Source organism: Sphingomonas sp. ACRSK, from assembly GCF_022346685.1.
Taxonomy (GTDB): Bacteria; Pseudomonadota; Alphaproteobacteria; order Sphingomonadales; family Sphingomonadaceae; genus Sphingomonas; species Sphingomonas molluscorum.
On the sequence record NZ_JAKRNR010000007.1, the window covers coordinates 1 to 57,671 of the forward strand.

At 66.3% G+C, this 57,671-nt stretch carries 43 protein-coding genes and 1 tRNA gene (1 of these 44 running past the window's edge); 28 read left to right on the forward strand and 16 right to left on the reverse strand.

The genetic code is table 11. The features are described from left to right. Window positions 1-350 precede the first annotated feature (350 nt). The 5 genes from MHZ35_RS05390 (at window position 351) to MHZ35_RS05410 (ending at window position 10,731) form a co-directional block, all read left to right on the forward strand. Complete coding sequence (locus tag MHZ35_RS05390) at window positions 351-3,326, forward strand: TonB-dependent receptor (protein ID WP_239434686.1); 2,976 nt, start codon at window positions 351-353, stop codon at window positions 3,324-3,326. A gap of 123 nt (window positions 3,327-3,449) precedes the next feature. Then, complete coding sequence (locus MHZ35_RS05395; RefSeq protein WP_239434687.1) at window positions 3,450-4,514, forward strand: glycoside hydrolase family 43 protein; 1,065 nt, start codon at window positions 3,450-3,452, stop codon at window positions 4,512-4,514. Between the two features lie 58 nt (window positions 4,515-4,572). After that, window positions 4,573-6,936: a GH92 family glycosyl hydrolase gene (locus MHZ35_RS05400; RefSeq protein ID WP_239434688.1), complete on the forward strand. Its 2,364-nt coding sequence runs from the start codon at window positions 4,573-4,575 to the stop codon at window positions 6,934-6,936. A 5-nt stretch (window positions 6,937-6,941) separates the two neighbouring features. Continuing rightward, on the forward strand, window positions 6,942-8,390 hold the full coding sequence (locus MHZ35_RS05405) for a glycoside hydrolase family 125 protein (protein WP_239434689.1): 1,449 nt from the start codon (window positions 6,942-6,944) through the stop codon (window positions 8,388-8,390). 16 nt (window positions 8,391-8,406) lie between these two features. Continuing rightward, entirely contained in the window at window positions 8,407-10,731 is a 2,325-nt protein-coding gene (locus MHZ35_RS05410; RefSeq protein WP_239434690.1) for a GH92 family glycosyl hydrolase, read from the forward strand. A gap of 82 nt (window positions 10,732-10,813) precedes the next feature. Here MHZ35_RS05410 and MHZ35_RS05415 read toward each other — a convergent pair whose 3' ends face one another. Further along, window positions 10,814-13,183 (reverse strand): GH92 family glycosyl hydrolase, encoded by a 2,370-nt coding sequence (locus tag MHZ35_RS05415; protein ID WP_239434691.1) that lies wholly within the window; start codon window positions 13,181-13,183, stop codon window positions 10,814-10,816. Between the two features lie 334 nt (window positions 13,184-13,517). Between MHZ35_RS05415 and MHZ35_RS05420 the strand changes: the two genes are divergently transcribed. The 4 genes from MHZ35_RS05420 to MHZ35_RS05435 all read left to right on the forward strand — a co-directional run bounded on the left by MHZ35_RS05420 (window position 13,518) and on the right by MHZ35_RS05435 (window position 19,005). Beyond that, the gene (locus tag MHZ35_RS05420) at window positions 13,518-15,971 is read left to right on the forward strand and encodes a TonB-dependent receptor plug domain-containing protein (protein WP_239434692.1); all 2,454 of its coding nucleotides are present in this window, start codon (window positions 13,518-13,520) and stop codon (window positions 15,969-15,971) included. Window positions 15,972-16,060: 89 nt separating this feature from the next. Further along, window positions 16,061-16,306, forward strand: a complete 246-nt coding sequence (locus tag MHZ35_RS05425; protein WP_239434693.1) for a DUF6356 family protein — start codon at window positions 16,061-16,063, stop codon at window positions 16,304-16,306. Window positions 16,307-16,310: 4 nt separating this feature from the next. Beyond that, window positions 16,311-17,660 carry an FAD/NAD(P)-binding protein gene (locus MHZ35_RS05430; protein WP_239434694.1) on the forward strand — a complete coding sequence of 450 codons (1,350 nt, stop codon included), beginning with the start codon at window positions 16,311-16,313 and terminating at the stop codon, window positions 17,658-17,660. Between the two features lie 94 nt (window positions 17,661-17,754). Continuing rightward, window positions 17,755-19,005 (forward strand): DUF763 domain-containing protein, encoded by a 1,251-nt coding sequence (locus tag MHZ35_RS05435; protein ID WP_342453501.1) that lies wholly within the window; start codon window positions 17,755-17,757, stop codon window positions 19,003-19,005. On the opposite strand, the gene MHZ35_RS05440 is transcribed toward MHZ35_RS05435, so the two are convergent. Both MHZ35_RS05440 and MHZ35_RS05445 read right to left on the reverse strand, forming a co-directional pair. Then, a complete protein-coding gene (locus MHZ35_RS05440; RefSeq protein WP_239434696.1) occupies window positions 19,002-20,507 on the reverse strand; it encodes an ABC1 kinase family protein in 1,506 nt (501 codons plus the stop codon). The genes MHZ35_RS05435 and MHZ35_RS05440 overlap by 4 nt on opposite strands. 19 nt (window positions 20,508-20,526) lie before the next feature. Then, complete coding sequence (locus MHZ35_RS05445; RefSeq protein ID WP_239434697.1) at window positions 20,527-21,366, reverse strand: endonuclease/exonuclease/phosphatase family protein; 840 nt, start codon at window positions 21,364-21,366, stop codon at window positions 20,527-20,529. A gap of 183 nt (window positions 21,367-21,549) precedes the next feature. On the opposite strand from MHZ35_RS05445, the gene MHZ35_RS05450 reads away from it, so the two are divergent. From MHZ35_RS05450 to MHZ35_RS05475, 6 genes are all read left to right on the forward strand, one after another. Then, on the forward strand, window positions 21,550-22,008 hold the full coding sequence (locus MHZ35_RS05450; protein ID WP_239434698.1) for a MarR family winged helix-turn-helix transcriptional regulator: 459 nt from the start codon (window positions 21,550-21,552) through the stop codon (window positions 22,006-22,008). Further along, window positions 21,981-24,038: an FUSC family protein gene (locus MHZ35_RS05455; RefSeq protein WP_239434699.1), complete on the forward strand. Its 2,058-nt coding sequence runs from the start codon at window positions 21,981-21,983 to the stop codon at window positions 24,036-24,038. Before MHZ35_RS05450 ends, MHZ35_RS05455 begins: the two co-directional genes overlap by 28 nt. Then, a complete protein-coding gene (locus tag MHZ35_RS05460; RefSeq protein ID WP_125959557.1) occupies window positions 24,035-24,259 on the forward strand; it encodes a DUF1656 domain-containing protein in 225 nt (74 codons plus the stop codon). Before MHZ35_RS05455 ends, MHZ35_RS05460 begins: the two co-directional genes overlap by 4 nt. Before the next feature lie 7 nt (window positions 24,260-24,266). Then, window positions 24,267-25,202, forward strand: a complete 936-nt coding sequence (locus MHZ35_RS05465; protein ID WP_239434700.1) for an efflux RND transporter periplasmic adaptor subunit — start codon at window positions 24,267-24,269, stop codon at window positions 25,200-25,202. Continuing rightward, on the forward strand, window positions 25,199-26,647 hold the full coding sequence (locus tag MHZ35_RS05470) for an efflux transporter outer membrane subunit (protein WP_239434701.1): 1,449 nt from the start codon (window positions 25,199-25,201) through the stop codon (window positions 26,645-26,647). The genes MHZ35_RS05465 and MHZ35_RS05470 overlap by 4 nt, the downstream gene beginning before the upstream one ends. Window positions 26,648-26,733: 86 nt before the next feature. Beyond that, on the forward strand, window positions 26,734-28,710 hold the full coding sequence (locus MHZ35_RS05475; RefSeq protein WP_239434702.1) for a glycoside hydrolase family 2 protein: 1,977 nt from the start codon (window positions 26,734-26,736) through the stop codon (window positions 28,708-28,710). A gap of 51 nt (window positions 28,711-28,761) precedes the next feature. Here MHZ35_RS05475 and MHZ35_RS05480 read toward each other — a convergent pair whose 3' ends face one another. Then, window positions 28,762-30,951 (reverse strand): family 1 glycosylhydrolase, encoded by a 2,190-nt coding sequence (locus MHZ35_RS05480; protein ID WP_239434703.1) that lies wholly within the window; start codon window positions 30,949-30,951, stop codon window positions 28,762-28,764. Window positions 30,952-31,234: 283 nt separating this feature from the next. On the opposite strand from MHZ35_RS05480, the gene glf reads away from it, so the two are divergent. Further along, window positions 31,235-33,484 (forward strand): UDP-galactopyranose mutase, encoded by a 2,250-nt coding sequence (glf, locus tag MHZ35_RS05485; RefSeq protein ID WP_239434704.1) that lies wholly within the window; start codon window positions 31,235-31,237, stop codon window positions 33,482-33,484. A 345-nt stretch (window positions 33,485-33,829) separates the two neighbouring features. Continuing rightward, entirely contained in the window at window positions 33,830-35,029 is a 1,200-nt protein-coding gene (locus tag MHZ35_RS05490; protein WP_239434783.1) for a multidrug effflux MFS transporter, read from the forward strand. On the opposite strand, the gene MHZ35_RS05495 is transcribed toward MHZ35_RS05490, so the two are convergent. Continuing rightward, window positions 34,974-36,050, reverse strand: a complete 1,077-nt coding sequence (locus MHZ35_RS05495; RefSeq protein ID WP_239434705.1) for a lactonase family protein — start codon at window positions 36,048-36,050, stop codon at window positions 34,974-34,976. The two genes, MHZ35_RS05490 and MHZ35_RS05495, sit on opposite strands and share 56 nt — an antisense overlap. A gap of 135 nt (window positions 36,051-36,185) precedes the next feature. Between MHZ35_RS05495 and MHZ35_RS05500 the strand changes: the two genes are divergently transcribed. The 6 genes from MHZ35_RS05500 (at window position 36,186) to MHZ35_RS05525 (ending at window position 45,477) form a co-directional block, all read left to right on the forward strand. After that, entirely contained in the window at window positions 36,186-36,791 is a 606-nt protein-coding gene (locus tag MHZ35_RS05500) for a TetR/AcrR family transcriptional regulator (protein ID WP_239434706.1), read from the forward strand. A 301-nt stretch (window positions 36,792-37,092) separates the two neighbouring features. Further along, window positions 37,093-37,491, forward strand: coding sequence for a hypothetical protein (locus MHZ35_RS05505; protein WP_239434707.1), 399 nt, complete (start codon window positions 37,093-37,095; stop codon window positions 37,489-37,491). Further along, window positions 37,488-38,759, forward strand: coding sequence for an efflux RND transporter periplasmic adaptor subunit (locus tag MHZ35_RS05510; RefSeq protein WP_239434708.1), 1,272 nt, complete (start codon window positions 37,488-37,490; stop codon window positions 38,757-38,759). Before MHZ35_RS05505 ends, MHZ35_RS05510 begins: the two co-directional genes overlap by 4 nt. Before the next feature lie 79 nt (window positions 38,760-38,838). Then, entirely contained in the window at window positions 38,839-42,027 is a 3,189-nt protein-coding gene (locus MHZ35_RS05515) for an efflux RND transporter permease subunit (RefSeq protein ID WP_239434709.1), read from the forward strand. Window positions 42,028-42,038: 11 nt separating this feature from the next. Next, complete coding sequence (locus MHZ35_RS05520) at window positions 42,039-43,442, forward strand: efflux transporter outer membrane subunit (protein WP_239434710.1); 1,404 nt, start codon at window positions 42,039-42,041, stop codon at window positions 43,440-43,442. A gap of 127 nt (window positions 43,443-43,569) precedes the next feature. Continuing rightward, window positions 43,570-45,477 (forward strand): hybrid sensor histidine kinase/response regulator, encoded by a 1,908-nt coding sequence (locus MHZ35_RS05525; RefSeq protein ID WP_239434711.1) that lies wholly within the window; start codon window positions 43,570-43,572, stop codon window positions 45,475-45,477. 275 nt (window positions 45,478-45,752) lie between these two features. Here the strand turns inward: MHZ35_RS05525 and MHZ35_RS05530 are convergent. The 5 genes from MHZ35_RS05530 to MHZ35_RS05550 all read right to left on the reverse strand — a co-directional run bounded on the left by MHZ35_RS05530 (window position 45,753) and on the right by MHZ35_RS05550 (window position 48,044). Beyond that, window positions 45,753-45,827 (reverse strand) — tRNA-Glu (locus tag MHZ35_RS05530). A gap of 402 nt (window positions 45,828-46,229) precedes the next feature. Beyond that, window positions 46,230-46,823, reverse strand: a complete 594-nt coding sequence (rplI, locus tag MHZ35_RS05535; RefSeq protein WP_125959569.1) for a 50S ribosomal protein L9 — start codon at window positions 46,821-46,823, stop codon at window positions 46,230-46,232. A gap of 12 nt (window positions 46,824-46,835) precedes the next feature. Then, the gene (gene rpsR, locus MHZ35_RS05540) at window positions 46,836-47,060 is read right to left on the reverse strand and encodes a 30S ribosomal protein S18 (RefSeq protein ID WP_125959570.1); all 225 of its coding nucleotides are present in this window, start codon (window positions 47,058-47,060) and stop codon (window positions 46,836-46,838) included. A 12-nt stretch (window positions 47,061-47,072) separates the two neighbouring features. Further along, window positions 47,073-47,489, reverse strand: a complete 417-nt coding sequence (gene rpsF / locus MHZ35_RS05545) for a 30S ribosomal protein S6 (RefSeq protein ID WP_125959571.1) — start codon at window positions 47,487-47,489, stop codon at window positions 47,073-47,075. A gap of 171 nt (window positions 47,490-47,660) precedes the next feature. Then, entirely contained in the window at window positions 47,661-48,044 is a 384-nt protein-coding gene (locus tag MHZ35_RS05550) for an RcnB family protein (protein WP_239434712.1), read from the reverse strand. Window positions 48,045-48,214: 170 nt separating this feature from the next. On the opposite strand from MHZ35_RS05550, the gene fabD reads away from it, so the two are divergent. From fabD to mltG, 5 genes are all read left to right on the forward strand, one after another. After that, on the forward strand, window positions 48,215-49,174 hold the full coding sequence (fabD, locus tag MHZ35_RS05555; RefSeq protein WP_239434713.1) for an ACP S-malonyltransferase: 960 nt from the start codon (window positions 48,215-48,217) through the stop codon (window positions 49,172-49,174). A 14-nt stretch (window positions 49,175-49,188) separates the two neighbouring features. Further along, window positions 49,189-49,926: a 3-oxoacyl-[acyl-carrier-protein] reductase gene (gene fabG / locus MHZ35_RS05560; protein WP_239434714.1), complete on the forward strand. Its 738-nt coding sequence runs from the start codon at window positions 49,189-49,191 to the stop codon at window positions 49,924-49,926. Between the two features lie 103 nt (window positions 49,927-50,029). Then, window positions 50,030-50,266 carry an acyl carrier protein gene (locus tag MHZ35_RS05565; RefSeq protein WP_125959575.1) on the forward strand — a complete coding sequence of 79 codons (237 nt, stop codon included), beginning with the start codon at window positions 50,030-50,032 and terminating at the stop codon, window positions 50,264-50,266. Between the two features lie 130 nt (window positions 50,267-50,396). After that, on the forward strand, window positions 50,397-51,656 hold the full coding sequence (gene fabF / locus MHZ35_RS05570; protein WP_239434715.1) for a beta-ketoacyl-ACP synthase II: 1,260 nt from the start codon (window positions 50,397-50,399) through the stop codon (window positions 51,654-51,656). Window positions 51,657-51,693: 37 nt separating this feature from the next. Next, window positions 51,694-52,662, forward strand: coding sequence for an endolytic transglycosylase MltG (mltG, locus tag MHZ35_RS05575; RefSeq protein WP_446741016.1), 969 nt, complete (start codon window positions 51,694-51,696; stop codon window positions 52,660-52,662). Window positions 52,663-52,667: 5 nt separating this feature from the next. On the opposite strand, the gene MHZ35_RS05580 is transcribed toward mltG, so the two are convergent. The 6 genes from MHZ35_RS05580 to zwf all read right to left on the reverse strand — a co-directional run. Further along, window positions 52,668-53,216 carry a nucleoside 2-deoxyribosyltransferase domain-containing protein gene (locus MHZ35_RS05580; RefSeq protein ID WP_239434717.1) on the reverse strand — a complete coding sequence of 183 codons (549 nt, stop codon included), beginning with the start codon at window positions 53,214-53,216 and terminating at the stop codon, window positions 52,668-52,670. A gap of 8 nt (window positions 53,217-53,224) precedes the next feature. Continuing rightward, window positions 53,225-53,836, reverse strand: coding sequence for a bifunctional 4-hydroxy-2-oxoglutarate aldolase/2-dehydro-3-deoxy-phosphogluconate aldolase (gene eda, locus MHZ35_RS05585; protein ID WP_239434718.1), 612 nt, complete (start codon window positions 53,834-53,836; stop codon window positions 53,225-53,227). After that, window positions 53,833-54,801 (reverse strand): glucokinase, encoded by a 969-nt coding sequence (locus MHZ35_RS05590; RefSeq protein ID WP_239434719.1) that lies wholly within the window; start codon window positions 54,799-54,801, stop codon window positions 53,833-53,835. The genes eda and MHZ35_RS05590 overlap by 4 nt, the downstream gene beginning before the upstream one ends. A 41-nt stretch (window positions 54,802-54,842) precedes the next feature. Then, window positions 54,843-56,663: a phosphogluconate dehydratase gene (gene edd, locus MHZ35_RS05595; protein WP_239434720.1), complete on the reverse strand. Its 1,821-nt coding sequence runs from the start codon at window positions 56,661-56,663 to the stop codon at window positions 54,843-54,845. Continuing rightward, entirely contained in the window at window positions 56,660-57,367 is a 708-nt protein-coding gene (pgl, locus tag MHZ35_RS05600; RefSeq protein ID WP_239434721.1) for a 6-phosphogluconolactonase, read from the reverse strand. The genes edd and pgl overlap by 4 nt, the downstream gene beginning before the upstream one ends. Window positions 57,368-57,454: 87 nt before the next feature. Further along, a protein-coding gene (gene zwf / locus MHZ35_RS05605; RefSeq protein ID WP_239434722.1) for a glucose-6-phosphate dehydrogenase crosses the window boundary here: on the reverse strand, window positions 57,455-57,671 show its end. 1,241 nt of this gene lie beyond the right edge of the window; only the last 217 of its 1,458 coding nucleotides appear in the window; its start codon lies off the right edge, out of view; it ends in the stop codon at window positions 57,455-57,457.

A 57,671-nucleotide genomic window follows, 5' to 3' on the forward strand; every position in this document is an offset into this window, starting at 1 on the left:
CGCGAACGCGATCTGCTCTTCCGTGTACCTCGACTTCTTCATGTCCCAGCTCCTTGCACACAGGCTTTAAAGGGCCGGAAAACTCTCACTCAGCTTGGATGAAAAAACAGGGAGAACGTCACGCGTTGGATGCTCTTCCGACGCCGCATCACGCGATCCAATTGACAATTTACTTTTTGTATCCTGTTATCTTCCCCGGATCTCAGGCGGAGAGGGGCTTCTTCCCCGCGGACGTCCGCAAAGAAAATAAAAAGTAGCGAGAGGGCGGAGCTGCCCTCGAAACTAGGATGGGGATGGAGATGAACGCTTATAAGCTTTGTCGGGCGACTGCGGCCTCGCGTGCCGGATTGGTGCGCCATCTGCTGGTATCTGCGAGTGTGATCGTCGGCATGGGCGGTATCGCGCATGCGCAGGACACCAGTTCGACCCCGCCGTCGGGACAGCCCGACCGCGACATCAGCGCCTTGCAGGACGAGACCCAGCCGGCAGCGCAGGACGATGCGAGCGCCGGCGGCGAGATCCTGGTCACCGGCTACCGCCGTTCGATCGAGCAGAGCCTGACGCAGAAGCGCGAGGCGAATGCGTTCGTCGACGTAATCACGGCCGAGGATGTCGGCAAGTTCCCCGACAAGAACGTCGCGGACTCCCTGCAGCGCGTGCCAGGCGTGATCATCGATCGCGACGGTGGCGAGGGCAGTCGCGTCAGCATCCGCGGCCTCAGTTCCGACCTGACTCTCACGGAGCTCAACGGCAACTTCATCGCGTCCGCGGACAGCGGCGATCCGTCGCGCTCGTTCAACTACCTGCTGCTCCCCTCCTCGCTGATCGGCAGTGTCGAGGTGTTCAAGTCCCCCGAAGCCCGGCTGGACGAAGGTGGCGTCGGCGGCGTCATCATCAACCACACGCGCGAGCCATTTGATCTGGAGCCCTGGTCGGGCAGCTTCTCGGCGGAAGGCACTTACGCCGATGTCACCGAGAAGGTGGAGCCGAACCTGTCGGGACTGGTGTCCTGGCATAACGAGGACAAGACTCTCGGCTTCCTGGTGGGCGCCACCTATCAGGTGCGGACCAACCGGACGCTAAGCGCTTCTGCCAGCAGCTGGCAGTGGTGGACCGATGACAAGGCCAGCCAGCCTGCGACCGATGTGAACGGGAATGGTTTCGCCAACGACTCCGCCGTTTCCTACTGGAACAGCGGCGCGGACGCCGGAACCACGACGCGCGACGGTACTCACTACAGCGGGTATTGGGCGCCCCAGTCGGTCGGCACCAACATCTTCAATCAGGAGCGCAAGCGGCTTGGCATCCAGGCCACGGCGCAGATGCGGCCGTTCGACAATCTGGAGATCACCGCCAACTACTTCCGGTTCCAGCTCAACGGCGATTACACCAGCAACACGATCAAGATCCCCGAATGGGGCTATGGCAACTTCTTCACCGGCGCCACGTTCGACAGGAGCGGGACGATCCTGACCGGTGCGAAGTTCGAGGTTCCGCCGGAAGGCACCGGCTGCCGCGTTCCCGGCAATCTCTGCACCATGGAGACGCCGGCGCCGCAGAACACCTATGTTCGTGAGAAGAGTGTCTCCAACACCTATGATGCGCGCGGCACCTGGGAACTCGACCGGCTGAAAGTCGACTTCGTGGTCGGCAAGACCAAGGCCAAGGGCGGGCCGTCCTTTCAATTCTATGCACAAGCCAAGCCGCGCAACGGCACCGTCAACGGCAACGAGCTCAGCGCCTGGAATTTCACCGATCAGTCGATCGCGATGCAATTCTCGCCCGATGTGCTCCAGAACATGCTGAACGGGGTCGCGCAGATCGACCTCGGATCGACGGGGTCGGGCTTCACGAACAGCACGATTTCTCAGCGCTACGCCCAAGTCGACGTGACGCGGAAGTTCGATTCGCCGTTCCTGGATTCGCTCCAGGCTGGCGTAAAATGGCGCGACGGCCGTATCCATCGCGAGACCGGCCGCTTCGAATGGTATTCGGACGCCGCGAATACGCTGCGCTTCCAGGACACGCCGGGCGGTGCGCTGGCCTTGCCGGAGTTCTTCTATCCCAACTCGCTGGGGAATATCGCCGGGGGTTTCGAGTCCACCGCATTCCCGGCCCTCAACATCCAACAGTACATCGGCTATCTGAACGAGACCTACAACGGTCCGGTCCGGGTTCCCGAACCGCAGAACCTCTACAACATCGAGGAGAGGATCTGGGCGGGCTATGCCCAGCTGAACTTCAAGACCAGCAACGTGCGCGGCAACATCGGCGTACGCGTCGTGAATACGAAGCAGAGCGGCGTATCGACCGACCAGATCATCTACGAGAACGATTACTGCCAGAATGGTCCGGGCGGTGCGTTCGACCCGAACAAACCGAAGGGTGAGGATGGCAACTGCCTGGTGATCCCGGAGAAGGATCGGCAGGACCGCGTCTTCAGCCCGAACGCCGAAGGCAAGAGCTACACGGACGTCCTGCCCAGCTTCAACATCTCGTGGGACGTGACCCCGGACCTGCTGGTGCGTGCAGCGGCATCGAAGGTGATTTCGCGGCCTGGCTACGGCGATCTCGCTGGGTCTCGCTCCCTCACGTTCAACGCGGATCCGTTCGTGTTCGATCGTGCGGAGTTCGGCGCCCGGCCGGGCTGGTTCGGTAACGGCGGCAATTTTGCGCTGAAGCCGTTCAGCGCGTGGCAGTATGACGTGGGCGTGGAGTGGTATTTCCGGCCGGGTTCGGTGCTGGGCGCAACCCTGTTCCGCAAGGACGTCTCCGACTTCATCGTGCCGGTGGTGATCGACCTCTCGCAGGAGGTCGCCGGCGAGACCGTAACGGTGCAGCAGTATTCCACCCAGGCCAATGGCACGAGTGCGGTGTCGCAGGGGGTGGAAGTCTATGCCCAGCACACGCTCGACTTCGGGCTCGGCGCGCAGGTGAACTTCACGTACAATGACACGTCACAGGCCGCGGTCTCGCTGAACGGCACGGAGGTGGGTGAATCCCCCTTGGTCGGTAGCGCGAAGACACAGGTCAACGCTTCGATCTTCTATGAACGGGGACCGATCCTGCTGCGCGCTTCCTATAATCGCCGCGGTGAAGTGGTGCGCGGGCTGTCTTCTGGCCTGAATGTCTATGACGATCCGTACGAACAGGTAGATCTGAATGCCGCGTTCGAGGTGTTCCAGAACTTGCAGATCACGGCCTCGATCATCAACCTGACCAAATCCGAACAACGGCAGCATCTGGGTAACGACACCAAGGACCGCTTCATCTCGAACGAATATGCGGGACGTCGCGCGTACCTTGGGTTCGCGTACAAGTTCTAAGATGCTGCTTTGCCAATGGGTGGCCCCGGACGGAGCCACCCATCGGCTTCGGATGACACCATAGGGCCGGGGTCCCCTTCCGCCATGTGCAGGGACGCTTCAGCTGAGATGAAGGAGGATCGTTTGCGACGCATCGGCGCGAAATGGCTGCTGACGGGCGCGGCCTTGATGGCAGGCGGGGCCGCGGTGGCGAAAAACCCGATCGTGCCAGGCTGGTACGCCGATCCCGAGGCGCGGGTGTTCGGCAACCGCTACTGGCTTTACCCAACCTATTCCGACGATTGGGGTGAGCCGGACGTGTCGCCGAGCTTCACCCCGCACCAGAAGGAACTGCGAAAGACCAAGACGGTTCGGCCGTCCTACACCCAGCAGACGTTCTTCAACGCTTTTTCGTCCCCCGACCTGGTCCACTGGACCAAGCACAGCCACGTGTTCGACGTCGCGAACGCCGCATGGGCCGGCTACGCGATCTGGGCGCCGTCCGTCATCGAGGCGAACGGGCGCTACTACATGTTCTTCAGCGCCAACGACATCCAGAGCGACGCGGAAGTCGGCGGGATCGGCCTCGCCGTCAGCGACAAGCCGGAAGGACCGTTCAAGGACGCGCTCGGCAAGCCATTGATCGGCGCGTTCCACAACGGCGCGCAGCCTATCGATCCGTTCGCCTTCCGTGACGACGATGGGCAGGTGTATCTGTTCTACGGCGGCTGGAAGCACTGCAACGTGGTGAAGCTCAGCCCCGACCTGGAGTCGCTGGTGCCCTTTGCCGACGGCTCCACCTACAAGGAGATCACGCCCCCCGGCTATGTCGAGGGGTCGTTCATGATCAAGCGCAACGGCGTCTACTATCTGATGTGGTCGGAAGGCGGCTGGACCGGTCCCGACTACAGCGTTGCCTATGCGACCGGGCCTACGGCGACGGGGCCGTTCAAGCCGATGGGCAAGATCCTCGCGCAGGATTTCCGCATCGCACGTGGGGCAGGGCATCATTCGGTGGTGAACGTGCCCGGCACCGACGAGTGGTACATCGTCTATCATCGTCGTCCGCTCGGCGACGACAAGGGCGAGCATCGGCAGGTGGCCATCGAGCGGCTGGTGTTCGAGGCGGACGGCAGCATCCGCCCGGTGGTGATGACCAACGAGGGCGTCCAACCCCGGCCACTGACCGTGCCTGCGGCCAAGAACTGACATCAAGAACTCAGGCCGGCGATCGGACGCCGGCCGTGCGACACCCAGGGGAGAGACCATGACCAACACCATCGCCAAAGCGCTGAGGGGCGCCTCCGCGGCGCTGCTCGCGACGACCGCCCTGGTTCCCGGAGCGATGCCCGGGCCGATGGCGGCCGTGGCGCAGGACCGCGCGCCGTCGATCGAGGCGCTGGTCGACTTGGTCAATCCGCTGATGGGCAGCGATTCCAGCTATGAACTGTCCTACGGCAACACCTATCCGGCGGTGGCCGTGCCGTGGGGCATGAACTTCTGGACGCCCGTCACGGGCAAGATGGGGAGCGGCTGGGGCTACACCTACGCTGCGCACAAGATCAACGGCATCAAGCAGACCCATCAGCCCAGCCCCTGGATGAACGACTATGCCGCCTTCGCGCTGTTCGCGGAGACGGGGCCGCTGAAGGTCAAGGAAGAGGAGCGCGCCTCCTGGTTCAGCCACAAGGCGGAGGACAGCCGGCCGTATCGCTACAAGGTCTATCTGGCCGACTATGACGTGACGGCGGAGGTGACGCCGACCGAGCGCGCGGCGCAATTCCGCTTCACCTTTCCGAAGGCGGACGACGCCCACATCATCCTCGACGCCTACAACGGCGGGTCGATGGTCCAGATCGATCCGGTGAAGCGCCGGATCACGGGGTATGTCCGCAACAACCACGGCGGCGTGCCCGACAACTTCCACAACTACTTCGTGGCCGAATTCGACCATGATTTCACCGTCACCCGCACCTGGGACGACAACGGCCAGGTGACCGCGGATCGCACGCGCGAGGGCGATCATGTCGGGGCGGTGGTGAGCTTCAAGACGCGCGCGGGCGAGCAGGTGGGCGTGAAGGTCGCCTCCTCCTTCATCAGCCCGGAACAGGCGGTGCGCAACTTGGAGCGCGAGATCGGCCGCGACAGCTACGACCAGACCGAGGCCAAGGCGCGGCAGATCTGGGAAAAGGAACTGCGCCGGGTCCAGGTGAGCGACCCGAACATCGACAACCGCCGGACCTTCTATTCCGCGCTTTGGCGGATGCTGCAGTTCCCGCGCATGTTCCACGAGACCGACGCCGCCGGCAAGACGGTCCACTACAGCCCCTATGACGGCAAGGTGCACGACGGCGTGCTCTACACCGACAACGGCTTCTGGGACACGTGGCGCGCCGTCTTCCCGTGGTTCGCGCTGATGTATCCGGAGCGCGACGGCGAGATCATGCAAGGGCTGGTCAACACGTACAAGGAGTCCGGCTGGCTTCCGGAGTGGGCTAGCCCGGGGCACCGCAACGTGATGATCGGGTCCAACTCGGCGAACCTGATTGCCGACGCCTATCTGAACGGCGTCCGCGGCTTCGACGTGGAGACGCTGTACGAGGCGATGGTCAAGAACGCGACCACCTCCGAAGGACGGCCGCGGGACAAGCGCGGGAATGTCGTGAACGCCGTCGGGCGGGAGGGTGTCGAATACTACAACCGCCTCGGCTATGTGCCCTATGACGTGGGCATCAACGAGAATGCTGCGCGGACGCTGGAATATGCGACCGCCGACTTCTCGCTGTCGCGGCTGGCGCAGGCGCTCGGCAAAACCGAGGATGCCAAGAAATACGCGCAGCAGGCGCAGAACTATCGCAAGCTGTTCGACGCACAGAGCGGATGGATGCGCGGCCGCAACCAGGACGGCAGCTGGTCCGCGCCCTTCAACCCGTACAAGTGGGGCGACGCTTTCACCGAAGGGAATTCGGTGCACTACAGCTGGTCGGTGATGCAGGACGTGCAGGGGCTGGTCGACCTGATGGGCGGCGACCAGAAGTTCGTCGACCGGCTCGACTCTGTCTTTGCGACGCCCCCGGTCTTCGACGACAGCTATTACGGCCAGGTGATCCACGAGATCCGCGAGATGCAGATCGTCAACATGGGCCAATATGCCCATGGCAATCAGCCGATCCAGCACATGCCCTATCTCTATGACTGGGCAGGTGCGCCGTGGAAGACGCAGTACCACGTCCGCGACGTGCTCAAGAAGCTCTACTCCTCGGCGCCGGACGGCTATCCCGGGGACGAGGACAATGGCCAGACTTCGGCCTGGTACGTCTTCTCGGCGCTCGGCTTCTACCCAGTAACACCGGCAGTCGGCGAATATGCCATCGGCAGCCCGCTGTTCCGTACGGTCCGGCTGACGATGCCGAACGGCAAGGTGCTGACGATCGAGGCCGTGAACAACAGTGCGGAGAACGTCTACATCCAGTCCGCGACCTTCAACGGCAAGCCGCACGACAAGGCTTGGCTGTCGCGCGAGGCGCTGCAGCAGGGCGGCACCCTGCGCTTCGTGATGGGAGCCAAGCCGAACAAGGCCTGGGCGAGCGGCGAGGCAGCTGCTCCCTTCTCCATGAGCGCGCCGAAATAAGCAGGATGAGCAAGAATATGCAGATGACCCTGGGCCGACGCGACGTGATGATGGCCGCCGGAGCGATGGCACTCGCGGCTGCCGTTCCGGCAGGCGCACAGAGCACGAAGTTCGTGAGCAAGCGGCCGCCACGCGCGCAGCGCCGCTTCGTGAGCACCGCCGTGGAGGCGGAAATCCGCCGGGTGAAGGCGAAGATCGCTGATCCCGAACTCGCTTGGCTGTTCGAGAATTGCTACCCCAACACGCTCGACACTACGGTCCAGACCGGCGCGGTGGATGGCAAGCCCGACACCTTCGTCATCACCGGCGACATCGACGCGATGTGGCTGCGCGACAGCTCCGCACAGCTCCAGACCTATGTGCACCTGGCGCCCAAGGACGCCGGGCTGCGCCGGATGTTCGTAGGGGCCATCCAGCGCCAGGCGCGCTGCATCCTGGTCGATCCCTACGCCAACGCCTTCATGCGCGACACGTCGGCGACGTCGAACCTCGGCGCGCGCGACGACATGACCGAGATGAAGCCGGGTGTCGCGGAGCGGAAGTGGGAGATCGACTCCCTCTGCTACCCGATGCGCTTCGCCCATTCCTATTGGGCGGTTACCCGCGACACGACGCCGTTCGACGACTTCTGGGCGCAAGGGATGATGAAGGCGGTCGCCACGCTCAAGGAGCAGCAGCGGCTCGAAGGACCCGGGCCCTATCGCTTCCAGCGGAACCATCCATCGCCGACCGAGACGCTGATGTTCGACGGCTATGGTGCGCCGACGCGCAAGGTCGGACTGATCCACTCGGGCTTCCGCCCCTCCGACGACGCCTGCGTTTTTCCCTTCCTGATCCCGTCCAACCTGTTCGCGGTGTCTGCGCTGACGATGCTGGCGACGGTGCTGAAGGAGGCGAGAGGGGACGCCGCAGGTGCGGCCGATTGCCTGGCGCTCGCCGCCAGCGTGCGCCAGGCGCTCGACCTGCACGGCAAGATGCCGGACGGCGAAGGGGGCCAGGTCTGGGCCTATGAGGTCAATGGCTTTGGCGACGCGATCTTCATGGACGACGCGAACGTCCCGAGCCTTTCGGCGCTGCCGCTGTTGGGTGCGGCCGATCGCAAGGATCCGCTGTTCCGGCGCACGGCGAAGCTCGCCTGGAGCCCGCGCAATCCGTATTTCTTCGAGGGTACGGCAGCCAAGGGCATCGGCGGTCCGCACATCGGCATGGACATGATCTGGCCGATGTCGATCATCACCCACGCCTTCAACAGCGACGACGACGCCGAGATCCGCCAGTGCCTCACTTGGCTCAAGACGACCCATGGCGGCACGGGCTTCATGCACGAGAGCTTCCACAAGGATAATCCTGCGAAGTTCACGCGCAGCTGGTTCGCCTGGGTCAACGGCTTGTTTGGCGACCTGATCCTGGACCTGGAGCGCCGCAAGCCCGCGCTTCTCGCCAGCCGCTACTGATCCCGAGGACGTTGCAATGATCCTTACCAATCGCCGGAAGATGCTCGCCGGCAGTGGCCTCGCTGCATTGGGCGGCGCCATGCCGGGCGTCGGCTGGGCACAGGCGCCCGCCGCCGGGAAGGCGGATGTGTTCGTCGGCACCGGGGGGCACGGTCACACTTTTCCGGGCGCGTCGCTGCCGTTCGGGATGGCGCAGCTGAGCCCGGACACCGACAACTCCCGCTGGGACGCGTGCTCGGGCTATCACCGGACCGATGGCTCGATCATGGGGTTCAGCCACACGCATCTGTCGGGCACCGGCATCGGCGACATGCTCGACGTCCTGGTGGTGCCGACGCGCGGACCGCTCAAGCTCAAGCCGGGCAAGCTCGGCGATGCGGACCTCGGCTATCGCCAGCGCTTCTCCGACGAATATGCGGAGCCCGGCTATTACCGCGTTCGCCTTGAATCCGGGGTGCTGAGCGAGCTGACGGTGACCGAGCGATGCGGCATCAGCCGCCATCGCTTCCCCGCTGGCCCGGCCCACATCCTCATCGATTTCACGCACATGATCCTCGATGTCTGGGACAAGGGGGTGCTGCTCGAGAATGCCTCGCTCGCCTGGGGTCCCGACGGCGTGCTGACCGGCAGCCGGCAGGTCAATCGCTGGGCCAAGGGGCGCCACATCCACTTCGCGATGCAGCTTTCGCGCAAGCCCGACCGCATCGAGTTCTTCGGAGACGATGACAAGCCTGCGCCTAAGGGTGCGAGCGGCGTCACCGGCGGCAAGCTCAAGGTCGCGCTGTTCTTCGACGATGCGGGCGGCGACCCGATCCTGATCAAGACCGGCCTGTCGGCGGTCGCGCAGGAGGGTGCGCGGGCGGCGCTGACAGCCGAGGTTCCGGGCTGGGACTTCGACGGCATCTCCGCCAAGGCGCGCCAGACTTGGGCGAACGAGCTACAGCGCGTTCGGGTGAAAGGGGGCACCGAGGCGCAACGCACGATCCTGACGAGCGCGCTCTACCATGCGTTTCTGGCACCCACGCTCTTCACGGATCGGGACGGCCGCTATGTCGGCCTCGATCGGCAGGTGCATCAGACCAGCGCAGACTCGCCGGCGTTCAGCACCTACTCGCTCTGGGACACCTATCGCGCGCTGCACCCGCTGATGACGCTGGTTCAGCCGGAACGTGCCGCGATGTTCACCCACGACCTGATCCGACAGACCGCCCAGAGCCCCTATGGTCCCCCCGTATGGCCGCTCCAGGGGGTGGAGACGGGCTGTATGATCGGCTGGCACTCGGTCTCGGTGATGGCCGAAGCCAAGGTCAAGGGGATCGAGGCCGACTATGCGGCCGCCTGGCCGAACATCCGGCGGCGGGCGTTCGATCCCAGCTTCAAGGACAGTGACGCTTCGCTCGGCCGTGAGCATTATTACCAGCTCGGCTACATTCCCGCCGACAAGGTGTGGGAGTCGGTCAGCCGAACGCAGGAATATGCGTACGACGACTGGGCGATGGCGGTTCTCGCCGAGGCAGCGGGTGCGGCCGAGGACGCCAAGGCCCTGCGTGCGCGGAGCCGCAACTACCGCAACGTGCTGGACGCCTCGATCGGCTTTGCTCGGCCGAAGTTCTCCGATGGCACGTGGTGGAAGGCGTATGATCCCGTCCAGATCGGGCACATGCCCAAGCCCTGGTGGCGGGACTATACCGAGGCGAACGGCTGGCAGGCGACCTTCCTGAACCAGCACGACGTCTACGGCTTGATCGAGCACTTCGGCGGGGATGCAGCGTTCGAGAAGAAGCTCGACAGCTTTTTCAACGCGCCTTCGACCCTGCCGGACAATGCGCCGCCCGACATCTCCGGGCTGGTCGGGCAATATGCCCATGGCAATGAGCCTACGCACCACGCGGCCTATCTCTACGCCTTTGCAGGCGCGCCGTGGAAGACCCAGGCGATGGTGCGCCGGCTGCTGATCGAAATGTACAAGGACGATCCGGACGGAGTGATCGGCAACGATGACTGCGGACAGATGAGCGCGTGGTTCGTGTTCAGTGCGCTCGGCTTCTATCCGGTCGACCCGGTGAGTGCCCTCTACGTCTTCGGCGCGCCCCTGTTCGACGAGGCGGAAGTTTCGGTCGGGGACGGCCGCACGCTACGGGTGCGGGCGACCGGCAACGCGCCGGGGAACCCCTACGTCCAGTCGGTGCGCTGGAACGGCAAGCGCTGGACGCGCAACTGGATCTCGCATGCGGACCTGGCGCGGGGCGGCACGCTGGAGTTCGTGATGGGACCCAAGCCCTCCCGCTTCGGGGTCGCAAAGCAAGACCGGCCGCCTTCCTTCGGTCGCAACGCGCTCTAACAAAAAAAGTCCCCGGAAGATGCGGACATCTTCCGGGGCAATGTTGCCGCTGGGCAAGGGGAGGGGGCCAGCGGAACCTCGTTCAGGGAGCCGAACTCATCGACGGGGGCACGTCGGCGGGGCCGCTGCCCCAGTTCGGGTTCGGCCGTGCACCCATGGTGAGGACGAGCGTCGCGCCATTCTTCACATCGGCATGGCGGAACCACGGCTTCGTCCAGGGATGGCCGTTCAGGGTCGCCGACTGGATGTAGAGGTTTGTGGCCGAGTTGTTGCGCGCCACGATCTCCAACGCCTTGCCGTTGCCCATTTGCAGCTTCACCCTGTCGAAGATCGGGCTCGACAGCACGTAGACGTCGCTGGACGGATCGACCGGATAGAAGCCCATCGCCGTCAGCGCATACCAGGAGGATGTCGCGCCCTGGTCGTCCATGCCGGCATAGCCATAGCCTGAGGCGTCGCTGCCGTAGAGGGTGTCGAGGATGCGCCGGGTCAGCGCCTGCGTCTTCCAGGGCTGGCCGCTCCAGGCATAGAGGAACGGGGCGTGCTGGTCCGGCTGGTTGCCGTGGACGTACTGGCCCACCATGCCCGTGCAGTCGCGACAGATCCCCTTCGGCGTGTACGGCGTGCTGAAGAACTGATCGAGCTTGGCGTTGAACGCGTCGCGTCCGCCGAGCAGGGTAGAGAGACCCCGAACGTCATGCGGGACCAGCCACAGCGTCGACCAGCCCGACGCCTCCTTCATCATGAAGTTATAATAGGGCTCCTGCGGGTCGAACGGCGCGATCCATGCGCCGTCGGCGGTGCGGCCGCGCATGAAGCCTGTCTTGCGGTCGAAGACGTTGCGGTAATTGGCGGCACGCGTGCGGAACAGCCGCGCATCTTCCCGATGGCCGAGCATTTCCGCGAATTCGGCCATGGCGTGATCGTCCCACGCATATTCCAGGGTCTTGGCGGTACCCGCCTTGCCGCCCGAATACGGAGGGCTGGGATCCTCGTCCGGCACGACGTCGGAGATCCAGCCGTTCTTCTGATATTCGGCCAGATAGCCGCGTGGGCCCTTGGGGTCCGTGGCGTTGCGGCGGAGGAACTCATAGGCGGCCGCATAGTCGAACGGGATGCCCCGCCGGGCGGCACCCAGGTACAGGAATACGGCATTGTCGCCGTGGAAGGACGTGTTCATGAACCCGCGCTCGCGCGCCATGTCGAGCTCGGACTGCATGATGTCGCGAACGACATCCGGCTCGAGCAGCTCCAGCAGCACGATCTGGTTCCTGCCCGTGTCCCAGAAGGGCACCGGACCATAACGATCGTAGGTGGCCGTCTGCATCCTGCCTTTGCTGTCGGCGAAGTTCTCGCCCTTGCGTGCGACCAGGCGCGGGCTCGCAAAGGACTGGAACAGCGTGGAGTAGAAGAGCATCCGCTGCTTGGGAGTGCCGCCGGTTACCTGGACCTTGTCCAGCAGTCGGGCCCAGGCCTGCCGTGCCTGCGCACGCATGCTGTCGAAGTCCCAGCCGACGCTTTCGGCGCGCAGGCGCCGCTCGGCGTCTGCGTAGCTCGGCCCATGCGCCATTCGCACCAGGATCGGCGCGTCCGCCCGCGTCTTGAAATCAAGGTAGCTGCCGGCGTAGCTGCCGGCGATCCGGCGGGCGTCGGGGACCACCTCCTTGTCGCCGATCCCGTAGCCCCGATTATCGCCTCGGGATTTCCGAAAGGTGCCGAAACGCGAGAAGGGGTGGGAAAACTCCGCGACGAAATAGCGCCCGTCCGGCGCATCGTGATCGCCGCGCCGGGCAGCAACGCCGCGAACCATGCGGTCGCCGACGATCTCCACCTCCCCACCTTGCAAGGGAAGGTTGAGGACGATGTGGGCGCGATCGGTGATCGGAAAGGTGAACCGCATCAAGCTGGTCCACCGGCTGGCGGTCAACTCCGCGCGCGTTCGGAAGCTGTCGAGGTAGACCGAGTAGTAGCCCGGCGCAGCGACTTCCTTCGCCTTGTCATAGTAGGACTGGGTGTAGACCGGCGGAACGGTCCAGTCGCCGACGATCGGCATCAGGATCGGTTGCGCCCCGCCGCCATAGGTGGCGCCGCCGCCGCCGGTGAACCCGATCATGGTGGGGTTCGGATAATAATAGGGGGTCGCCACACCGGTGGGATAGGTCTGTTCGATGTTGACGTTGACCGGCGCCGCCTCGACTGCGCCGTGCGGAAGGCGCGCACCTGGGGAGGTGATCCCAGAATACAGCGGCTCACCGGGGGGCGGAGCGTTGCCGATCAACTCCTTTCGATCCAGCGGCGCAGTGCCGACCAGGGCATTGGCTTCGTCGACCGGCTCGCGCCCGTTCGACTGCGCGATCGCAGACACGTGGCTGCCGATCAGCACCGCGGCGGTCGCAACCAGGCTGCCGCCGACTCTCGTGCGCCAGACGCATGGCGAAGTTTGGATGCGCACAGACACCTCCCCGTCTCAACATTCTCGTGGTCGGGCGGCCGTGTTCGGCTTCGATAGGCCCGACCGGAGGAGGGTCGTTTAAATAAAGCATATTGTCAAATAGCGGGGACCTGCGGTCTGTATCTGAATTCCTCTCCAGGTCATGGGAATTCAAAGAAAAGCTTGCGGGTTCGAAAGCAGGTATCGCGCCACCTCGCGGCTAGATGGGTTTAGGGAAACCATACCGAGCGTCCCCAGACGGAGAGGCGCTCGGCGGGTGCTTATCTCCTCCATGAGAGGCGCCTCCGCATCGTGCCGCCAGCCTGTGTGCGCGGTGATCAACAAAGGGGTTCCCATGGCTCGTCTTCGCGCAGCAGGTCTGCTCACCGTTTCCCTTCTTGCGCTCGCGTCCGTGCCGGCAAGCGCGCAGCAAGCCGCCGCGCCGGGCGAGGAGGCGGAAAACGCACCTGTTGCGGGCGCCTCGACGCCGGTCGACGAAGGGAACGAGATCATCGTGACCGGCACCCGTGCGGAAGGTCGCACGCGGCTCGACAGTGCGTCGCCCGTGGACGTGCTGAGCGCCGCCAGCCTTCAACGCCAGGGGACGACCGAGCTCGGGGCGGCGCTTGCCGCAGTGGCGCCTTCGATCGACTTCCCGCGTCCCGCGGCGAATGACGGAACCGACGCCATCCGCCCGGCGACGCTGCGCGGGCTCTCGCCCGACCAGACCCTGGTGCTGATCAACGGCGTGCGCGGTCATACGTCCGCGCTCCTGAACACCAACGGCACCGTGGGTCGCGGCTCGGCCGCCGTGGATCTCAACACCATCCCGGTCACGGCGCTGGATCGCATCGAAGTGCTGCGCGACGGCGCGTCGGCACAATATGGCTCCGACGCGATTGCGGGCGTCGTCAACCTGCGCCTGCGGGAGGCCCGCGAAGGTGGCGGCGCGTCGGTGACCTACGGCTTCTACAACACCCAGATCGACACCGCCCGCGGCAGCCGCCACACCAATGGCGAGCCGACCGTGACGGCTTCGCTGTGGCAGGGCATCGGCTTTGGCAGCGACGGCTTCCTCACCCTTTCGGGCGAATATACCAAGCGCGAGCCGACCAACCGCGCGGACTATGATCCGCGCGTGACGCCGAGCCGCATCACCGGCCGCTACGGGGATCCCGAGGTGGATCAATATTCCATCTTCGCCAATGCAGGGACCTCACTCGGCGAGACTTTCCAGCTCTACGGCTGGGCCGGCTATCAAAACCGGGAATCCGAAAGCGCGGCCTTTCCGCGACTGCCGGGCGTCACGTCCGGGTACAGCAACGCCGCCTCCATCTATCCCGACGGCTTTCTTCCGCTGATCAACAGCAAGTCGCGCGACCTGAACTCCGCGGTCGGCGTGAAGGGTGACGTCGGGGGCTGGAACCTGGACCTGAACGTCAGCTACGGGCGCAACAAGATCGAGTTCCGCACGCGCAACTCGGCCAATTTCTCCTATGGTGCCGACACCCCGACCGACTTCTACGATGGCGCGCTGGTGTATGATCAGTGGGTCGCCGGGCTCGACGTCGCGCGCAGCTTCGACGTCTTCCAGTCGCTCAACGTCGCCTTCGGCGTCGAGGGGCGCCGCGAGGGCTATAAGATCGAGGCGGGCGAGCTCGCGTCCTACGGCTATCCGACGCCAGATTATGCGGGCGGTGCAGCCCCGGGTGCGCAGGGCTTCGGCGGCTTCTCGCCCCTGAACGAGATCGAGCGCAGCCGCCGCAACGGCAGCATCTATGCCGATGTGGAAGCGCAGGTGACCGACAAGCTGCTGCTTGGCATCGCCGGGCGTGCAGAGAAGTATTCGGATTTCGGCTCGACCGTGAACGGCAAGCTGTCGGCGCGCTATGACGTGGCGGACTGGCTTGCGCTTCGCGGCACCGCTTCGACCGGCTTCCGCGCACCGTCGCTGCAGCAGCAGTATTTCACGCAGATCGCGCAGGTCGTGCAGAACGGCGTGCCGGTGCAGACCGGGACCTATCCGTCGGTGGACCCGGTTGCCCGGGCGCTCGGCGGACTGCCGCTGGACGCGGAGAAGTCGACCAACCTTTCGGCGGGCTTCGTGGTTCGCGCCGGCGGCTTCGACCTGACGGTGGACGCCTATCGCATCCACATCCGCGATCAGATCGGCCTTTCCGAGAACCTGAGCGCCGGGACGCCCGGGACGCCCAGCTACAACCCGGCAGTTGCCGAGCTGCTGCCGAGCGGCGTGCAGGCTGCGCGCTTCTTCATCAACGGTCTGGCGTCGACCACGAAGGGCATCGATGCGGTCGCGCATTATCGCCTGCGGACTGCGACCGCCGGCAGCTTCGACTTCACGCTCGCCGGCAACATCAATGATGTGAAGGTCACGCGCGTACCGACCACCACGTCGACCCTCGACCCGGCACCGACGCTGTTTGCCCGCACCCGCATCTTGTCGCTGGAAGAGGGCACCCCGCGGGAGAAGGTGACCGGCACGATCGACTGGTCGCTCGACCAGCTCGGCGCGCTTGCGCGCGTCACCTATTACGGCGACGTGACCCAGCCGGGCACCACGGAAGCGGCAGACGTCCACACCGGCCGACACGCGATCACCGACCTTGAGCTGCGATACCAGGCGACCAAGGGTGCGCAGTTCGCCCTGGGCGTGAACAACCTGTTCGACGTCTATCCGGATCGCATCATCCCGGCGAACAACAGCACCGGCGTGCTGGGCTTCCCCTACTACTCGCCGTTCGGCTTCAACGGCCGTTATCTCTACGCGCGCGCCGGTTTTAACTGGTGAGGCCCTGCCGGGCCGGGCTGTCCCCCCGGCTTGGCGGAACCGCACAGCCGCCCTATGCGCTTCTCCCATCAACGGAGTGGGAGTAGGTGATGATCGGACGGCTGTTCACGGATCATCCTCGCAGCGTCGGGGAAAGCTATGCCGAACATGCGCGCACGGCGGCGCACTTCGGCTTCGCGATGCTGAAAGGGGGCGCGGCGTGCCTCGTGCATGCCGTGGTTCCCGCATGGTTCACCCGCACCGGGAGCAACACGGTGCGGCAGCTGCACGCTGAGATGACCCGCCGCAACGCCGCGGCGGTGGCCGAGGGATCCGCGCTGGTCTACGAGATCTGAGCGCGTGATCCGTCATGTCGCGATCGTCGGCGCGGGTTTTTCGGGCACGCTGCAGGCGATCAACCTGCTGCGCCACGGGGGGCCCCGCGCGACCCTGATCGAGCGTGCGCCGCGTCCCGGCCTCGGACTGGCCTATGGTGCTGCGCATCCGAGCCATGTCCTCAACGTTCGCGCTTCGAACATGAGCGCTTTTCCGGACGAGCCGGACCATTTCGTGCGCTGGCTGGAGAAGCGCGGGGTACCGGATGCACCCGCTGCATTCGTGCCGCGGCTGACCTATGGCACCTATCTGCGCGAGCTGCTCGACGAGGCGCAGGCACGCGCCGGCGACCGGCTGCGCATCGTTCAGGGCGACGCGCTCGACGTCGTCGAGAACGGAGACGTTCGCGTGCAGCTGGCGGATGGTCCCGAGATCGTTGCCGATGCAGCGGTGCTTGCGGTGGGCAATCTGCCGCCCCATTCGCCGCCCGGCCTCGATCCGGCTGCGATCTCAGCGGAGCGCTACAAGGGCGATCCCTGGGAGCCTGGGGTCGGGGAGGGGCTTTCCGGCGAGGATACCGTCCTGGTCATCGGTACCGGCCTGACCATGGTCGACGTCGTGCTGATGCTCGAGGCGCGCGGTTTCAGGGGCCGCATCGTTGCACTGTCCCGGCGAGGGCTGCTGCCGCGGCGGCACGAAGCTCCCGCCGCGTGGGACAAGATCGTGGAGAAGCCCTCGGAGCCCGGGGCGAGGCTGGTGCACCGCGTACGCGCGCGTGCCCAGGAGATCGGCTGGCGGAACGCCGTCGATGAGCTACGCCCCTACACGCAGGCGCTGTGGGCACAGGCGACGGAGGCGGACCGCACCCGGTTCCTGCGGCACCTGCGTCCGTGGTGGGACGTGCATCGCCACCGGCTTGCTCCAGCGGTCGCCGACCGGCTTGCCGATCTGCAGGCGAGCGGGCGGTTGAACGTCGTCGCTGGGAAGACGCTCGGGTTCGAGGAGGTCGGCGACGGCGTTACCGTCCGCTACCGGCCGCGCGGCGCCGAGGCGGAGCAGCGGCTGCATGTCAATTGGATCATCAACTGCACCGGACCGCAAGGTGACCTGCTTCGCACCAGTGAGCCGCTGCTGCGCAGGCTGGTCGATCGCGGCGCAGTGCGTCCCGACCCGGAGCATCTGGGTCTCGACGTCACGGTCAGCGGCCAGGTGGTGCGGGCGGACGGCTCGGCAAGCGAACGGCTGTTCGCACTCGGCCCCATGACACGCGGCGCTTTCTGGGAGATCGTCGCGGTGCCGGATATCCGCCGCCAGACCTGGGACGTAGCGCGGCGGCTGTCGAACGCGCATTGGGTCGGCGGGGAGGGCCTGTAGCACTCGCGGGAGGCGAGGCTGTTCCGCGTTCGTTCTCGGTGTGCTACGGTGATGTCATGCTCGCTCACGTCTCACCCCTTACGAGCCCCTGCCGGTGACGCGCCGTGCCGGAAGCGCTGATCTGCCGCTGCACGGCGGCAGGGTGCCGGCTTGGCTCGGCCAGCGGATGACGAAGCTTGGTGCGGTCATCGTCGAGGCGATCGTCCACGAATATGGCCGCGACGAGTTGCTCCGGCGGCTGGCGCACCCGTTCTGGTTCCAGTCCTTCGGTGCGGTGATGGGGATGGACTGGCATTCCTCCGGCATCACCACGAGTGTCCTCGGAGCGCTCAAGCGGGGACTGGCACCGCTTTCCGGCGAACTCGGTATCCACGTCTGCGGCGGCCGGGGGCGTCATTCGCGGGCGACGCCGTCGGAACTCGCGGCAGTGGGTGACCGGGTGGGCTTGGATGGCGCGGCGCTTGGCAAGGCCAGCCGGCTCGTCGCGAAGGTCGACAGTGCCGCGGTGCAGGACGGGTTCGACCTCTATCTCCACGGCTTCATCGTCACGGATGACGGGCGCTGGGTGGTCGTGCAGCAGGGGATGAACGGGGATCGCAGGCAGGCCCGCCGTTATCATTGGCTGTCGGAGGGGATCACCAGCTTCGTCGATGCTCCCCACGCCGCCATCGAGGGCCGCGAGCAGGGGATGATCGTCAATCTGGCCGATCGCCGCGCGGCGCCCTCCCGGGAGCGTCAACTGGAGGTGCTGGCGACACTCGGCCCGGACGGAATCGTGCGGGAGTTTGCTCGAATGCAGCCCGTTGAGCCAGCTGCATCGGCACAGGGCCTGCTGCCGCACCTGGTGATGCCGGAGCATCACGAAGTGCGGCCAGAGAACATCGTAGCGAGGCGCCTGCACGGCAACCTCGCCGCCGCGGCTGATCGCGCGCCGGTCGATTTCGCCGACCTCCTGCTGTCCCCGCGCGTCGGCGCACGGACGGTGCAGGCGCTCGCGATGGTGGCGGAGGTGGTGCACGGCACCCCTTGCCGGTTCACCGATCCCGCGCGCTTCTCGCTCGCGCATGGCGGCAAGGACCGCCACCCCTTTCCAGTGCCCACCCGCGTCTACGACCAGAGCATCGCCATCATGAAGCGGGCAGTGATGAAGGCGAAACTAGGAGAGACCGAGGAACTTGCGGCGATCCGCCGCCTGGACGCGCAGGCGAGGCGGCTGGAGCGGGATGCCACCGGTCCGTCGGTGGAAGCACTGATCGCGCAGGAACGCCGTTCAAGCCACGAATATGGCGGGCGCAGCGTCTTCGGGTTCGAACCGCCCCCGGCGAGTGAGAAGATCGCCGGCTAGGCTAGCAGGATCGCGCCACCGATCAGCATCGCGCCCGCGACGATCGCACCGCCGATCCAGCGCGATCCCGTGATGATCGCTGCTCCGACATTCTGTGGTGGCTGGGCGGGTTCGCTTTCGAGACGCCGGATTGCGGCGCGGAGCAGCCGCGGCGCGTCGCTCCCGATCTTGCTGAGTTCCCACGCGAGCGCCTGAAGCGTCGGCAGCCAATGGTCGGGCGAGAGCCGGGCCTGTGCGATCCGCAGCGATGAACGCTGCATCGCCGAAGACAGGTCGAAGTCGGGCTGAATCGCCGTGAGCACCCCGTCGATTGTCGCCAGCGCCTTGAAGATCAACAGCAGGTCCGGGGGCATCGTCATGCCCTCGTCGCGCATCAATGGCAGGAAGTCCGCAACCATCGCGCTCAGGACGACACGGCCGCCACCATGGCGCACGATCAACCGCTCGGCTGCCGCCTGGACGCGGTCACGCGGCACGGCACTTCCGGCGGACCAGGTCGCGAGGACATCGGCCAGAGCGGCCAGATCACCGGCGTTCAGCGACTGGGTGAAGGCGATGAACTCCTCGCGGCGTCGCGGAGAGACATGACCGATCATGCCGAGGTCGAGCAACGCGATACGGTTGCCCGGCAGGCATAGCAGGTTGCCCGGGTGCGGATCCGCATGGAAGCGCCCGTTCACCAACACCATGTCAAGCACGATGTCGGCGCCAAGCGTCGCGATTTCCGCCGGATCGATACCCGCCGCACGGAGACGATCGCCATCTCGGGGCGGGGTCCCCGCGATGTAGTCCATCACCAGCAGCGCTTCGGAGGTCCAGGCCCAGTGGATCTCCGGCACCACCACGCGCGGATCGCGTGCGAAGTCGGCGCGAAGCCGGTCGGCGTTGCGACCTTCCCCGGTGAAGTCGAGTTCCTCCAGCACGGCTTCGGCGAGCTGGCGCGTCATCGCGGCGGGCGCGAAGCGCCTAGCCTCGGCGCTCGCGGCTTCCGCCACCGAGGCCAGTTGGGCGATCAGCCGCAGGTCGGCTTCCATGCGCGGCCGGATGTCTGGTCGCCGGATCTTGAGAACGACGGGCGTTCCGTCTTTCAGGGTCGCGCGGTGGACCTGTGCCATCGAGGCGGCGGCCAGAGGTTCGGGATCGAAGCTCCCGAACGCGGTTTCGGGTGATTGGCCGAGCGCTTCTTCCACCGCGGGACGAAGGGCTTCGAAGGGCAGGGTGGGAGCGCCGCTGTGCAGTTGCTCCAGTTCCGCGATCCATTCCGGGGGCAGCAGGTCGCCGCGCGTGGCCAGGATCTGGCCCAGCTTCACGAACGTGGGTCCCAAGGCCTCCAGCGCCAGTCGCGTGCGGCGCGGAAGGGTCTGCGGATTGTCGATTTCGCCGTCGTTCCGCTCCAGCCCCAGCCGGGCAAGCAAGACCCCGAGGCCGAAGCGCGAGGCGATCTGCAGGATATCTGCAAGCCGCCCGCGATCGCGGGCGGCTACCATCAGGGTCTTGATCATGCGGGGCTCTTCCTTACCCCTATTTCCCGAAGGCGACCGTCGCCATCACGGGGAAGTGATCCGAGGCATAGGTCGTGCCCTCGTGATGCGTGTCGACCGTCGCGTCCTTGATCTGGAAGCCGCGGACGAACAGGTAATCGATACGCTTTTTCCCGACGCCCGTGAAATCGTGGAAGGTGAGCTCCGGACCCTGCTTGCGCGGGGCGGCCGTCCAGGCGTCGGTGAGTGCATTGGAGAACTCAGCGTAGACTCCGCTGTCCGGTTCGGCGTTGAAGTCGCCAGCGACGACGAGCGGCAGGTCTTCGGCAATCGCCGGCAGGCGCGACAGGATCAGGGCGCCGCCGCGCTCGCGCGCCTGGGCATCCTGCTCCCGGTGCGGCAAGTGGGTGTCGACGAAGACGAAGCGGCGCGGGTTGCGGCCGAGGGTCTCGAACACGCCCCAAGTCGCCATGCGCGGCAGATCAGTACCCCAGCTCATGCTGCCGGGCTGCTCGGGCGTGTCGGACAGCCAGAAGTCGCCCTCGGTCACCAGCCGGAGCCGGTCGGTGCGATAGAGGATGCCCATATGCTCATCCGCGTGACCGCCCCGTCGATCGCGGCCGAACCAGCGATATTGCGGCAGCGCGCGCACCAGATCGTCGCCCTGCCGCTGGTGGAGTTCCTGCGCGCCGACCACATCCGGCTGGGTGTCGCGGATCGTCGCCACCATCACGGGGCGGCGCACGTCCCACCGGGTCGGACCCTCATCATAGGAAAGGCGGACGTTGAAGGTCATCACCCGCAGCGAAGAGGCCGGCGCGCAGGCTGCCACTGTGGCGACGAGGAACAGCCCTATGCTCCGGCGCAGGATCGACATCATTCATTCTCCCCAATTCTTCTTGCTGGTCATTTCCCGATGGGCGGGGATCGCGTCAATGCCATGACGACCCTGCGCGATGCGCCTCCGGAGGGCGTCCCCTGTGGAGACGTGGCTACCGTTTGCAACAAAATGTTGCTGAGCGGGGGTTCCATTTAGTTAGCTTCCTAACTATCTGGCGTGGCCATGCCGGATCAACAGCTGCAACGCGGGTTCACGCACCGCCTGATGCCGCTCGCGCGCGCCTATCGACGCTATATCGACAAAGGGCTCTCCTCGCTCGAGCTGTCCCACACCACGGCGCTGGCCGTGATGCTGATCGGTCGGATGGGAGATGGGCTTCGCCAGGGGACGCTTGCAGAAGAGCTGGGATTGGAAGGGGCGTCGCTGGTCCCGCTGATCCAGCAGCTACTGCAGGCAGGTCTCCTCGATCGTCGTCCCGATCCCGAGGACGGCCGCGCCAAGACCCTCCACCTCACCGATGCCGGCCGGAGCCTTGCGGCGGAGGTCGAAGAGCGTTCGGCGACGCTGCGCGCGCGCGTCTTTGCGGGCATCCCGGACAAAGATGTTGCCGCCGCGTTGCGGGTGATGGACCGCCTGGCGGTCGTCCTCCAGGAATGTGCAGACGGGACGCCGGCCGCGTGACGATCGGCGTGCGTCATCTGGTGTTCTCGGCCAACGCCTTTGCGGGCGCCTTGCTGGCGTTGTTCCTCTCCTTCGAGATCGGCTTGGAACGTCCCTTCTGGGCGATGGTGACCGTTTATATCGCGAGCCAGCCCCTGTCCGGCGCGTCGGTTTCCAAGGGCGTGTTCCGCCTCATCGGGACCGTGGTCGGCGCGGGCGCCGCAGTGCTCATGGTGCCGGCATTCGTGAACGCGCCGGTGTTGCTGACGCTGGTGATGGCCCTGTGGGTCGGCGGCTGCCTGTTCGTCTCGCTGATGGACCGTACCCCGCGCTCCTACCTCTTCATGCTGGCCGGTTATACGGCCGCCTTCGTCGGTTTTCCTTCCGCAGGTCACCCGGAGCAGGTGTTCGGCACCGCGGTGCTCCGCGCCCAGGAAATCGGGCTCGGCGTGTTCTGCGCGATGCTGTTCCACTCGATCATCTTCCCGCTGAGCGTGGGCGACGCGGTGCGCGATCGGCTGCGCGACATCCTGGCGGATGCCGAGCGCTGGACCGCGGACGCCCTGTCCGGCGCCTCCTCTCCGGAGACGGAAATGGAGCGCCGCCGCCTCGCGAACGACACGACCGAGCTCCATCTGCTCGGCACCCATCTGCCCTATGACACCGCGCGGATTCGGCCGGAGCGCAGGACGCTGGCCGCGCTTCAGGACCGATTGGTGCTGTTGCTGCCAATGGCCTCCGCGATCGAGGATCGCATCGTCACGCTGCGGGCGGCAGGGGCGCTACCGGAGCACCTCGATCGGCTGATCGAGGACGTCCGCAGCTGGACCAAGGATCCCGCTGCGGCGGATCCCGACATGCTCCACGAGCGCGCCGAAGCGCTTTCGCGCGAGGCGGCGAGCCGACACGACTGGAATGCGCTTCTCCAGGTGAACCTTGCAGGTCGGCTGGCGGAACTCATTGTCTTGCTCGGGACCATCCGGTCGCTCGCACGCGCGATCCGCTTCCCTGAGGAGAAGCTGCCCCAGGCGTTACGGCAGACGATCCGGGCGGCGCGCCCGCGCAAGTTCCACCTGGACTATGGGCTCGCGCTGCGCTCGGCCTTTGCCGCGGTGCTGGCGATCGGGGGATGCGCCGCGTTCTGGATCTTCAGCGGCTGGCCCGACGGCGCCACTGCAACGATGATCGCCGCGGTCATGTGCTGCTTCTTCGCGGCGATGGACGATCCCACCGTCGCCCAGCGTGGTTTCCTCTACGGCACCGCGGCCGGCATTCCGCTCGTCGGCCTGTACCTGTTCGCCATCCTGCCGATGATCAGCGGCTTTCCGCTGCTGGCGCTGGTACTCGCGCCCCTTTTCCTGCCGCTCGGCGTCGCAGTAGCCTTCCCGGCGCTCGCCGGTGCGACGATGCCGCTGGTGGTAGGGATCGCGGGCGGGCTGGCGCTCAACAACAACTACGGTCCGTCCGACTTCGCGACCTTCGTGAACAGCAATTTCGCGTTGTGCGCGGGGGTCCTCGCCGCGATCTTCGCGACCCGGCTGGTGCGCGTGCTGGACCCCGCGGCTGCGGTGCTGCGGGTCCTGCGGGCCGGCTGGCGCGATCTCGCCGAGGCTGCCGAGGAGCGTTCGATCCGCAGTCCGGCGGCCTGGACCAGTCGCATGCTGGACCGGGTGGGGCTTATCCTTCCCCGCCTTCCGCGTGCAGCCGCGGACCTCAGGCTCACTGGAACCGACGCCCTTCGCGATCTTCGCGTGGGGCTGGGCGTGCTTCAGCTGCGCGAAGCGGCGCGAACGGCTCCTTCGGGTGCCGCACGGGTCGCGCTGGAGCGGCTTGTCGCAACCCTCGGACGCCATTTCCGGCGACTGGGCAACGGAGCGAGCGAACGTGCGCCGTTGATGCTGCTCGACGAGATCGACGCCGCATTGGGGCTCACTCTCGACGCGCTGGCGGACTTCCCTGGACGTGAGCCGACGCTGCATGCGCTCGTCGGCCTGCGCCGCAATCTCTTTCCCGACGCCAGCGCCTGGCAACCGGAGGCCCTTGCCGCATGAACGGCCAGATCGACATCAACGGCATCTATGTCCACCCGCTGCTGATCGCGGCGATCGTCGCCTATGCGGTGTCGCTCCCGATCGAATGGGCACTCGCCCGTGTGGGGTTCTACCGCTTCGTCTTCCACCGGGGCTTGTTCGACTTCGCCCTGGTCGTCGTTCTGTGGGGGCTGGTCGCGGCCGCCCTGTCCACCGGCACTCCCTTCGCGCTTTCCTTCTGAGACCGTCATGAAACCCGTCATCATCATTCGCGTCCTGATCACCTTCGCCATCGTCCTCGCCGGCTATTTCGTCGCCGAAGCCCTGTGGCGGCATTATGAGGAGGATCCCTGGACCCGCGACGGTCGCATCAGTGCGGACGTGGTGCAGGTCGCACCGGACGTGTCTGGCTTGGTGACCGAAGTGCTGGTGCACGATAATCAGGAGGTGCGCGCCGGCACTCCATTGTTCATCATCGACCGGCCCCGCTACCAACTCGCGGTCAAGCAGGCGCAGGCGGGGATCGCGGCGCAGCGGGTCCTGATCGCGCAGGCCCAGCGCGAGGCGCGGCGTAACCGCACCCTGGGAGACTTGGTGCCGGCCGAGGAACGCGAGCAGGGGGACGCCAAGGTCGAGCAGCTTCAGGCCGAACTGGCCCGCCTGCAGGTGCAGCTGGAGACGGCGCGGCTCAACCTCGCCCGTACGGAGGTGCGGTCGGGCGTGGACGGCACCATCACCAATTTCGACCTTCGCCCCGGCGACTATGCCACTGCCGGCCGCGCCGAGTTCGCGATCATCGATCGCAAGTCGATCCATGCGGTGGGCTATTTCGAGGAAACCAAGCTGCCTCGGATCGCGCCGGGGGACCGGGTGCAAGTCCATCTGATGGGCGAGCAGCGGGTGATCGAGGGCCATGTCCAGAGCATCGCCAGCGGCGTGGACGATCGCGATCGCACCGCGGGTGACAAGATGCTCCCCAACGTCAACCCGACCTTCAACTGGGTGCGCCTTGCCCAGCGTGTCCCGGTGCGGATCGTGCTGGATTGCGTCCCGGCGGGCTTGTCTCTCGTCGTCGGCCGCACCGCGACCGTCAATGTCGTCCATCGCGAGCCGTCTTCTGCACCGCGCCCCGGTACGGTGGCAGGGGGGCTTGAACGTCGCGCCACCCTGGAGAAGACGGCATGAGCCCGTCGATGCTGCGGAAAGTCGTTCCCCTGCTTGCCACTGTGGCGGCAGCCGCTTGCGCGCCGGTCGGGCCCGACTACCACCGTCCGGAGGCGGCGATCGCCGAGCGCCCTTCTGCCAAGGCGCCGTTCTTGAGCGGCAACGAGCCTGCCTTCGCCGAGACTGCCGTTCCCCAGGACTGGTGGCGTTTGTACCGCGACCCGGTGCTCGACAGCCTCGTGGCGGAGGCCATCGCCGCGAATACCGACCTGCGCGTGGCAGCGGCCAACATCGCGCGAGCCCAGGCGCAGCGCACCATCACCGAGGATGCGCGAGAGCCGCAGACGGAGCTCGGCGCAAGCATCTCGCGCGCCATGCCCTCGGCACAGGAAGAGTTGATGCCGGGCGAGGCGTTCCCATCCTTCTGGGTCTATTCGCTGGAGGCATCGGCGAGCTACCAGCTTGATCTGGCGGGTCAGATCCGCCGCGCGATCGAAGCGGCGGATGCCGATGTGGCGGCCACGCAGGCGGCGTATGACGCGACCCGCGTGACCGTCGTCGCCCAGACCACCGCCGCCTATGTCGAGGCCTGTGCTGCGGGGCATGAGATCGGCGTCGTGCAGCAAGCGCTCGATCTGCAGCGACGCAGCACCGAGCTGACACGGCGGCTGGTTCGTGGCGGACGCGGCAGCACGCTCGACGTGACCCGCTCCACCGCGCAGGAGGCACAGGTCCGTGCCAATCTGCCGACCCTGATCGCCCAGAAGCAGACGGCGCTGTTTCGTCTTGCGACCCTTACCGGCAAGCCGCCTGCCGAGTTCGACCGGCGGGTGGCGGGCTGCGGGCGGGAGCCACAGCTGGATCGGCCCGTCCCGATCGGTGACGGGGCCGCACTGCTGCGGCGCAGACCGGACGTCCGGCAGGCGGAACTGCTCTTGCGCGCGGCAACTGCCCGGATCGGGGTCGCAACGGCGGACCTGTATCCGAAGATCCGTCTCGGCGCGTCCGTCGGCTCAGCGGGGCTCGCGGAGTCCTTCCTGGCATCGGACACGTTTAAGTTCGGGCTGGGGCCGCTGATCAGCTGGGAGTTCCCGAACCGCAAGCGCGTGCGCGCCCGCATCGGCATGGCCGAGGCCGAGGCGGATGCGGCGTACGCCCGTTTCGACGGGGTGGTGCTCACCGCCCTTCGCGAGGTGGAGACGGCGCTCACGGTCTATGCACGCGATCTCGATCGGCGCCGCGAGCTGGAGGAGGCGCGTTCTCATGCTGCACAAGCGGCAGGGGATGCGCAGACGCTATTTCGCGCCGGGCGCCAGGGATTCCTGCCGGTACTGGATGCGGATCGGGTTCTGATTTCCGCCGAACAGGCGCTGGCGGCGCAGGAAAGCCGCATCGCCGCAGATCAGGTGCGCTTGTTCCTGGCACTGGGAGGCGGATGGCAGACCTCCGCTGCGGGGGAGGCCTAAGCTGCAAGGGCCGGTCAAAAGATAAGATAATACGGTCGCCTCCTTCGTTCCTTGCCGTTAGGCTGGAAAGAAAAAGGGAGGATCTGATGGCATTTTTCCGCACGGCCTTGTTGCTGGGGACCACGCTCAGCTTTGCCGGCGCCGTTCCGGCCTTGGCTCAGCGCACGGTTCCCGCCGCGCCGGACGCGATCGTCTACAAGACTGCGCTGACGACCAAGTGGGCCCGGGAGGTCACGCCGGAGAACGCGTGGCGCAGCTATCCGCGTCCGCAGCGCGTGCGGGACCGTTGGCTCAACCTCAACGGCCAATGGGACTACGCGATCGCGAAAGCGGGCACACCCCGGCCCGCGCAGATGCAGGGCAAGATCCTAGTCCCTTTCGCGGTGGAATCGAAGCTTTCGGGCGTGCAGCGTCCCGTTCTTCCGGACGACCGCATCTGGTATCGGCGCAGTTTCGCCGTGCCGGCCGATTGGGCCGGGCAGCACGTGCTTCTGAACTTCGGCGCCGTCGACTATGAAGCGGCCGTCTGGGTGAACGGCGCCTATGTGGGGGCGCACAAGGGCGGTTCCGCCACCTTCAGCTTCGATATCACCGCGCACCTGCGGAGCGGAGACAACGAAGTGGTGGTCCAGGTCGCCGATCCCACTTCCGATGGCGTGCAGCCGCGCGGCAAGCAGACGCTGGCGCCGCAGGGCATCTGGTACACGCCCGTGAGCGGCATCTGGCAGACCGTATGGCTGGAGCCGGTCTCCGAACTGCACATCGCGGACGTGCGCGCCACGCCGGACATCGATCGCGGTCGGCTGGAAGTGGACGTCGCGCTCAACCGCTCTGCCAACGATACCGATGCGGTGCGCCTTACCGCCAGCAAGGACGGACAGGTCATTGCGAGCACCATCGTGCGCGCCAACCGGCACGCGAGCCTGCCGATCCCCAACGCGCATCTCTGGTCACCGAATGACCCGTTCCTCTACGATCTCACCGCCGAGCTGGTGACGATCAAGGACCCCTATGCAGGAGCGAAGGAGCGGACCCGTACGGCCTATGACGCACGGTTCACGGAACGTGAGCGCGCGACCTACGCTCAGGCTCAGGTGGTCGGCACGCCCGTGGATCGGGTGAAAGGATATTTCGCCATGCGCAAGGTCTCGATTGGACCAGGTGCGGTAGAGGGGCAGCCTGCAATTCTGCTCAACAACAAGCCGCTCTTCCAGAACGGGACGTTGGACCAGGGCTGGTGGCCGGATGGCCTGCTCACCCCGCCTTCGGAAGAGGCCATGGTGAGCGACATCGTCTTCCTGAAGAACGCCGGGTTCAACATGTTGCGCAAGCACATCAAGGTCGAGCCCGCGCGATACTATTACGATGCGGATAGGCTCGGGATGCTGATCTGGCAGGACATGCCCTCCGGCGGCGACGAGGACCAGTTCGTCACCGGATCGAGCAAAAGCCAGGCGGTGCTGTCTTCGACCGCGATGACGGAGTTCCAGCAGGAACTTGCCGCGATGATCGGGGATCTCCGGTCGTTTCCCTCGATCGTGACCTGGGTCGTGAACAACGAGGGCTGGGGGCAGTATGATTCGTCGACGCTCGCCAAGCTGGTGAAGGGGATGGACCCAAGCCGGGTCGTCAACGCCGACAGCGGCTGGCTCGACGTCGCACCGGACGCGTCGGACATGGTCGACATCCACACCTATGAGGACAAGCCGAACGTCCCGCCGCGCTCCAGCACCCGGGCGATCGTCATCGGCGAATATGGCGGCATCGGCCTTCCGGTGCGCGGCCACATCTGGCGAGCCGGCAAGCGCAACTGGGGATATCAGGTGGCCGCCGACGGCCAGGATTATCTCAAGCGCTACCGCGTCAAGTTCGACGAGATCATCCGCCAGGCACGCGAGGAGGGACTGAGCGCGGCCGTCTACACCCAGACCACCGACGTGGAGGACGAGATCAACGGCCTCCTCACCTACGACCGGGCTGAAGCAAAGGCTCCCGCCGAGGACCTCGCCCGCATTGCCGCCCCGCTCACTGGTGCCGGCGTGGATCCTTATCAGGGCCGATGAACGGAACTCTGCGGCGCGACCGGAAGGTTGCGCCGCCTCGGGCGGACGGGTTCAGGTGGCGGCTCGCAGTGCTCGCGGTTGGGTGGTTTTCGCTGCTGCCCTTTCGCGCAAGAAACCGCGGATGGCAGCATCGAGGCCACCGAGCGGCGCGCCCCGTTCCGTGGCGAGGCGCGCACCCCGCGGTCGAGGGGCGCGCCAGTCGGGGAGGGGCCCCGGAATTTCCTCGATCAGGCCGGTATCGAAGCCTGCACAATGCGCGATCCGCCTCGCGAACTCAGCCCAACTCAGGGTCTCACCGTTCGTGAGGTGCCACACACCGGTTGCGCCGTCGATCAGCAGGTCGAGTGCGGCTTCCGCGAGTTGCGGTACATAACTGGGGGAGACGAGATAGTCGAACGTGGCCTTGAACGGGCGACCTGCTTCCAGGCTGTCCACCACCGCATGCGCGAAGTCGAAGCGGGCGGCCGTCGAGAAGAAGGCGCCGGTGCGGGCGATTAGGGTGTTGTCCAGACGAGCGCAGCCCGCCTCCATTTCCGCCTTGCTACGGCCATAGGCGTTGAGGGGCTGCACGGCGTCTGATTCGACATGAAGCCGGTCGTCGTCCGCGCCGAAGACCACGTCGCTGGAAAAGCCCAGATATGCGATCCCGCGCTCGGCGCACGCTTCTGCAAGTGCCACCGCGCCTACTGCATTGATCCGGCGGCAGGTCTCTTCTTCCGCTTCGGCAGCATCGACGTCGGCCCAGCCAGCTGCGTTGACCACCGCCCACGGGCCAATGGCCTCGATCGAGTGGCCGAAGCCGTGCGGCCGGGTAAGATCGATCCTCGTTCGATCGGACAGAACATGGGGGATGTGCCGGATCGTACAGGCGCGCGCGATCGCTTGGCCGAGCGTACCCGTGGCGCCGAGTATCAGCAGCGGGGGCGTAGACGGGCTCGCGTCCTGTCGCCGTGCCGCTCCCGGGTGCGGCATGGGGGGATAGAGCAGCCGGTCGGGCCGCTGCCACCAGCCGGGTTCCTGCGCGAGTGGATGGCGGGCCGCGCGCTTCGGCAGTCCGCGCCAGAGCTCTGCCAGCGCGGTGGGCCGCGGGGTGCCACTCGATACGTCGAACACCCCCGGTTCGTAGCTTCCGGATCCGGTCAGCAGCGTGTCCCAGCCATGGCTCCCCAGCAGCGACCAGGCGGTGACCGCGCGCAGGTCAACGCCCGCTGCCTGCGCGGCGCAGGCCGTATCCCAGGCCTCGGCTGCCCAGCGCAACTGTTCCTCCCGGGTGCAGCCATTGTGCACCTCGGTGATCGCGATCGGCGTTCGGTAGCGTTGCCACGCCTCGCGCACGACGCCCCCTAGGCCGCCGGGGGGCGGGTCGAGAACTCGGATGGCTTCGGTATCGGCGTAGGCGAGCCGTCCGTTCCCGCCGTGCGTGGAGGGCGGATAGCGCTGCAGCCGATGGTCCAGGAACCGATCGCTCGTGAGATAGTGGTTTACGCCCACGATATCGGGTGGGCAGGGGGCGTCGGCGATCGCCAGCATCCGATCGCCGAGACCGAAGGCGGCGATCCGCTCCCACAGCGGGTGCTGCCGCGTGACCCGGCCGAACAGCAGATCCCACCCGGCCCACCGACGAAGGTTGTCGAACGCTGCCTGCTCGGCCAGGCGCGTGGTTGCATAGGCGCGGCCGAGATCGTCCGTCTGGATCAGCTGCGCGGCCGGGTTCACCCGACGCACGGCCCGCATCGCCAATCGGACGCCATCCACCTGGTTGAGCAATGCCAGCCAGAAGGAGCCCTCGTCCGCGCTGTGCGGGTACCAATGGCCGTAGAGAGCAGAGAAGCGGGCGGTGGTCAGCGGCTCGTTGACCGGCGTCCAGGCTTCGATCCAGGGATAGCGTTGCGCAACCTGGGCAGCAAAGTCGGCCAAGCCTGTCGCGAACGCTGGGTCGAGTAGGTTGGTGTGGCGGGGGCCGCTGCCGTGATGAACCAGTCCGACAATGGGACGGATGCCGAGTTCTCGAAGCCGTTCCAGCCGCTCGTCAGGCCAGCTCCAGTCGGCCGTCGCAAGCCCGTTGGGTGCCACCCGCTCCCAAAGCACGGGGTAACGGATCGCTTTGAGACCGAGGTCCGCGAAGCGGTCCAGGTCCGACAGTCGATTGTGGTGGCCGCTCAGGCGGCATTGGTCGAGGTACCCGTCGCGCGTGCGGTTTACCGTGCATTCGACACCACCCCAGAGCTCGATGTCCGGCATCCGGCACCTCTCGATCTGTGCGCCTGCAACGGCTGCGGGCCCGCATCGTTCCGCACAAGCAGGTTGATCTATGTTGGTCGGCAAGGACTTAGCGGAACATTTTACGCATGCGCAGGTTTCATCAAAGTTACCCAGAGAACATCTGAAGGGGGCGCGCGTGAACGAGCAGATGCCGTCGGAAACCAACCTTCCGGGACTTTCCTCTGGACCCAGTGATCGTCCGACGTTGATCTGCTTCAGCCATCTGCGATGGGCGTTCGTCTTCCAGCGTCCACAGCATTTGATGACGCGCTTTGCCGCCACGCATCATGTGCTGTTCTGGGAGGAGCCGGAGTATGTGGCCGGCATCGGAACCGCGCGCCTCCGTCGCAGCGTCTGCGAGGGCAGCGGCGTGGAGGTGCTGACGCCCGAACTCGACGAGTCGCTGCGCGGCCGGGACGAAGACGCCGAGCTGGCGGCGCTGCTGGACGCTGTCCTGATCGGTACCCGCGGCAGCATCATCCGCTGGTACTACACGCCCATGATGCTGCCCTTTTCGCAGCACGTGCAGGCCGACTGCGTCGTGTACGACTGCATGGACGAACTGTCCGCGTTCCGGGGGGCTCCGCCTGAGTTGCTCGACCGCGAACGTTTGCTGCTCGAAGCAGCGGACCTCGTCTTTACCGGTGGCACCAGCCTGTATGAGGCCAAGCGCGACCGGCACTCGAACGTCCACGCATTTCCCTCCAGCATCGACGTTCCCCATTTCGCTCGGGCACGAAAAGGCGGCGCGGTCCCGGCGGAGCAGGCGGCAATTGCGGGTCCGCGGCTCGGCTTCAGCGGCGTGATCGACGAGCGAATGGATCTGGGGCTTCTGGAGGCCGTTGCGGACGCGCGTCCCGACTGGTCTCTGGTGGTGATCGGCCCCGTGGTGAAGATCGGCGAGCACGAGCTGCCGCGTCGTCCGAACATCCACTACCTGGGTTCCCAGCCGTACACCGCGCTGCCGGACCATATGTCCGGCTGGGACGTGGCCCTGATGCCGTTCGCGATCAACGAGGCAACGCGGTTCATCAGCCCGACGAAGACGCCGGAGTATCTGGCCGCCGGCTGTCCGGTGGTGTCCACGCCGATCACGGATGTCGTGCGCCATTACGGCTCGCTTTCGGCAGTGCAGATTGCCGACAGTCCCGACGCGTTCATCGCCGCGTGCGAGGCTGCCATGCAGTTGCGCGCGGGAGACGGGGCGTGGCTGGAGGAAGCCGACGCGGTGCTTGCTCGCACTTCCTGGAACAGCACGGCCTTCGAGATGGCAGCGTTGATCTCGGCAGAGATCGCGGCGCGGGGGCGGATCGAGCCCGTGGTGTCTCCGACGGTCTGGCCCGCCTCGCAGGATCGTTACGACGTGATGGTGGTGGGTGCCGGCTTCGCGGGAGCCGTCATGGCGGAGCGGCTCGCCGCCGATGGCGGCAAGCGGGTCCTGGTGGTGGACCGCAGGCCACACGTGGGAGGGAACGCCTTCGACCACAAGGACGACGCCGGCATTCTGATCCACCAATATGGGCCGCACATCTTCCACACCAACTCGCCGGAGATCTTCGACTATCTCTCGCGGTTCACGGAGTGGCGTCCCTACGAGCATCGGGTGCTCGCGTCCGTCGACGGGCAACTGGTGCCTATGCCGATCAACCGTACGACGCTGAACGCGCTCTATGGCCTCGACATGCAAAGCGACGAGGAGGTGGCGGCGTTCCTGGCTGCTCGTGCGGAGCCGGTGGTGCCGATCCGGACTTCCGCGGACGTGGTCGTCTCGCAAGTAGGACGGGAGCTCTACGAGACCTTCTTCCGCGGCTACACGCGCAAGCAATGGGGACGGGACCCGTCCGAGCTCGACAAGTCGGTCACCGCGCGCGTGCCCACCCGTACCGGCACCGACGATCGCTACTTCACCGACCAGTTCCAGGCGATGCCGCTCGAAGGCTACACCCGGATGTTCGAGCGGATGCTGGATCATCCCAACATCGACCTGCTGCTGGGTGTCGATTACCGCGAGGTCCGCGACGCCTATCCGCACGACCATCTGGTCTTCACCGGCCCCGTCGACGAGTATTTCGGCTATCGCTACGGCAGGCTTCCATACCGGTCCCTGCAGTTCGAGCACCAGACGGTCGACAAACCCTGGCATCAGCCGGTTGCCGTCGTGAACTACCCCAACGAGGCGACACCCTACACGCGGGTGACCGAATACAAGCACCTGACGGGACAGGAGGCAGACCGCACCAGCGTCACCTTCGAGTATCCGAGCGCGACGGGCGATCCTTACTACCCGATCCCCTGCGAGGAGAACCAGGCGCTCTACAAAAGGTACGAGGCACTGGCCCTGGCAGAGCCCTCGGTCAGCTTCGTCGGGCGGCTGGCAACCTACCGCTACTACAACATGGACCAGGTCGTCGGTCAGGCGCTGGCAACCTACCGGCGCCTCAGCGGGGCGCGGAAGGTGCAGCAGCCACCGGAGCATGCGGTTGTCGCTCCATTGGGACGTACTGCGGCTTGAACATGGCCGATCGGGTTGCAGGATGACCGTGCTCGCCTTCGGACGTGTGCCGGCGCTCGTGCGTCACCGATGATCGGGTCCTCATCTGGAACTGCCCATGTCACGGGCGGCCGACATGTCCCACGGCGTACAGAGCGAGGGTGGTCAGGTGCGATCGTGCGTTCCGGGGGATGACGTGCATCCTGCTCTCTTCCCGCCACGTCGGCTGAGGGATCGGACCGTGCGCCATGGGAATGCAGCGGGGGAAGGGGCGCCTTGCGCACCGGAGTTGCCCGTCGTCGCTTGTTCTTCGCGTTCGCCTCGTCGATAGGCACCCGCATGAAGCCTCATCCCGCACCCGCCGGCATGCACCCGCGAGAGTTCGTCGCCTTCATCGCGGCGGTTATGGCGGTCAACGCGCTGGGCGTCGACCTGATGCTGCCTGCGCTTGCAGATATCGGCCACGATTTGTCGGTGAGCACGCCCAACCATCGGCAGTGGATCGTCACCGCCTATATGTTGGGCTTCGGCGCCGGGCAGCTGGTCTATGGCCCGCTTGCCGACCGCTTCGGACGCAAGCCGATCCTGGTGGGCACCTTGGCGGGCTTTGTTGCCGCGGCCATCTTCGCCGCCGGATCGGTGACCTTTGCGGGCCTGCTTGGGGCGCGGTTGCTTCAGGGGCTGATGTCCGCCTCCACCCGCGTGCTGGCAGTCGCCATTGTTCGCGACGGGGCATCCGGGCGCCAGATGGCGCGCACCATGTCGATCGCCCAGATGATCTTCTTCCTGGTCCCAATCCTGGCACCCACGTTGGGGCAGGCGCTGCTCGCCTTCGGACCCTGGCGCTTCATCTTCTACGCGCTCGGCGCCTTTGCCGCGGTGGTGCTCGCCTGGACGCTGGTGCGGCTGCCGGAGACGTTGCCGCTCGCTCGGCGGGTTCCGATCTCGCTCGCGGCCCTTCGCCAGAGCTACCGCCTGACCCTCACCAACCGTTTCTCAATCGGCTATGCGATCGCCGCGTCGCTGACCTTTGGTGGCATCCTTGCGTTCGTATCCTCGGCCCAGCAGATCTTCGTCGACGAGTTCGGCGCAGGCGATCGTTTCACGCTGCTGTTCGCGCTGTGCGCCTTCGCCATGGGCGTCGCTTCCTTTGCGAACAGCCGGCTGGTGGAGCGGCTGGGCACACGGCTCATCTCTCAGTCCGCCGTGCTCGCGCTCATCACCCTGTCCGTCGTCCATGTGGTCGTGATCGAGGCCGGGCTGGAGACACTGACGAGCTACATCGTGTTCCAGGCGCTGAGCATGACCTGCATCGGCCTGTGCGGCTCCAACTTCGGCGCGATGGCGATGGAGCCGGTCGGCCACATCGCCGGCACTGCATCCTCGCTGCAGGGCTTCATCACGAGCCTGGGGGCGGTCGTCGTGAGCCTGGTGATCGGCCAGTCGTACAGCGGGACGACCTTGCCGCTGGCGATCGGCTACCTTGGGATCGGCCTCGCCCTGATCGCGATCATCTATGTGATCGAAGGCGGCCAGTTGTTCCGCCCGCGCCTGCCCGCGCAATAGGGCGCCACACGCCGAGGAATGCTGCGCCGGGCACGTCCGCCCGGCCAACCGTAGGCTTCGGGCGTCCGGTCCCGTCGAGCGGGAGGATCGTGACGCCGCCGGTCTTCTCATGCGCCGCGAGCAGCTGGTCTTCGAGTAGCAGCAGGAAGCGGGGGGAGGCGCCGCCGCTGGGGGTGTGCCCGAGTAGCGTGACCTCACCCTCTGGATCGATGGCGAAGCTCGCCACGCTGTCATGGCCGCGGTTGCTGACGTAGAGGCGCGTTCCCGCCGCGTCGAGCGCAACGGCGCCGCCGAGACTGCCGGGTGCGGCGTCCGCCGGCAGAGTGGAGAGGATGCGCTGCGCTGAAAGTGCGCCGCTTTCTTCCATCCCGAGGACGGTCAAGGTCGACGCGAGTTCGCTCACCAGGAAAGCGATCGGCAGGGTGGGGTGGAACGCCAGCTGGCGCGGGCCGGAACCCGGTGGCGCGACATAGGCGATGCTGGGCTCGCCCAAAGCGCCTGTCGAGCTATGGGTCGGAAACGCGAGGATCTGGTCGGCCCCCAGGTCTGCGACATAGAGCCGTCCGTCGGCAGCGAAGCCGACCCAGTGGGCATGTGGCCCTTCCTGGCGCTCGACGTTCGGCCCCTGACCCTCGTTCTGGTGGATGGCCGGCGGGCCGGAAGGCAGGCCCTCCGGATCGAGGCGGTACATCGCAACCGTCCCGCTCGCGTAGTTGGCGATCGCGAGCAGCCGACCGGAACCGTCGAGCGCCAGGTGACACGGACCATCGCCGCCCGACGATACGGAGGCCACCTCCCGCCAGTCTGCATCGGCGTCCGCAAGCACCACCCGGCCTGCCTTCTCGTCGACGAAATACCAAAGCCCGGAGCCCGGCCGTCGTATTCCTGCGGAGACGTTGACGTACGCGGCAAGCGCCGGGCCTCCCGTCAGGCCTTCGCCCGTGATCGTGAGCGGATAGAGCCCGCGTGCGCCCGGCTCCGCGTAGCCCGCCGCAAATACGAGTCCACGAGCTTCGTCCATTGTCCTCTCCGACTTGCTGGTGGCCTCTTCAGGTCAAAGGCGACAGGTCCGTATCGGTTCCCCTTTAAGGCCGCGAAGGGCTTTTCCGCGGAAGGCGCTGGATTTCTCCGGCGCACTCATTATGTACCGACCATTATGAAAGCTTGCTGTTCCGCAAAGGGTCGTCCGCGCGAGTTCTGTGCCGACACGGCGCTTGCCGCCGCGCTGCGGGTGTTCTGGAGCAAGGGCTACGAGGGCGCGTCGCTTACCGACCTTACCGAGGCGATGGGGATCACGCGTCCCAGCCTGTACGCCGCGTTCGGCAACAAGGAAGCGCTCTTCAAGATGGCTCTCGACCTCTACGAACGCGAGAAGCTCGACTACATCGGCGAGGCGCTGAAGGAGTCGACGGCGCGGAAGGTGGCCGAGCATCTGTTGCGCAGTGCGTTGGAAATGCAGATGAGCAATTCCGATCCCAAAGGCTGCATGGGCGTGATCAACGCCGTCGCCTGCGGTGCGGAGGCCGAGTCGATCCGCGCGGAGGTGATCCATCGCGGCCGAGTCGCCAAACAGGGACTGATCGATCGCTTCGAGCGGGCGAAGGCAGAAGGTGACCTGCCACCCGATACCGATGCCGTCGGGCTGACCAGCTATCTCACCGCGATCATGCAAGGATTGGCCGTTCAGGGCGGGGCTGGTGCCTCGTGCCAGGACCTGAAGGCGCTGATCGATACCAGCCTCGCGATGTGGCCTGAGGCGTAAGCCGATCGAGTTCTCACTACGCGCTTGCAAAAAGTACCGTACGGTATGAAAAGGCTCTTGACCGTCTGCTCCGCGTTTCTATACTGGGCGGTATAGAAGATAAAGGTAGCGTTGAGCGGGGGCCAACCCCGACGGCGACTTCAGCAAATTGAACCAACGGACCGGACGAGCGCCGCAGGACCCCTCCTGCGCGACAGGCCGGGTCGTGCCCTTGAATGACAGAGACCGGCAGGCCGGCGGAGGCGTTCCGCGCGGCAGGAGGGCGTGCGCCCTGGCTCGGTCCAGCAGGAGGAGACGAGTGATGGCGTATATGAACTTCACCGAATTGCAGGGTGCTCCCGTTGCTGCGCCGGTCGATGTGGCCGCTGTCGTGGGCGAGGTCGGCTTCTCGGCACTCGAGTGGTCGGTTGTGGCGATCGCACAGAAGGACCGACTGTCCAGCTTGGCGACACCGGGCCGGCTGTCGATCGCTTTCGGCACCGTCTTCGGCAACCAGAGCGGAAGCGCCCGGCTCGCGGATCCGCGCCTGGAGGCGCTGCGCCGGATGTCCGTACTCGCGTGGCATCACGGCGATGCCGTTCCCCGCCATGAAATTCGTGCATTCCACCAGGCCGGCTTCACGCACGAGCAGTACGAAACCCTGCTCGACAGCATCAGCCGCGGCCGCTCAGCCCTGAACCAGGGAAGGCGTACCCGATGAACATGATTTCCCGAGTTGAGACCGAAGAAACTTCGCGAGCAGGTCTCGCGAAGCGCTTCCGCCGCTTGCCCTTCTGGCAGCGCGCGGGCGTCATAGCCCTGCCGATCGCGCTGGTGGTCGGCAGCACCGGCATCGCCTTCAAGGGCGCACCTGCCGCGCCCGCTGCGCCACCGCCGCCGGTGGTCACCGTGGCGGCACCGCTGGTCCGCGACATCAACGAGTGGGACGACTACGTCGGCCGGTTCGAGGCGAGCCGCGCGGTCGAGGTCCGGCCGCGCGTCGCCGGTGCGATCACGGGCGTGCACTTCACCGACGGAGCCGTGGTTCGCAAGGGACAACTGCTCTTCACCATCGATCCGCGGCCCTTCACCGCCGCGCTTGCGGAGGCGCGCGCTGGCCTCGCCAGTGCGGAGAGCGACCTTGCGCTCGCGCGTGCGGATCTCGGCCGCGCAGAGCGGCTGGTCGCCGTGGACGCCGTCTCCAGGAGCGATCTCGAACGGTTGCAGGCACGCGTTCGCGCTGCGACTGCCGCCGTCGCCGCAGGGCAGGCGCGTGTACGAAGCCGTGCTTTGGACGTTGAGTTCACGCAGGTACGGGCCCCAATTTCCGGTCGGATCTCGGACCGCCGCGTTGATCCGGGCAATCTGGTCGCGGCCGGGGAGGGGCAGGGCGGATCGCTTCTGACGACGATCAACGCACTGGACCCGATCTACTTCACCTTCGACGGTTCCGAGGCGCTGTTCCTCAAGACCAAGCGCGCCCGGGAGGCGGGTGCAGCCGCATCGCCGGTCGAAATCCGTCTTCAGGATGAGGCGGACTATAAGTGGAAGGGGCGGCTGGACTTCACCGACAATGGCCTCGATCCGCGATCGGGCACGATCCGCGGGCGTGCGGTTCTGAGCAATCCCGGGTTGTTCCTGACGCCGGGGATGTTTGGCAACATGCGATTGTCGGCCGGCGGAACGACGCGCGCGTTGATGGTTCCGGACGCGGCGATCCAGACCGATCAGGCCCGCAAGCTCGTGCTCACCGTCGGTGCGGACGGCACGGTTGCTCCCAAGCCGGTCGAACTCGGGCCCGTGGTCGACGGCCTGCGCATCATCCGCTCCGGCCTGATCCCTCAGGACAAGGTGGTGATCGCAGGCACGCAAATGGCCATGCCGGGCGCCAAGGTTCAGCCCAAGCCCGGCAGGATCGCGCCCGACGCGTCCGCGCAGCAACCCACCTTCACGGCACCGGTCACGGGCGAGGCAACCTTCGCCCGGTGACCCGTCAGCCGCCGGGAAGCCCCCAACACCCGGCGGCTGACACCTCCATTTTCTGATCTCTTGCACGAGGAGTGGCCCCATGCGCCTCTCGCGGTTCTTCATCACGCGCCCGATCTTCGCGGCCGTCATCGCGATCGTGATCACGATCATCGGTGCGATCGCCTATCTTGCGCTTCCGATCTCCCAATATCCAGACATCGTGCCGCCGACCGTCACGGTCACGGCGAGCTATCCTGGCGCCTCTGCCGAGACCGTCGCCGAAACCGTTGCTGCGCCCATCGAGCAGGAGATCAATGGCGTCGACGACATGCTGTACCAGTCGTCGCAGTCGACCGGCGACGGCAACGTGACGATCACCGTCACCTTCAAGTCCGGCACCAACCTCGATGCCGCGCAGGTGCTGGTGCAGAACCGGGTCGCAGTCGCCGTGCCGCGCCTGCCTGAGGAAGTGCAGCGCCTTGGCGTGGTGACGCGGAAGACCACGCCGGACTTCCTGATGGTGGTCAACCTGATCTCCCCCGACAAGTCGGTCGATCGCAGCTATATCTCGAACTACGCGCTTACCCAGGTCAAGGACCGGCTGGCGCGCATCGAGGGCGTGGGCGATGTCCGGATGTTCGGCGCACGCGACTTCGCGATGCGGGTGTGGATCGATCCTGGCCGCGCCGCAGCACTGAACCTGACGGCGGGCGACATCGTCCAGGCGCTGCGCGCACAGAACATCCAGGTCGCCGCTGGCACGCTCGGTCAGCCCGGCTCCACGCCGACGGGCAACGCGTTTCAGCTCAACATCGAGACGCAGGGTCGCCTGAAGGATCCGGCCGAGTTCGGCCGCGTCGTCATCCGCACCGACGCCGATGGACGTCAGGTGCGCGTGAGCGACGTGGCGCGCGTCGAACTTGGTGCCGCCGACTACTCCTCCAACACCTATTTGTCGAACCAGCCGACCGTCATCCTCGGCGTGTTCCAGCGTCCGGGATCGAACGCCCTCGCAGCTGCAACAGCGGTGGAGGACGAGCTCGAGGCGATGTCAAAGGACTTCCCCAAGGGCCTGGAATATCGCGTCATCTACAATCCGACGGAGTTCATCTCCCAGTCGATCGACGCGGTCTACCACACGCTCGGCGAAGCGGTGCTGCTGGTCGTGCTGGTCGTGATCGTCTTCCTGCAGAAGTGGCGGGCGGCGATCATCCCGGTGGTTGCCATTCCTGTGTCGCTGATCGGCACGATGGCGGTGCTGCTGCCGCTCGGCTACTCGCTCAACAACCTTTCGCTGTTCGGCCTGGTGCTGGCGATCGGCATCGTCGTGGACGACGCGATCGTCGTGGTGGAAAATGTCGAGCGCAACCTGTCGCGCGGCATGTCCGCGCTGGAGGCGGCGCGCACGTCCATGGACGAGGTGTCCGGCGCGCTGGTCGCCATCGTGCTGGTGCTGCTGGCGGTGTTCCTGCCGACGCTGTTCCTGAATGGGCTGTCCGGTGCCTTCTACAAGCAGTTCGCGGTCACGATCTCGGTTGCAACGGCAATCTCGCTGCTGGTGTCGCTCACCCTCTCGCCCGCCCTCGCAGCGGTGCTGCTGACCGGGCATGAGGGAGAGCCCAAGGGCCGGATCGGACGGATGACCAGCCGTGCGGCGGATGCCTTCAATCGGGGCTTCGATCGCCTGAGCCACGGCTACAGCCGCCTGACCCGGGTGCTGGTCACGCGTCCGAAGCGCATGATGGTGACCTATGCCGGACTGATCGCGGCAACGGTCGCCATGTTCTGGGTGACGCCGGTCGGCTTCATCCCGGCGCAGGACCAGGGCTACTTCCTGACCGTCATCCAGCTGCCGCCGGGCTCGTCGCTCGAGCGCACGGATGAGGTGATGCGCAAGGTCGTGGCCCGCATCCTGCCCATCAAGGGCGTGAAGGGCTCGGTGATGCTCGCCGGCTTCGACGGACCGTCGCAGACGCTCGCGCCCAACAGCGCGGCCGCCTATGTCCCGCTGCAGTCCTTCGAAGAGCGCAAGAAGCTGGGCGTCACCTACGCCGGCATCATGGACGAGGCGCGCAAGCGTACGGCCGACATCAATGAGGCGATGCTGCTCGTCGTGCCGCCGCCGCTCATCCAGGGTATCGGATCGGCCGGTGGCTATCGCATGATGATCGAGGATCGTGGCGAGCATGGCTATGCCGAACTGGGCAAGACGGCGTTCGATCTGATCGGCAAGGCGAACCAGACCGAAGGCCTGCAGCAGGTCTACACCTTCTTCAACACGGCCACCCCGCGCGTTTTCGCCGATATCGATCGGCGCAAGGCGGACCTCTTGGGCGTGCCGCCGGAGCGGGTGTTCGAGGCGCTGAACGTCTATCTGGGTTCGGCCTTCGTGAACGACTTCAACATGTTGGGACGCACCTATCGCGTCACTGCTCAGGCCGATGCACCGTTCCGCACGACAGAAGCAGACATTGCCAACCTGAAGACGCGCTCGAACTCCGGGGCGATGGTGCCGATCGGCTCCGTCTCCACCTTCGAGAACAAGACCGGCCCGTATCGCGTCACGCGCTACAACCTCTTCCCAGCGGTGGAGGTCGATGGCGACACCGCGCCTGGATACAGTTCCGGCCGCTCGCTGCTCACGATGGAGAAGCTCGCGAGCGAGCTGCCACCGGGCTACGAAGCCGAGTGGACCGGCATCGCGTTCCAGCAGAAGATGGCCGGCAGCACAGCAGGCCTGGTGTTTGCGCTGGCCGTGCTGTTCGTCTTCCTGGTGCTCGCGGCGCAGTATGAAAGCCTGACGATGCCGCTGGCGATCATCCTGATCGTGCCCATGTGCCTTCTGGCCGCCATGGCGGGCGTCAATCTGCGGGGAATGGACAACAACGTCCTGACCCAGATCGGGTTGGTGGTGCTGATCGCGCTCGCTGCCAAGAACGCCATCCTGGTGGTGGAGTTCGCAAAGCAGGCGGAGGAGCAGGACGGCCTCTCGACCGTGGAGGCAGCGGTTCGCGCCGCACATGACCGACTGCGGCCGATCCTGATGACCTCGTTCGCCTTCATCCTGGGTGCGGTGCCGTTGCTGATCGCGAGCGGTGCCGGGGCGGAGCTCCGCCAGGCGCTGGGTACGGCGGTGTTCTTCGGGATGATGGGCGTGACCGCTTTCGGCCTGCTGTTCACCCCGACCTTCTACGTCGTGTGCCGCGCGCTGGGCGATCGCATCGCCCGCCTTCGCTCCCGCAAGGCTGCGGGCCGCGACGCCGCACCTCACTTCCAGCCCGCTGAATAAGGAGGGCCCCGATGCGTTCGATCCTGATCACCACCTCGGCGCTGGCGCTTGCCGCCTGTGCCGCAGGCCCCGACTATGCGGCCCCGAAGCATCCGCAAAGCGCCGGCGGCAGCTTTGTCGCCGCGACCGCCGTCGTCACCCCGGAGCCGGTGAAGGGCGATTGGTGGCGGCTCTACGACGATCCCGTGCTCAACCAGCTGGTCGCCGACGCTCTGGCGGCCAACACGGATGTGCGGGCCGCCGCCGCCCGCGTCGAGCGCGCGCGCGCCCTTCTGCGCGGCGCCCGCGCAAACCAGCTTCCGCAGGCTACGCTCGGCGCGGGCGCGAACTACGGGAGGACGCCCGAAATGCAGCGGGTGCCCGGCATGTCCCGCGAGAACTGGCAAATCGATGTTGGACTGAACGTCAGCTATGAGGCCGACTTGTTCGGACGCCTCTCGCGCAATGTGGAGGCATCGAGAGGCGATGTCGGCGCAGCAGTTGCCGATGCGGAAGCAGTCCGCGTGGCGGTGGTTGCCGAGACCACCCGTGCCTATGCCGATGCCGCGTCTGCCGCGGAACGGATGAAGGTCGCCGAGCATATCGTGCAACTGCTCGACCGGTCGCTCGACCTGACCGAACGGCGTCGCAGCGTCGGTGAAGGAACGCGGCTCGACACGGCACGCATCGGCGCTCTGCGGAATGAGCGTCAGGCGCAGGTTCCCACGCTTCGCGCCGAGCGCGACGCGGCGCTGTTCCGTCTGGCCCTGCTGACTGGCCGCACCCCCGCCGATCTTCCGCCGGTTGCTGCGGCGCGGACGTCCACGCTTCGGCTGAACCAGCCGATCCCGGTGGGCGACGGGGCTGCGCTGCTCGCCAGGCGTCCGGACGTTCGCGCAGCCGAGCGAAGGCTCGCCGCCGCGACCGCGCGGATCGGCGTGGCGACCGCGGACCTGTATCCGCGGATCACCCTCGGAGCGTCCGGAGGTTCGACCGGCACGGATATCGGCGACGTCTTCGGTGCGGGGCCGTTGCGGTGGCTGGTGGGAGGCTTGCTGAACTGGGCAGTGAACCCGGGACCCGCGCGGGCCCGTGTGGCCGCCGCCGAGGCGGAAAGCCGAGAGGCTCTGGCAGACTTCGACGGCTCCGTCCTCCGGGCACTGCAAGAGACGGAGACGGCGCTCTCAGCCTACGCCAATGCGCTGGACAGGCGGACGGCACTCCAGGCCGCGCGCAATGAAGCGGAAGCCGCCGTAAACATCGCGCGGGCGCGGCAGCGCGAGGGCGACATCGACTCTCTCGCACTCCTCGATGCGGAACGCACCTTTGCCGATGCGGAGGCCGCGCTGGCGAACGCCGACGCCTTCATCGCTGACGCCCAGGTCGATCTCTTCCGCGCCCTGGGCGGGGGCTGGCAAAATGAAGAAGCCGCATGACTGCGTAGTCCGACACCATTTCCTGCCGGACCAAGGATGCATGCGGCTGCGTAACGAGCTTGATTTCGTGACCGATTTAGCTGCAAGCACTGGGGTTCGGGGGCGGTGGTGATGCTTAGGATTTGGAATGGCCGCATCGGCGTTTGAGGATCATGTTGCGAACCGCCGGTTCGAGCTGCTGGTACAGTCCGTCACCGACTACGCGATCTACATGCTCGATCCGGAAGGCCATATCGTCACCTGGAACGCCGGTGCCGAACGCTTCAAGGGCTATTCCCCCGACGAGATCGTCGGCCAGCATTTCTCGCGCTTCTTCACCTCGGAGGATCGCAAGGCGGATCTGCCGGGGCGGGCGCTTCGGATCGCCGCCCGCGAAGGCCGGTTCGAAGCCGAAGGGTGGCGCGTCCGCAAGGACGGCGGGCAATTCTGGGCGCATGCCGTGCTCGATCCGATCCGAGCCGAGAACGGGACGTTGCTCGGCTATGCCAAAATCACCCGCGACATCACGGAAAAGCGCCGGCTAGAGCGCGCGACGTACGACAGTGAACTCCAGTTCCGCCTGCTCGTGCAGGGCGTGCGCGACTATGCGATCTACATGCTGGATCGCAGCGGCCGGATCACGAGCTGGAATTCGGGCGCGCGCGCCATCAAGGGGTATGAGGAAGCGGAAGTGCTGGGCCAGCATTTCTCACGCTTCTACACCGAGGAGGACCGCGCCCGCGGTGCGCCGGCAGCAGCCTTGGCCACCGCTCTGGGTGAAGGCAAGTTCGAGGCCGAGGCGCAGCGGGTCCGGAAGGACGGTTCGCTGTTCTGGGCGCACGTGGTGATCGATCCGATCTACAACGGCGCCGGTCAGCACGTCGGCTTCGCGAAGATCACGCGCGACATCAGCGAGAAGGTTCGTGCAAGCGACGAACTGCGACAGACCCAGGCTGCCCTGCTCCAATCGCAGAAGCTTCAGGCGCTGGGTGAGCTGGCGGGGGGCATCGCGCACGACTTCAACAATCTGATGACGGTGATGCGCGGTGCCGCCGACTTCCTCTTGCGACAGCCGGATCTGCCGGTCGAAAAGCGCAGTCGCTATTTGCATGTGATGCTGGAAACCGCCGAGCGGGCGACGAGCCTCACCTCGCAGCTTCTTGCCTTTGCCCGGCGCCAGCCGCTGGAGCCGGAGGTGATCGACCTAAGCGTCCGCCTGGATGCGCTGGGCGAGATGCTCCAGCGCACGCTCGGGAGCCAATACGACCTGCAGCTGGACCTGTTCCCGGCGCTTTGGCGGGTCGAGATCGATCCGACGGGTCTTGAAACGGCGCTTCTCAACGCGGTGCTGAACGCGCGCGACGCGATGCCGAACGGCGGGCGCATCACCATCTCGACGCGCAACTGGTCGACGCCCAGCGTCGACATGGTCCGGCTGTCGATCAGCGACACGGGCGAGGGTATTCCTCCCGAGCGGTTGGAGCGCGTCTTCGAGCCGTTCTTCACCACCAAGCCTACGGGCAAGGGGACTGGCCTCGGCCTCTCGCAGATCCACGGGTTCGCCACGCAGTCCGGCGGCGCGGTCGACATCGAGTCGCAGGTGGGCGTGGGAACCGCAGTGCACATGCTTCTGCCGCGTACGGAGAAGGCCGCTCGCGAAGACGTCAGTGACGCCGGAGATATCTCGATCCCACATGGGCTTCGGGTTCTGCTGGTCGAGGACAGCGAGCACGTCCGCTATTTCGCCCGCCAGCTGCTCGAGGATCTCGGCTGCGTGGTCACCCAGGCGTCCGATGGCGAAGAAGCGCTGGCGCTGCTCCAGTCGGATACGTTCGACATCATCTTCTCGGACATCGTGATGCCCAGGCTCAGCGGGCTCGACCTGGCGCAACGCGCCAGGGAACTGGGCTACTCGCTGCCGGTGCTGCTCGCGAGCGGCTACAGCAGCAAGCAGTTCATCCCTGCCGACGAGCGCGAGTTTCCAATCCTCCGCAAGCCCTACAAGCTCGAGACCCTCGCAGCAGGAGTGAAGCAGCTGCTGGAGAACCGGGCCTGACGGGGACGCGTGTGCGCAGCGAAATCAGGAATCAGGTGAGCGCCTGAGCAAGGGCCGGGTAGGCGTGTTCATCGTGCCGCGGCCTTCGCCAGGCCACTGTCGTCTGCCAGCTTTGACATAGGTGCGGTAGGTGCCGGGTATAGCCCGTCCGCGCTCGCCCAGGGATGATCCCGTAGGCAACTGCCGTGCGGCGGGTGCCGCGTATCCGGTCAGGAGAGTTGGATGCTGGTGCCTCTAGTGAGACTTGTCACTCGCAGTGGCGTTTGCGCCGAAGATGGTGACCCCTACGAGAATCGAACTCGTGTTTTCGCCGTGAGAGGGCGACGTCCTAACCGCTAGACGAAGGGGCCAATCGCTTGGTGAGGTGGCCGTTTACGGTCGGAGGCTGAGCACGTCAAGCAGCCAATTCGCTCCGCCAACTCTTTTTCGTAACCACTTGGGGTCGCTTCAAAAAAATGTGACTTGTAGGTCCGGCCCGCCGAGCTCGCACCGATGCGGAGCCCGGACTTGCCGTTCATCCTTTGGCAACCTTTCCCTCGGTCGCGCATTGAAGCAGCAACAACCTTGTAGGTGATGTGATGTTCAAGTTCGTTCCCGTGGTCTTCGCTTCGGTGCCGCTGGTGGCGGTGGTCAGTGCCTATGTGATGGTGCACTGATCGAGCCCTAGAGCGCGCGCTTCCGCGGAAGGCAAAAAGAAAGGGCCGCCGGGATGATCCCGGCGGCCCTTCCTGTTTTGCGTTGCCGCGAGTGGCTTAGGCTTCTTCGCCCTCGACCGGCGCTTCGTCGCGCGCGATCTCGCCCGGCTCGGCGTTGGGGTCATAGTCCTCGGTGAAGCCGGCGGTGTCCTGCTCGAACATCGCAGCCATCACGTCGACGCCCTGCGCCTGCATGTCGGCCTCTTCCGGCGAACGTGCGACGTTGACCTTGACGGTCACCGCGACTTCCGGGTGCAGCGCGACGCGGACTTCGTGCAGGCCGATCGCCTTGATCGGGCGATCGAGCACGACCTGTGCCTTGTTGACCTTGTGGCCGTCGGCGACCAGCGCCTCGACCAGGTCGCGCACCGCGACCGAGCCGTACAGCTGGCCGGTGTTCGACGCCTGACGGATCAGGGTCACCGACACGCCCTCGAGCGTCTTGGCTTCGGCCTGTGCGTCGGTGCGACGCGAGGCGTTTTCGGCCTCGATGCGCTCACGGTTGGCTTCGAAGACCTTGCGGTTGGCTTCGTTGGCGCGCAGCGCCTTCTTGCGCGGGAGGAGGAAGTTACGGGCGAAGCCGTCCTTCACCTTCACCACGTCGCCGATGTGGCCGAGCTTCTCGACCCGCTCCAGCAGAATGACGTCCATGTCGGGCGCTCCTTACTTCACGATGTAGGGCAGCAGGCCCAGATGGCGTGCGCGCTTGATGGCCTGCGCCAGCTCGCGCTGCTTCTTTGCGCTCACCGAGGTGATGCGCGACGGGACGATCTTGCCACGCTCGGACACGAAGCCCTGGAGCAGACGGACGTCCTTATAGTCGATCCGGGGAGCGTCCTTGCCCGAAAAGGGGCAGCTCTTGCGGCGGCGGAAAAACGGTCGTGCCATGATGATGCTCCTTTACGCTTCTTCGCGGCGCGGGCCGCGGTCTTCGCGGGGACCACGATCGTCGCGGTCGCGGCCACGACCACCACGGTCGCCACGCTCCGAACGCTCGCTCTTGCGCATCATCACGGTCGGGCCGTCTTCCAGCTTGTCGACCTTGACGGTCATGAAGCGGATCACGTCCTCGTTGATCTGGGTCTGGCGCTCCAGCTCGGCGACCACGCCTGCGGGCGCGTCGATCTCGAGCATGACGTAGTGCGCCTTGCGGTTCTTGGCGATCCGGTAGGCCAGCGAGCGCAGCCCCCAGGTCTCGGTCTTCACGACCTTGCCGTTGTTGTCTTCGATGATCTTCGTGGCGGTTTCCGCCAGCTGGTCCACCTGCGCCTGTGCCAGATCCTGGCGCGCAAGGAACACATGCTCGTACAGAGCCATGCTGCTTACCTATGTTGGCCGATCGCTGACGCCGCCCCGTGCGGCGCCCCTCCGACTGTCGTCCCAAAATCAAATGAGGGCGGAAGGACGTGCCTTCCACCCCCGAGGACCCGTGCCTGTACCGCAAAAGCGGCGAAAGGCAAGGTGTTTAGTTGGCGAACCCGCCTGCGATCAGTTGGCAAGCACGCCGCCGATCACGGCTCCGATCAACCCGCTCGTCAATGCGACCAGCACCGCGTCGTTACCCGACTGCACCCACTGGTAGCCGCGGGGCGGAGCATAGAGCCGGCTGCTGCCGCGGTAGTCGATCTGGCGATAGTTGCGGGCGTAGCGGCTGTCGAACCGTTCGCCGCGCTGCCAGTTGCGGACGTTCTGATACTGCTGGCGGCTGGGCTGCTGCTGATAGTGGCGCTGGGGCGTGCGGGTCACCTGCTTCTTGACGACGGTGGACCGCTCCACAGTGCGGTGCGGTCCATGGTCCGAACGCTGCGGCGCGGCCATGGCGGGCGTCGCGAGCAGCGAAGCAGCGACGGCGGCGAGAACGAACTTCTTCATGGGAACCTACTCCTTCATCACCCTCAGTGGCGATGAAGGCAATCTGGGGGTTGGCTGTCGCAAGCGTTTGTCGTTGGTGCCGCGAAATGGTCGCAACCTGTCGCGGCTCATGGGCTTGCGTTCATCTTCGTGCTCGGCCTAACGGCGCCTCACGTTTCAAGGAGAGGCACGTGCGCGCTTTCATCTTTCCTGGCCAGGGGAGCCAGTCTGTCGGCATGGGGGCGGCGCTCGCCGCCGCCTCGCCTTATGCCCGCGAGGTGTTCGGTGAGGTCGACGACGCGCTCGGCCAGAACCTCTTCCGGCTGATGAGCGAAGGCCCGGCCGACGAGCTGACGCTGACCGAGAACGCGCAGCCGGCGATCATGGCGAACGCGATCGCGGTGTTGCGCGTGCTGGAAAAGGAAGGCGGCGTCCGCCTGGCCGAGAAGGCGGACTTCGTCGCCGGCCATTCGCTGGGCGAATATACCGCCCTTTGCGCAGCCGGCGCGTTCGACCTTGCAACCGCCGCCCGCCTTCTCAAGCTGCGTGGACAGGCGATGCAGGCGGCGGTGCCGGTGGGCGAGGGCGCCATGGCTGCGCTGCTGGGCGTCGATTTGGAGAAGGCGCAGACGATTGCCGGCGCTGCTGCCGATTCGATCCTGGCCGAGGGTGGTCCGCAGCTCGTCTCCACGGTCGCGAACGACAATGATCCCAGCCAGGTGGTGATCTCCGGCCATCGGCAGGCAATCGAGCGCGCGGTGGCGTTGGCAAAGGAAATGGGCGCCAAGCGTGCGTTGCTGCTGCCGGTCTCGGCGCCGTTCCACTGCCCGCTGATGCAGCCGGCGGCAGAGGCGATGGAGAATGCGCTGCTCGACGCCGACCTGCGGGCACCGCTGGTCCCGGTCTATGCCAATGTCGATGCGGTGGCGATCGCCGATCCGGGTGCGATCCGCGTGGCGCTGGTACAGCAAGTTACCGGCATGGTGCGCTGGCGCGAATCCGTGCTGGCGATGCAGGATGCCGGCGTGAGCGACTTCGTGGAGCTTGGCGGCAAGGTGCTGGGGCCGATGGTCAAGCGGATCGCACCCGACGCGACCACAACCAGCGTCGTGACGATGGACGATATCGAGGCGCTCGTAGCGCGCCTTTGAACAGGGATCAGAATATGTTCGATCTTACAGGCATGACCGCGCTGGTGACCGGCGCGTCGGGCGGCATCGGTTCGGCGATCGCCAAGGCTCTGGCGGGGCAGGGCGCACGCCTCGCGCTCTCGGGCTCCAACCTCGACAAGCTCGAGGCCTTCAAGGCAGAGCTGGGTGGCGATCACGTGGCGCTGCCGTGCAATCTCTCCGATGGCGCAGCGGTGGACCAACTGGTGCCGCAGGCGGTGCAGGCGCTCGGCAAGCTCGAGATTCTCGTCAACAATGCCGGCGTCACCCGCGACAATCTGGCGATGCGAATGAAGGACGACGAGTGGGATCAGGTGATCCGCGTCAACCTGGAGGCGGCGTTCCGCCTCGCACGCGCTGCCGCCAAGCCGATGATGAAGGCCCGTTTCGGACGCATCGTCTCGATCACCTCGGTGGTGGGCCAGACCGGCAATCCGGGCCAGGCAAACTACGCCGCGTCGAAGGCCGGCCTGGTCGGCATGTCAAAAGCGCTGGCGCAGGAGCTGGCGAGCCGCGGGATCACCGTGAACTGCGTGGCTCCGGGCTTCATCCGTTCGGCCATGACCGACGTGCTGCCCGACGCCCAGAAGCAGGCGCTGCTGGGCAAGATCCCGGCGGGTGACCTTGGCACCGGCGAGGACATCGGTGCAGCCGTCGTCTATCTCGCCAGCCGGGAGGCGGGCTACGTCACCGGCCAGACCTTGCACGTCAACGGCGGGATGGCGATGATCTGACGTCCGGCACGCTCCGGCGCGCCGGGGCTCTTGCCAGCGAACGGACGCCGTTCTAGGTGCGTTCAGGAATTCGCGTTACTGCATTTTGAAAGAGGAACAGGGAATGAGCGAGACCGCCGATCGCGTGAAGAAGATCGTCGTCGAGCATCTGGGCGTCGAAGCCGAGAAGGTGACCGAGGACGCCAGCTTCATCGACGACCTGGGCGCGGACAGCCTCGACATCGTCGAGCTGGTCATGGCGTTCGAGGAAGAGTTCGGGGTCGAGATTCCGGACGACGCCGCCGAGAAGATCACGACCGTGAAGGACGCGATCGCCTACATCGACGAGCACAAGGGCTGAGCCTTGCCGGCCCGGTCGCACTAAGCGACGGGGCCGCGGCTGACGCCGATCAGGAACGGCCCTCCGTCCCGCCGCGACAAGCGAGGGGCGGGGGGCCGTTCGCATTTGAGAGCACAGACGGAGAGTTGCCATGCGCCGCGTAGTCGTGACCGGGCTCGGGCTCGTCACCCCGCTGGGTGCCGATGTCGAGACGGCCTGGAAGAACATCATCGCCAGCAAGTCTGGCGCCGCCACCATCACCCGCTTCGACGCGACCGACTTCCACACCAACTATGCGTGTGAGGTGAAGCCGGCCGACCATGAGTATGGCTTCGACCCGAACAAGCGCGTCGACCACAAGGTCCAGCGCCAGGTCGATCCGTTCATCGTCTATGGCATCGATGCCGCCGGTCAGGCGATCGAGGACGCTGGCCTTACCGACATGAGCGAGGAAGAGCGTTACCGCGCCGGCTGCTCCATCGGTGCGGGGATCGGCGGTCTCCCGGGGATCGAGAGCGAGTCGCTGGTGCTCGCCACAAAGGGGCCGAAGCGCGTCTCGCCGCACTTCGTTCATGGCCGCCTCATCAACCTGATCTCTGGCCAGGTTTCGATCAAGTACGGCCTGATGGGCCCGAACCATGCGGTGGTCACCGCCTGCTCGACCGGTGCGCATTCGATCGGTGACGCCGCCCGGATGATCGCGATGGACGACGCGGACGTGATGCTCGCGGGTGGTGCCGAAGGTGCGATCTGCCCGATCGGCATTGCGGGCTTCGGCCAAGCGCGTGCGCTGTCCACCGGCTTCCGAGACGATCCGACCAAGGGCAGCCGCCCGTACGACCGCGACCGCGACGGCTTCGTCATGGGCGAAGGCGCGGGCGTGGTCGTGCTCGAGGAGTATGAGCACGCCAAGAAGCGCGGCGCGAAGATCTATGCCGAGGTCATTGGCTATGGCCTGTCCGGCGACGCCTATCACGTGACGGCACCGCATCCGGAAGGTTCGGGCGCGTTCCGCTCGATGGAGATGGCGCTGCGCAAGTCGGGTCTGTCGCTGTCGGACATCGACTATATCAACGCGCACGGGACCTCGACGCCGCTCGGCGACGAGCTGGAATTGGGGGCGGTCCGCCGCCTGTTCGGCAGCGCGATGGACGGGGTCTCGATGAGCTCGACCAAGTCGGCGATTGGCCATCTGCTCGGCGGCGCGGGTGCGGTCGAGTCGATCTTCTGCATCTTGGCGATGCGCGACGGCATCGTTCCGCCGACGCTGAACCTCGACAATCCGAGCGAGAATTGCGCGGGCGTGGACCTGGTCCCGCACGTGGCCAAGGAGCGTAAGGTCAAGGCGATCCTGAACAACTCGTTCGGCTTCGGCGGTACCAACGCCTCGCTGGTGATGAAGGCGATCTGATGAACGGCGCATCGCCGCACACCAGGATTTGCGGCTGATGCGCCGTCCGGGATGTCTGGGAATGGTGCTCGCGCTGGCGTTGTTGGCCGCCCTCTTCGGGGTGGCCAGCAGCTGGACCGGTGCGGGCCCCGCAGAGAAGAACCTGGCGGTGGTGGTGCCCAGCGGCGCCAGCCTTTCCCGCGCGGCGACCGAATTGGAGAAGGCTGGTGCGATCCGCTCTGCCAACCGGTTCCTGCTGTTCGCCCGCGTGTTCGGCTCGGACGCTCCCATCCGCGCGGGCGAGTATGAGGTTCCAGCCCACGCGAGCCAGTCCGATGTGCTCGAGCTCCTCCAGAGCGGCAAGGTCATCCAGCGTCGGGTCACGGTGCCGGAGGGCATGCCCTCTGTCCTCGTGCATGAGGCGCTGATGCGCGCGCCCTATCTCACGGGGTCGGTTGCGATCCCCGAAGAAGGCAGCGTTCTACCGGACAGCTACAATTACCAGCGCGGTGACACCCGGCAGCAGGTCCTGGACCAGATGCAGAAGGCGATGCGCGACTACCTCGCCGCCGCCTGGAAACAGCGCAAGCCGACGGCCGCAGTTCATAGTCCGCGTGAGGTTCTGACTCTCGCCTCGATCGTGGAGAAGGAGACCGGCAAGGCGGCCGAGCGCCGCATGGTCGCCGCCGTCTACAGCAACCGCCTCAAGCAGGGCATGCCGCTTCAGGCGGATCCGACCGTCATCTACCCGGTGACCAAGGGGCGGCCGCTCGGTCGGCGGATCCTGCGATCGGAACTGAGCGCGAAGAACGGCTACAACACCTATGCATCTCCCGGGCTGCCGGTCGGTCCGATCGCCAACCCGGGGCGGGCGTCGATCGACGCGGTGCTCAATCCCGCCGCGACCAGCGCGCTCTATTTCGTCGCGGACGGCACGGGCGGGCATGTGTTCGCGGACACGCTGGAACAGCACAACGCCAACGTGCGCAAATGGTACGCGATCCGCCGCGCCCGCGGGGAAATGTAGATCGTCTAGTTCGGTCGCTTGGCGCTGGTGAGCCGCCGGCGTACTTCTGCGGTGAGCGCTTCCATGCTCTCCACGTGCCGGATGCCGTAACGCTCGGCGGTGATGTCGACGTTGCCCTTGCGCCAGAAGCCGGGCGGGCACAGCACGATCAGCTTGCCCGCCCGCGCATGCAGTCCCATCTCCAGCAAGCTGACGGGACTCTGGGTACCGGGTGCGAGATAGAGCACGATCACGTCGGCGGACTCGAGCGCGCTAAGTTCCCACTCGACCTGTTCGCGGAATTGGGGTTCGGTCGCTTCGGGTTTCCAGGCCGGGTTCCAGTCCGTCCGACGCGGATTGAGGATCGTCACATCAAGGTCGCCGAGTGCTTTCACGAACTCGGCTTGCCAGTCCGTCGCCTTGCCCATGTCGATGCTGCCGGCCAGGAACACGCGCGGGTGCGCATGATCCCGAGGAAGCGGCGCGGGGGACGTAATCAGCCGCGGCTGGGCCGCAGCCGCCTCCGAGAGGACGACCGCGAGCGCCGGCAGCAGTGCGGACAGCAGGCGACCCACGCCTGATTTCAGCGCTTCAGCTCGGCAGCCGCACGCGCCTTTGCCTCGACTTCTTCCATCGTGCCCGTCGCAAGCCAGCTGCCGCCGACGCACAGCACCGGATCGAACGCGAGCCATTCGGGAGCGCTCGCGAGCGTGATGCCGCCGGTCGGGCAGAAGCGCGCCTGGTAGAAGGGGGCGGCCAGCGCCTTCAGCGCCTTCAGTCCGCCCGATGCCTCTGCGGGAAAGAACTTGAAGTGGGTGAGGCCGAGGTCGAGGCCGCGCATGATGTCGCCCGCGTTGGCGATGCCCGGGAGGAACGGCACGCCGCTCTCGATGATCGGTGCCGCGAGCTTTTCGGTCAGGCCCGGCGACACGATGAACTCGGCGCCGGCGTCCACGGCGTCTGCGAACTGCTGCGGGTTCACCACCGTGCCGGCGCCGACGATCGCGCCCTCGACCTTCTTCATCTCACGGATCGCGTCGAGCGCAGCCGGCGTGCGCAGCGTCACCTCCAGCGTGCGGATGCCGCCGCGGACCAGAGCCTCGGCAAGCGGCCGGGCCGTAGCGGCGTCCTCGATCACCAGCACCGGAATGACCGGACCCGCGTTCATGATGGTCTGAATGGCGGGGAAGGTCATCGTGCGTGCTCCTGGGCAAAGGCTGCCGCGGCACCGAACAGGCCGGGCTGGGGATGGGTGATGATCTTGACGGGGATCGTGTTCATCAGCTGCTGGAAACGCCCCTTTGCCACGAAGCGCTGGCCAAAACCGGACTCGATCAGTCGATCCTTGAGGCGCAGCCCGAGACCACCCGCAATGACGACGCCGGTCGGGCCGTGTGCGAGCGCGAGGTCGCCGGCGACGCCACCGAGCGACACGCAGAAGCGATCGAGCGCCGCCACTGCCAGCTTGTCGCCGCCCTCGAACGCGAGCTGCCACAGCCGCTTGTCGTCCAGGTGGACGAACGGCTTCCCCTCGATCTGCGCCAGCGTCTCATAGATGTGGACGAGGCCGGGCCCCGCGCAGACCCGCTCGGCCGACACGCGGGTATAGGTCGGACGCAGGCGGCGGATGATCGCGTCGTCGATTTCATCGAGCGGCGCATAATCCTGATGCCCACCTTCGGTGGAGATAACGTGGTATTCGCCGGCCTCGCGGAACACCTGCGCGACGCCCAGGCCGGTGCCCGGGCCGCAGACGGTGAGGGAGCCGCGCTCCGGAAACGGTACGTCCGGGCCGCAGAGATGCACATAGGCGTCTCCGTCCAGCTGCCCGACCGCATGCCCGATCGCGCCGAAGTCGTTGATGAGCGAATAGGCGTCGACGTCCAGCCGCTCCTTGATGAGCGGCGGCCGGATGATCCACGGGTTGTTGGTGAGCTTGATGAGCTCGGGGTTGATCGGCGACGCGAGCGCGATCGCTGCCGCGCGCGGGACCGGTCGGTCCAGCTGCTCGGCAAAGGCCGCCCACGCAAGCGGGAAGGTGGCGTGTTCGGCCACCTTCTGCGTCACCGGCTCGCCGAGGTGGACGACGCGGCCGCCCTCTACCTCGGCAATGGCGAAGCGCGCGTGCGTGCCCCCGATATCAACCGCAACGACTTCCATTCCGCATCCTCTCCCTGTGCCCGGTTTCCCGCGGGTCGTTTTTAAAAGCCTGCCATCGCAAGCATCGCCGAGGCGCCGGCCTCGGCCTCGCTGGCGCCGTGGCGCATCAGCGCGAACAGCTCGCGGCCGGTGCCGTCCGCAGCCGCCGGTGCCGGCGCCAGTTCGCGTGCGTCCCACTCCGCGGGATCGACCAGTGCGGTGAGCACCCCCGCCTCGGCATCGAGGCGGACGATGTCGCCGTCACGCACCTTGCCGATCGGGCCGCCACCCAGCGCCTCGGGCGACAGGTGGATCGCGCACGGCACCTTGCCACTCGCGCCCGACATGCGGCCGTCGGTGACCAGCGCCACGCGGAAACCGCGGTTCTGGAGCACGCCGAGCGGCGGGGTCAGCTTGTGGAGTTCGGGCATGCCGTTGGCGCGCGGACCCTGGTGGCGGACGACCACCACCACGTCGCGGTCGAGCTCGCCGGCCTTGAACGCTTCCTGCACCTGCGCCTGGTCAGAGAAGACCCGGGCGGGCGCCTCGATGATCCAGCGGTCCCGCTCGACCGCCGACACCTTGATGCAGGCGCGGCCGAGATTGCCCTGGAGGATGCGGAACCCGCCTTCCGGCGAAAAGGGCGCGTCAACGGTGCGGACGATCGCCTCGTCCCCCGAACGCTCCCCATGCTCGCGCCAGACGAGCGTGTCGGCCTCGACCTCGGCCTTGCGGCCATAGGCGGCCATGCCGTCCTTGGCGATCGTCATCACGTCGCCGTGCAGCAGGCCTTCGCGCAGCAGCTCGCGGATGACGAAGCTGGGGCCGCCGGCATCCTCGAACATGTTCACGTCCGCGGCGCCGTTGGGATAGACGCGCGCGAGCAGCGGCACGGTCTTCGACAGCCGATCGAAATCCTCCCAATCCAGCACGATGCCGGCGCAGCGCGCGATGGCAGGCAGGTGGATCAGGTGGTTGGTCGAACCGCCGGTCGCCAGCAGCACGATGGCGGCGTTGACGATCGCCTTTTCGTCGACACAGCGGCCGAGCGGACGGTAGTCCTCACCATCCCAGCCGATCTCGGCCAGGCGATGCACCGCGGCGCGCGTCAGTTCCTGGCGCAGCTTTGTGCCCGGATTGGCGAACGCCGCGCCGGGGACGTGCAGGCCCATGGCCTCCATCATCATCTGGTTGGAGTTGGCGGTGCCGTAGAACGTGCAGGTGCCCTTGCCGTGATAGGCGGCGATTTCCGCGTCGAGCAGTTCCTCGCGCGTCGCCTTGCCCTCGGCATAGCGCTCACGCACTGCTGCCTTGTCCTTGTTGGCGAGACCGGACCGCATCGGACCGCCCGGCACCATGACCATCGGGAGGTGACCGAAGCGCAGCGCCCCCATCAGCAGGCCCGGCACGATCTTGTCGCAGATACCGAGCAATGCCGCGCCCTCGAACATGCCGTGGCTGAGGGCGATTGCCGTTGAAAGGGCGATGGTGTCGCGGCTGAACAGCGACAGTTCCATGCCCGGATAGCCCTGGGTCACGCCATCGCACATCGCCGGAACGCCGCCGGCCACCTGCGCGGTGATGCCAGCTTCCCGCGCCCAGACCTTCATCTGCTCGGGGTAGCGGTAGTAGGTGGCGTGCGCGGACAGCATGTCGTTGTAGGCGGTGACGATGCCCACGTTCATGTTCTTCGCCGGCCGCATGAAGTCGCGATCTTCGTCCGTGCCCGCATAGCCGTGCGCGAGGTTCGCGCAGCCCAGCATCGGCCGGTCGACGCCGCTCTCGCGCTCCCGGTCGATCAGCGCCAGATAGGCTGCCCGGCGGTCGCGCGAGTTGGCGATGACGCGGTCGGTGACCGCCGCGATTTCGGAGTGCAGCGTCATGATTCGCTCCAGTGCACGTCGACCGGCAGTTCGACCTCGGACAGCACGCGCCCAATCGGCAGCGTCGAGCCGGCGCCCTCGCTGATCGCGCGCTCCAGCACCTCGCGCTTCTTCGCGCCGCTGATGGCGATCATCAGCGAGCGGGAGGAGGCGATTGCGGAATGGGAGAGGGTGACGCGAGCGACCGGCGCCTCCGGCGGCAGCGGGTCCGGCATGACGCCAAGCGCACGGCGCTCCTTGGGGCCCTGAAGCGCTTCGTCGAGATCGGGTCCGGGGAAGATGGACGCGGTGTGCCCGTCCGTTCCCATGCCGAGAAGGCAGAGGTCGAGCGGCCAGTGCACGTCCTGAAGGCGGGCATCCGCTGCCCGGCCTGCCGCGCGATAATCGGCCGCCTTTTCACTGGTCAGCGGCAGCACGCGTGCGCCCTTGGGCAGGAACACCTTGGCGATGCCCGTGACGTTCGACAGTTCATCGCCCATCGGCACGAGACGGTCGTCGGTCGGGACGATCGTCACGCGCTTCCAGTCGAGCTTGGCCTTTGCCAGCTTCTCGTAGATGGGCTGGGGCGTCTTGCCGCCCGGCAGCGCGATCACCGCCGCGCCGCGAGCGTCGATCGCGCTTTCGATGATGAACTGCACGTCCCCGGCGACGGCGTCGGCCATCTCGGCCGCGTCGTCATATTCCCACCATTCAATCTCGGTCATTCGATCATCCTGCTTGCCGGCCGCCGGCGCAGGACCGGAGCTGGTCCTGCGCTCCTCTCCGAACCAACGGAGCGGGGCGGGGAAGGTTCACTCGTTCCACGTCACCCCGTCGCGCTCGGTCAGCGCGACGCTGGCAGTGGGGCCCCAGCTGCCAGCGGCATAGGGCTTGGGCTTCATGTCGTTCGCTTTCCAGCCCGCGCGGATCGCATCGATCCAGGCCCATTGCGCTTCGACCTCATCCCGGCGCACGAACAGCGTCGGATCGCCCTCGATCAGATCGAGCAGCAGACGCTCATAGGCAATG

Excerpts from the sequence above, each read along its gene's own strand:
- MHZ35_RS05520 (WP_239434710.1), top strand. The coding sequence starts at position 42,039 with ATGCGTTCGATCCTGATCACCACCTCGGCGCTGGCGCTTGCCGCCTGT.
- glf (WP_239434704.1), top strand. The coding sequence starts at position 31,235 with ATGACGCGCTTTGCCGCCACGCATCATGTGCTGTTCTGGGAGGAGCCG.
- MHZ35_RS05440 (WP_239434696.1), bottom strand. The coding sequence starts at position 20,507 with ATGATCAAGACCCTGATGGTAGCCGCCCGCGATCGCGGGCGGCTTGCA.
- mltG (WP_446741016.1), top strand. The coding sequence starts at position 51,694 with ATGCGCCGTCCGGGATGTCTGGGAATGGTGCTCGCGCTGGCGTTGTTG.
- MHZ35_RS05495 (WP_239434705.1), bottom strand. The coding sequence starts at position 36,050 with ATGGACGAAGCTCGTGGACTCGTATTTGCGGCGGGCTACGCGGAGCCG.
- rplI (WP_125959569.1), bottom strand. The coding sequence starts at position 46,823 with ATGGACGTCATTCTGCTGGAGCGGGTCGAGAAGCTCGGCCACATCGGC.
- fabF (WP_239434715.1), top strand. The coding sequence starts at position 50,397 with ATGCGCCGCGTAGTCGTGACCGGGCTCGGGCTCGTCACCCCGCTGGGT.
- MHZ35_RS05425 (WP_239434693.1), top strand. The coding sequence starts at position 16,061 with ATGATCGGACGGCTGTTCACGGATCATCCTCGCAGCGTCGGGGAAAGC.
- pgl (WP_239434721.1), bottom strand. The coding sequence starts at position 57,367 with ATGACCGAGATTGAATGGTGGGAATATGACGACGCGGCCGAGATGGCC.
- MHZ35_RS05450 (WP_239434698.1), top strand. The coding sequence starts at position 21,550 with ATGCCGGATCAACAGCTGCAACGCGGGTTCACGCACCGCCTGATGCCG.
- MHZ35_RS05410 (WP_239434690.1), top strand. The coding sequence starts at position 8,407 with ATGATCCTTACCAATCGCCGGAAGATGCTCGCCGGCAGTGGCCTCGCT.
- edd (WP_239434720.1), bottom strand. The coding sequence starts at position 56,663 with ATGACGCTGCACTCCGAAATCGCGGCGGTCACCGACCGCGTCATCGCC.
- MHZ35_RS05445 (WP_239434697.1), bottom strand. The coding sequence starts at position 21,366 with ATGATGTCGATCCTGCGCCGGAGCATAGGGCTGTTCCTCGTCGCCACA.
- rpsR (WP_125959570.1), bottom strand. The coding sequence starts at position 47,060 with ATGGCACGACCGTTTTTCCGCCGCCGCAAGAGCTGCCCCTTTTCGGGC.
- MHZ35_RS05400 (WP_239434688.1), top strand. The coding sequence starts at position 4,573 with ATGACCAACACCATCGCCAAAGCGCTGAGGGGCGCCTCCGCGGCGCTG.
- MHZ35_RS05420 (WP_239434692.1), top strand. The coding sequence starts at position 13,518 with ATGGCTCGTCTTCGCGCAGCAGGTCTGCTCACCGTTTCCCTTCTTGCG.
- MHZ35_RS05510 (WP_239434708.1), top strand. The coding sequence starts at position 37,488 with ATGAACATGATTTCCCGAGTTGAGACCGAAGAAACTTCGCGAGCAGGT.
- MHZ35_RS05515 (WP_239434709.1), top strand. The coding sequence starts at position 38,839 with ATGCGCCTCTCGCGGTTCTTCATCACGCGCCCGATCTTCGCGGCCGTC.
- MHZ35_RS05405 (WP_239434689.1), top strand. The coding sequence starts at position 6,942 with ATGAGCAAGAATATGCAGATGACCCTGGGCCGACGCGACGTGATGATG.
- MHZ35_RS05455 (WP_239434699.1), top strand. The coding sequence starts at position 21,981 with ATGTGCAGACGGGACGCCGGCCGCGTGACGATCGGCGTGCGTCATCTG.
- MHZ35_RS05505 (WP_239434707.1), top strand. The coding sequence starts at position 37,093 with ATGGCGTATATGAACTTCACCGAATTGCAGGGTGCTCCCGTTGCTGCG.
- MHZ35_RS05460 (WP_125959557.1), top strand. The coding sequence starts at position 24,035 with ATGAACGGCCAGATCGACATCAACGGCATCTATGTCCACCCGCTGCTG.
- MHZ35_RS05490 (WP_239434783.1), top strand. The coding sequence starts at position 33,830 with ATGCACCCGCGAGAGTTCGTCGCCTTCATCGCGGCGGTTATGGCGGTC.
- MHZ35_RS05480 (WP_239434703.1), bottom strand. The coding sequence starts at position 30,951 with ATGCCGGACATCGAGCTCTGGGGTGGTGTCGAATGCACGGTAAACCGC.
- MHZ35_RS05500 (WP_239434706.1), top strand. The coding sequence starts at position 36,186 with ATGAAAGCTTGCTGTTCCGCAAAGGGTCGTCCGCGCGAGTTCTGTGCC.
- MHZ35_RS05475 (WP_239434702.1), top strand. The coding sequence starts at position 26,734 with ATGGCATTTTTCCGCACGGCCTTGTTGCTGGGGACCACGCTCAGCTTT.
- MHZ35_RS05470 (WP_239434701.1), top strand. The coding sequence starts at position 25,199 with ATGAGCCCGTCGATGCTGCGGAAAGTCGTTCCCCTGCTTGCCACTGTG.
- MHZ35_RS05550 (WP_239434712.1), bottom strand. The coding sequence starts at position 48,044 with ATGAAGAAGTTCGTTCTCGCCGCCGTCGCTGCTTCGCTGCTCGCGACG.
- MHZ35_RS05590 (WP_239434719.1), bottom strand. The coding sequence starts at position 54,801 with ATGGAAGTCGTTGCGGTTGATATCGGGGGCACGCACGCGCGCTTCGCC.
- MHZ35_RS05465 (WP_239434700.1), top strand. The coding sequence starts at position 24,267 with ATGAAACCCGTCATCATCATTCGCGTCCTGATCACCTTCGCCATCGTC.
- eda (WP_239434718.1), bottom strand. The coding sequence starts at position 53,836 with ATGACCTTCCCCGCCATTCAGACCATCATGAACGCGGGTCCGGTCATT.
- rpsF (WP_125959571.1), bottom strand. The coding sequence starts at position 47,489 with ATGGCTCTGTACGAGCATGTGTTCCTTGCGCGCCAGGATCTGGCACAG.
- MHZ35_RS05525 (WP_239434711.1), top strand. The coding sequence starts at position 43,570 with ATGGCCGCATCGGCGTTTGAGGATCATGTTGCGAACCGCCGGTTCGAG.
- MHZ35_RS05565 (WP_125959575.1), top strand. The coding sequence starts at position 50,030 with ATGAGCGAGACCGCCGATCGCGTGAAGAAGATCGTCGTCGAGCATCTG.
- fabG (WP_239434714.1), top strand. The coding sequence starts at position 49,189 with ATGTTCGATCTTACAGGCATGACCGCGCTGGTGACCGGCGCGTCGGGC.